This window comes from Pseudomonas sp. LB1P83 (genome assembly GCF_054897885.1).
Genome location: NZ_CM142709.1, coordinates 6,506,821 through 6,563,520, shown reverse-complemented (window position 1 = coordinate 6,563,520; position 56,700 = coordinate 6,506,821). Strand labels below are relative to the sequence as shown.

The following is a 56,700-nucleotide window of genomic DNA, read 5'->3' as shown; positions in this document are numbered from 1 at the left end:
ACCTTGGACGTTGGCATATTTGTTACGCCGTAGCGATTCGCCCACTTCTCTGTTCAAAACGATCATTTTCAAAAATCTCCGTACATTTAGCAGCCTAATCTAGAGAGCACAGGATTTACGTCCATGAGAAAGAATTTGAGGCATATCAAGCGCTGCTTGAAACGGAGCATGACGTTGCTTTAATTCGACTTTTTATGATCGAAAATGGCCGTTTTATGCGTTTTTGAACGGTTGTCAGGCGAAAAAAAACCCGAACGAGTCGGGTTTTTTTATCGAGTGATGAACACTCAATCGATCATCAGAAGATGTTGATCGGGTAATCCACGAACACACGCACTTCGTTACCGCTGACGTTGTACTCGCTGGATTTCTGCGAGACACGCAGGATCGAGCTGCGCAATTTCACGCTCAGGTCTTTGGCCGGACCGCTTTGCACGACGTACTTGAACTGGTTGAAGATTTCGCGCTCGGTGCCGCCTTCGCTGGTGGACGTAGTGATGTTGTCACCGCGCACGTAGGCGAAGTTGTAGCTCAGCCCCGGAATACCGAAGGTGCTGAAGTCCAGGCCGTAGCCCAGCTGCCAGCTGCGTTCGTCTTCGGCGTTAAAGTCGGACCAGTAGGAGTTTGCCAGGTAGATGGTGTTGCCACCGTCACCGACGCGACCTTGATCTTTCTGGTAACCGCCGTAGGCATAGCCCAGGTTGCTGTCGCCGGTGCTGCGCTGGTGAGCGAGGGTGAACGAGTGCGGGCCGGTGGCGAAAGTCGCGGCCAGGCTCCAGATCTTGTTATCGTCGCCGGTGGCGCCGCTTTCGCGGACGTAGGAATCGTCCAGCTTGGTGCGATAGCCGTTGAAGTCCAGGGTCAGGGACTGATCCTTGTCGATCGGGAACACGTAGTTGGCGTTCACGTATTGCTTCTTCAGCACGTCTTCGACGTCGGATGCGTAGAGTGCAGCCTTGAATTGTTCGGTGAACTGGTAGCTACCGCCCAACACGTTGATCGACTTCAGGCCACCACTGTCACGGCCTTCAGCGCTTTTGCGCGATTCGGCGGTGAAGCGACCGGCGTTCAGTTCCAGGCCTTTGATCTCCTTGGAAGTGATCATGGTGCCAGTGAAGCTTTCCGGCAGCAGGCGCCCGTTGTCGTAGCTCAGAACCGGCAGGGCCGGCATCTGGTCGCCGTAGGTCAGCGTGGTGCTGGAGAGACGGAATTTGACCGCTGCGCCGCCTTTGGACAGGTCGTCAGCCGCGTTGCCACTGTCGCCCTTTTTAAAGAAGTCGATGCCTTGAGCGCCGGTACGACCCTTGCCACCATCCAGACGCAATGCGTACAGACCGAAGGCATCCACACCGACACCGACGGTGCCTTGGGTGAAGCCGGACGAGAACGTACCGATGGCCGCTTGGCCCCACTCGGCTTTGTCCGGGTTACCGTCTTTGTAATCACGATTGATGTAGGCGTTGCGCAGCAGCACTTTGAGGCTGCTGTCTTCAACAAATCCCTTGGATTCGGCCTGGTCGTTAGCCATGGCCTGTGTAGCGCTCAACATCCCCAGAGCGATCAGGCTGATTCGCTTATTCAACATGTTGTTCTTTTCCTTATTACCGGTTGATGCGCGCTGTGTCGAACGGCTGAAATGGCGCTATCGCACTCTTTTTTCACCCCAAAACAAAAAGGCCCGCCCACGAGAAAATCGTGGCGGGCCTTTTTATTATTTTGTGAGTCATGGCGGTTAGCCACAGGCGTTGAACGGGATCGTATCCGCGCGCTCAACGATGTGTCAATTTCATGAATCGTCTATGAAACGGTGAAAATCGTCTAAGCAATTACTGGCCGGCAATCGCAAGTTGCACGGTATGGCTGTCGACGAACTGTTCGAAGTGGGTGACTTTGCCATCGGCCAAGGTCCACAAATGCGCAACGCGAGCGTTCATCGGACGGCCGGTGGCTTTATAGATTCCGCTGTAATTGCCGTAGGCAAACACCTTGTCGCCCTGTGCGACGTAGTCCTCGATCTTCAACTGAAAATCGTCCCACTCGGTGGCCAGGCGCTTGAACACGTTCTCGGCGATGGCATCGAAACCGACGTAGGTGCCGGCGTAAGGAAAGCCTGCCGCCTCGGTCCAGCGGACATCAGCGGCCAGGGCCGCCGCGGTGTTGCGTGCGTTTTCATGGGAGTTGGCGCCTTCGTAGGTGCTTTTGATCAGGCTCAGGTTGTCCATGATGACTCCGGATGAATTCAAGGGGCGCAACCGTCGATGCCACAGGCTTGCACGGGTGTTGAAGACGCTGGCGCGGGAAGCGATTGGCTTAACCATTGCGCGAATGCTTGCGGCTTGCCGAGCCAGGGTCCGATATCGACCAGGGTGAATTGGCCATCCTGTTCAAGGACGAAGGTCGGAAAACCCTGGCCGCCGACCTCGGCCAAGAGTGCGCGGCTCTCCCTGACATGCCGATCGGTTTCAGCTTCCTTGAATGCCAGCTGGAAGGCTTGAGTTTCGAGGCCGATATCTTCGGCGAGCTCCACCAAAACCGCTGCATCGGCGATGCGCCGACCTTCCATGTAATGAGCCGTCTGCAAACGCCCCAGCAGCTCAAGTCCACGTCCTGCAAGCTGTTCAGCTGCCAACACAGCAGCAATCGGCGGCGTGGAATCGAACACAGCCGTTTCATCACGCAACAGGCCTTCGAAATACGCTTCGCCGAATGGCTGGCCGGTGTACTCGGCGATACGTCGGTCGTGGGGCATCACGTAGTTGCGCAGTTGTGGGGAAACGGTTTGGCGATTGGCGCCGCTCATCATGCCGCCACCGTGGGCGATCACCGGCAGTACGCCTTGGGCGGCTTGTACCAGCGGTTTAGCGCCGTAGCACCAGCCGCATAAAGGGTCGTAAATGTAGTGAAGGATCATAGGAGACTCCGGCTAACAATCAGGAAAATTCGATGCCGGCAGACTAATCCTCAGTCAGTTTCGGAAAAACGCTGGAATGGCTTTCAGTCTGTTTCAAGAATCGGTCGAATGGCCTCGCCGGGCCTCTGTAGCAATCTCGACACAAATCGAAACAATCCAGCAACAGAGCTTTTCAAGAATAATTAACGGAAGTAAATAACAAGCATTACCATTCGCACCCTCGAATTCTTCCACCCTTTCGGATGCGCTTCAGATGCCTGCCCCCTTCCGCCTTACGCCCGTTACCCTTGGGCTTTCCGCTTTTCTGTCTGCCGGTTTCACCTGCGCCGCGACCACCGTTTTGCCCGAAACCTCAATCAGTGCCGAAGCGGAAGCCGATGACCCGCGAGTGAAGGAAACCAACACCGCAACCCGCACTGCGACACCGGTCCGCTACGTACCTCAAGCCATCGACTCGATTAAAACCTCGAACGTCGTGGATTACGGCACCAATGATCTGGGCACTGCGCTAAGTGGCATCCCCAACGTCAGCAGCGGTGCCGATACGCGTTTCGACAGCCTGCGCATCCGCGGTTTCGACGCCAGCAACGACTTCTACCTCGATGGCATTCGGGACGACAGCCAATACGTGCGCGACTTGCACAACATCGAGCGTATCGAAGTCCTCAAGGGCCCGGCCGCCGTGTTATACGGCCGTGGCAGCCAGGGTGGGATCGTCAACCGGGTCAGCAAATTGCCCGAGTTCGGTCGCCGTTCAACGATTGAAGCCCAGGGCGGCAGCGATGATTTGCGCAGCCTTTATGCCGACCTCAGCACCGATCCATCCGAGAACATCAGCCTGCGCCTGAACATGGGCAACATGGACCAGAACAGCTTCCGTGATGGCGTCAGCGGCAACCGCCAACTGTTCGCGCCGTCGATGAGCTGGCAACTGACGCCGGACCTGAACTGGTTGGTGCAGTACGAATACAGCCGCTACAACCGTACGCCGGATCGCGGTATCCCCGGCGTCAACGGACGCCCGGCAGACGTAGGACGCGATACGACCTACGGCAGCGAGCACGATTTCATCGACGACAAGTCGCAATCCCTGCGCTCCAAACTCAGCTATGAACTCAGCGACAACTGGCAACTGCGCCACACCCTGGGCGTGTTCAAGCTCGACAGCGATTTCGACAACACGTACCTGACCGGTTACACCCCGGCCACCAACAAAGTCACGCGCCAGCACTGGCAGCAGGACCTGACCACCCGCAACGTCTACAACAACGTCGAACTGGAAGGCGGTTTCAACACCTTCGGCCTGGAGCATCGCCTGCTGACCGGCATCGAGACGGGCAGCCAGCGCCGCGATCCGACCTTGTACAACGCGGCCACTACAGGGCGAGGCAGTTCACCGGTGCCGGCGCTGGACCTGTACAACCCGAATCGCGATTTGCGCCACACCGGGCGCATGCAGGTATCCAGCGATAACCACACCGAAGTCGAAAGCCGTGCGGTGTACGTTCAGGATCAATTGCGCCTGAACGATCAATGGCAATTGCTGGCCGGTTTGCGCTACGACACCTTCGACATCGAATCGACCAACAAGCTGCGGGATATTTCCGAAGATCGTGACAGCCACAGCACCAGCCCGCGTGTAGGGCTGGTCTGGACACCGCTGCAGAATCATTCCTTCTATGCGTCCTGGACCAAGACGTTCTCGCCAGTGGGCGGCGGCTTGATCGGCATCACGCCGGGCGTTGCCGGCAACAGCAACGATTTGAGCCCGGAGCTGACCAAGCAGAAGGAAATCGGTGTGAAGAGCGACTGGCTCGACGACCGCCTGAGCACCACCCTGGCGATCTACGAACTGGAACTCTACAACCGCCGCACCAGCGATCCGCTCAACCCGACCATCACGTTGCTCTCGGGCTTGCAACGTTCCCGTGGGATCGAGCTGACCGGTACCGGCAAAATCGCCGGCAACTGGTACGTGCGCGGTGGCGTGGGCGTGCAGGACGCGACGGTCGAAAAGGACAACAACGGCTTTGAAGGCAAACGCATCAGCAACGTGGCCAAGCACAACGGCAGCGTGTTCCTGACCTGGAAACCGGAAATGGGCTGGTATGCGGAAACCGGGTTGACCTTGGTGGGCCAACGTTATGCCGATAACCTCAACACCGTCGTGCTGCCGGGCTATGGCCGTTGGGATGCATTGGCCGGGTTCCGGCAGAAGGATTGGGACTTGCGCGCGGCGCTGAACAACATCAGCGACAAGACCTATTACTCGTCGGCCACCAGTGCCGCGCAGATTCAACCGGGCGAACCGCGCAGCCTGGTGGTGACTGGCACTTACAGCTTCTAAACACCGCTGAAACGGTGTGGATCACAAATAATGTGTCCAAATTCATTAGGCCAGATCAGCCTGCTCGCGATAGCGGTGGGTCAGCTGACATCAATGTTGCCCGTCCAGCCGCCATCGCGAGCAGGCTCGCTCCCACAGTGGTCAGTGTGTAGCTCACAAAACCTTCGCCCATAAAAAAGCGCCGCCCTCCCGGCAGCGCTTTTATCAATCCTTTGTTTTTTTCTTCTTATCCTTCCATCACATCCCACAACGCTTCCAGTTCCGCCTCGCTGAATAAACCAGCGGGGTAACGCTCGATCATCATCCGGCGCGGATCAGGTTCTCTGATCTGACGCGTTCCATTGGACTTCAACCAGTGCGCCAGGACCTGGAGCGATTCGCTATTGACTGCCAGGGGATGCAACGCCCGCTCGCTCACTACGTTCATTTCGGCGTTCATTTCAGCGCTCTCTCCTGGTTCGTGAGCGGCTAACTTATCCAAGGTTTATGACAGAACATCGCAGTCCTCCCCCTCCCTGTTTTACACCTTGAGAGATACAAGAGCTGTGCCAATGTTTCTGAACTGTCGACAAGCGGATACAAAGAAGCCCGCAGTCCATGAGGGCTGCGGGCTTCCACGGTCGACGCGAGGGTTGACCTTTACTCGATGACCTGAACGATAAACTTACGCTGTTACAACCCCACTCACTCCTTGTGCGGAGCCGGTTGCTGTTGGGTAAGGCAGTGGATGTTACCGCCCCCCAGTAACAGTTCGCGGCCCGGCACCATCACCACCTCGTGCTGCGGGAACAGCCCCTGCAAAATCTCTTTCGCCGGGCCGTCCAGCGGGTCGTCGAAACTCGGCGCGATGATGCCGCCGTTGACGATCAGGAAGTTTACGTAAGAACCGGCCAGACGAACGGTAGGATTACGTTCCTGAGTACCGTCCACTGGATCCACGCCAGCACACTCTTCATCGGTCGCATACAGCGGCCCCGGGATCGGCATTTTGTGCACCGTGAATGAGCGACCCTTGGCATCGGTGCTGCTTTCCAGCACTTTCATTGCCGCCTGGCAGCGTGGGTAGTTCGGGTCCTGCGGATCATCGGTCCAGGCCAGCAATACTTCACCCGGACGCACGTAGCAGCAGAAGTTATCCACATGGCCGTCGGTTTCGTCGTTAAACAGACCGTCCGGCAGCCAGATGATTTTATCCACAGCCAGATGGGCGCTGAGTACCGCTTCGATTTCTGCACGATTAAGGTGCGGGTTGCGATTGCGGTTGAGCAGGCACTCTTCGGTGGTGATCAGGGTGCCTTCGCCGTCGACGTGGATCGAACCGCCTTCGAGCACGAAACCCTCAGTGCGATAGCGCTGGCTGCGCTCGATCTCGAGGATCTTGCCGCCCACCTGCGAGTCGCGATTCCACGGCGAATACAGACCACCGTCGAGACCGCCCCACGAATTGAAGTCCCAGTTCACACCACGGACTTCGCCACTGTTATTGATGACGAATGTCGGGCCGGTGTCGCGAACCCAGGCGTCGTCGCTGGACATCTCGACCACACGAATATTCGGCACGTCGAGGCGGGCCCGGGCGTTTTCGTATTGGCCGGCGGAGACCGCCACGGTCACCGGTTCGAAACGGGCGATGGCTTTGGCCACGGCCACGTGCGCGGCTTGCGCGGGTTTGCCGCCCAGGCGCCAATTGTCCGGGCGCTCCGGCCAGATCATCCAGGTCTGGGTTTGTGGCGCCCACTCGGCGGGCATGTAGAAGCCGTCGGCGCGCGGGGTGCTGTTTAAAGTGGTCATGCGATCAGGACTCCAGAGAACCGTCGAGGGTTTTGATCGCATTGTATAGGTTCGGGCGACGATCGCGGAACGAACCCCACGCGCTGCGAATGTGCTCCAGCTCGTCCAGGTCGAAGCTCTGAACCAGCACGCCTTCTTCGGTCTTGTCGAGCTCCTGGACCTTCTCGCCGAACTGGTTGGCAATGAACGACGAACCGTAGAACGTGATGTCGTAGCCATCCTGTTCTTCGTTGCCGATGCGGTTGCTGGCAATCAGCGGCATCAGGTTGGCGCCGGCATGGCCTTGTTGGACGCGTTGCCAGTGGTCACGGGAGGAAATGGTCTTGTCGTGCGGCTCGCTGCCGATGGCGGTCGGGTAGAACAGGATTTCCGCGCCCAGCAACGCCATGCTGCGGGCGCACTCCGGGAACCACTGATCCCAGCAGATGCCCACGCCGATTTTCGCGTAACGGGTGTTCCAGACTTTGAAGCCGGTATCACCTGGATTGAAGTAATACTTTTCGTGGTAGCCAGGGCCGTCCGGGATGTGGCTTTTACGATAAATCCCGAGGTTGCTGCCGTCGGCATCGATGATCGCGATGCTGTTGAAACGCGCGCGGCCGGCCAGCTCATAGAAGCTGATCGGCAGTACCACTTGCAGTTCCTTGGCGACTTTCTGGAAGTGCTTGATGGCGACGTTGTCTTCTACCGTCGTGGCCAGTTGCAGGTAATCCGGGTTCGGCTTCTGGCAGAAGTACGGCGCCTCGAACAGTTCCTGGATCAGGATGATCTGCGCGCCTTTGGCTGCGGCCTCACGGACCAGCCTTTCAGCGGTCTCGAGGTTGGCTTCAAGGTCCCAGGAACAGGCCATCTGGGTGGCGGCGACGGTAACGATACGACTCATGAATCATCTCCGGGCAAGTGCTAATGGGTCGAGTGTGGGCTCGACCGATGACAGAAACGGGAAGCACGGGCGCAGTGATTCACGCCGTGAGCAATGGCGACTTTATAGCCGATAAAAATCGGCTTTAAAAGCAATTAATCTCACATCCGTCTATTTTTAAGCACTTAAACCCGATAACAATCGACATTCTTGAGAAAGCCTTCGCGGGCAAGCCTCGCTCCTACAGGTCATGCGCCAACGTTTAAATCGCGCAATTTCTGTAGGAGCGAGGCTTGCCCGCGAAGGCGATCTCAAGCTTTACAACCCTTCATCCAACACCTTCGCCAGCATGTCGACAAAGAAATCCACACTCCGGCGCGAGGTCACCATCGGCGGCTTGATCTTGAGCACGTTCAGATAATCCCCCGTCGGCTGCATGAAAATCCCTAACTCGCGCAACCGGTCACACAGCGCCGTGGTTTCTTCGGTCGCCGGTTCCAGGGTTTCGCGATTGCGGATCAATTCGACCCCCAGATAGAACCCGGAACCATGCACCGCGCCCACCAGCGGATGAATATCGATCAGCGCCTCAAGCCGCTCCTTGAAATACCCACCCACGACCTGAGCGTTTTCCCAGAGCTTTTCTTCTTCCATCACATCCAGCACCGCCATGCCGATCTGGCAACTGACCGGGCTGCCACCGGCCGACGAGAAGAAATATCCCTCAGCCTCCAGCGCTTCGGCGATTTCCCGGCGAGTGATCACCGCGCCCAACGGCTGGCCGTTGCCCATGCCCTTGGCCATGGTGATGATGTCCGGCACCACGCCTTGCTCTTCGAAGCCCCAGAAGAAATGGCCCATGCGCCCGTAACCGACCTGCACTTCATCGGCGATACACACACCGCCCTGCGCGCGAACCAGCGCATAGACCTGTTTCAGATAACCCGGCGGCAGCGAGATCCCGCCGGCATTGCCGTACACCGGTTCGCAGATGAAACCGGCCAACTGGCGTTTCTGTTCAGCGATTTTCGCCAGGTTGTGTTCGACGCTGCGTACGTAGTCCGGCGCGCTGTCGAGGCCACGAAATTCGCCGCGATAGATGTTCGGCGCCGTTACCGGATGCACCCAATCGGGACGGCTGCTCAAGGCTTGGGGGTTATCGGCAATCGAGGTCGAGACGGCGTCCGCGCCCACCGTCCAGCCGTGATAGGCCTCCAGCACGCTGAGCATGTCGCGACCGCCGCTGTAGGCCCATGCCAAGCGGATCGCCAGGTCATTGGCCTCGCTGCCGCTGTTGACCAGGAACACCCGGTCCATGCCTTCCGGCGACAACTTCAGCAAGCGTTCGGAAAATTCGGCCACCGCGGCGTAGTTGAAACGCGAGTTGGTGTTGAGCAAAGACCACTGACGACTGGCGACCGCCGCCATGCGCGGATGACCGTGGCCCAGCACCGCGACGTTGTTGAGCATGTCGAGGTAGGAGCGCCCCTGCATATCGATCAGGTGATTGCGCCAGCCGCGCTCGATACGCGGCGGGTCGAGGTAATAGTGCTTCTGGGTGCGCGCGAAACTGGCGTCGCGGCGAGCCAGCAATGTCTGCGAATCGAGCTCCGCTTCAGCGTCGCAAGCCAGCCCCAACAACGCCGCCGGTGACGGACACAACGCCTGCCAGGCCGCGGCGCGAGACGGCGTGCAAAACAACGGCGCATCGAACGAAGCGCCTCGGCACAACTGCACAATCAACGGCCCGCTGACCGCACCCAGCACCTGACCTTTGACCAGCGCTGCGCCGGTGTGCAGCGACGGCGTCACGCCCCACAAGCGCACGCTCAGTTGCGGACCGTCCAGTTGCAGAACCCCCGCCGCCGGCTGATGAACCACACCGGCAAACGGCGATTCGACCGCCGTACCGTTTGGCACGCGCAACTCTACGTGCAACGGACACGTGTCGGGCTCTGCGGCGCTGTCCGGTTGGGTGCGGGACAAACGATATTGACCATACCGACTGGCCGCCAAACCATGCGCCGCCGTAGCCTCGGTCAGCAAACGCTGATCGACGCCTTCCTGCTCCCAGTTTCCCGCCTCAAAATGCGGGCTCAGCACGCCCAGATCGATCAAGGCAAATTCACGCCCCACCAGGCTCGGCAGCAACGGCGCGAAACCTTCGCTACCAATGCTCGGCAGTGTCTGGCCGACGGACGTCAGAATCGCCGCTTCCATCAACTCCAGCGGCACCGACGTGGCAACGCGGAAGATCTCCCACTCGTGGGTCAGGTTGTCGCGGCTGTACTCATTGCCCGGATCAATGCTGACCTGCTGCTCGCCACTGAGCACCAGCACCGCCGCCCGCGCGACGATCAGCGGCCAGAGCGCCAGCAGTTCTTCATGAGTGAGCGGATTGACGGCGTGATAAGCCTGGACCGCCGGCAGGATATAGAACGGATCACCATCGGCGTGATGCAGCAACGCCGCGCAGGTGACCGACAGATCGGTAATGCGCCATGTGCGGATCAGGTCGCCGAAATCGATCACGCCCTGCAACTGCCACTGGCGTTGCGAGTCCCGCTGCCAGACCACGTTGTCGTCGGTGATGTCCATGTGAATCGCCTGCACCGGCAGTTTGGCCACCAGCGGCTGCAAATGACGCTCGGCCCGTTCCGCCGCCTCGGCGATCAACCGGCGCTGCGCGTCATCCTTGATAACTGGCAGCAAATGGCCAATCAACGCATTGGCGTGGCGGGCGTCCCATTGCAGTGTGCGTTCAAGGCCCGGATGCTCGAATGCGGCCAGCGCCAGGTCCATTTCGCCGCAGAGCCGACCGAAACCGGCCACCACGGCGCCGGGCAGATGATCGAGGTGCGTCAGCGACTGGCCTTCGATGTAATCGAGCAGGCGCACATGCACGGCCTGACCACCGACCTCCAGAGTGAGCAGGTCTGCACCGCTCCTGGAGGGAATCACTCGCGGTACGTGCACACCGGAGTGCTCGCCCAATTGCTTGAGCCCGGCATGCTGGGCTTGCAGTTCCAGCGCCGAATAGTCGCCACGGCAGATTTTCAGGACGAAACGCCCCTGGTCGCTGTCGATCCTAAAGTTAAGGTCCTGCTGGCTACCCAGGGCGTGCAACTTTCCACTCAGCCCGTAATGCCCCTTGAGCAGCTCTAGCGCTTGCTCCGCAGACACTTGCGGGCTGGGCAAACTGGCGCGGTGAATCAACGTGGCGAGCGGCATACAACGACCCCTGAAATTTTATTAGGCGCTTATATCGCCACTGCTTGAGGCGATACGCAACCCCTCTCCAAACCAGCCGATCAATGCCTCGCTGTTGCATGGGGGTTTTCTCCTACCGAATAGGTGGAAGTGGTCGACCACATCGGCTAAAGATGGTGATAGCTTCACCCTCTAAGTCCGAGCGCCGACAATTCTGCGAATGGATGGTTAAACGTCACCACTCGCGCCGGCCGGCACTTTGCGCAAGAATGACGGCCATCAAAGCCAATTGCTGGAGAAAGGACATGAATGTAGTCACCACCGACCTGCCCGGTGTTCTGATCATCGAACCCAAGGTATATGGTGACGAGCGCGGCTTTTTCTATGAAAGCTTCAACGCCAAGGCTTTCGAAGAAGCGACTGGCCTGGCCACACAGTTTGTTCAGGACAACCATTCCCGCTCGCGAAAAGGTGTACTGCGCGGCCTGCATTACCAACTGGAAAACACTCAGGGCAAATTGGTGCGCGTGACCGTCGGTGAAGTGCTTGATGTGGCGGTGGACATTCGTCGCAGCTCGCCGCATTTCGGCAAATGGGTCGCCGTGCGCCTGTCCGCCGACAACAATCGCCAACTATGGATTCCGCAAGGTTTCGCTCACGGATTTGTGGTGCTGAGTGATTTTGCCGAGTTTCTTTACAAAACCACCGACTATTACACCCCGTCGGCGGAGCGCAGCATTCGTTGGGATGACCCGGACCTGGCCATTGACTGGCAGTTGGAGGAAGCTCCGCAACTGTCCGGCAAGGATCAGGCCGCTGCGTTCTTCAAGGACGCTGACGTCTTTTCCTGAATTCCTGTCTGAAACTTCGTTGCAAGAACGACTTGACCCAAGGTCCGCAGACTGCGCCTTCAAGCCTAGGCATAATGCGCCTGTACCCACAGGCGCCCGATGCTCATGACTCCGACCCTCCCCCGCAGACCCCGCTGGCGCAGCCTCGCACTGCTTGCGCTGTGCCTGGCGCCGTTGCTGTGGCCGCTGGAGCATCTGGCCGAGCGTTATTACCGCAGCGAGCTGGCCGGGCAGAACCGTCAGACCCTCGACCTTTACGTCGCCAACTTGCTGGGCACGTTGCACCGTTATGAAGTGATGCCGCAGATCCTCGGCGATCTGCCGGCCCTGCGCGCGTTGCTCGGGGCCCCGGACGACAGCGTCACCCAAGGCAATGCCAATCGCCTGCTGAAAAATATCAGCGCCCAGACCGGCGCCGAAGTCATGTACCTGATGGACACCACGGGTAAGACCCTGGCGGCGTCGAACTGGGATAAACACGACAGTTTTGTCGGCCGTAATTTCTCTTTCCGGCCGTATTTCAGCGAAGCCATGGCTGGGCGGCTCGGACGCTTTTTCGGTTTGGGGACAACCTCGGCCAAACGCGGCTATTTCTTCGCCGCCGCCGTGCGCAATGGCGAGAAAGTCATTGGCGTGCTGGTGGTCAAGGTCGACCTGGACCACACCGAAAGCCTCTGGGGCAAAACCCCGGAACAATTGCTGCTGACCGACCATAACGGCGTGGTCATCCTCACGTCGCGGCCCGAGTGGCGATTCCGCTCGACCCGGCCCTTGAGCGAAGAAGAACGCAAAGCGATCACCGCAATCCAACCGTACCCGACCCGCGATCCGAAACCGTTGAAGCTGAACCCCAACGCCTGGCTGACCCAAACCCAGCAGATCGCCGAAACCGGCTGGAACGTCAGCATTCTCGCCCCCCGCACCCTGATCGACCGGCCGGTGCGTACCGTCGTCGCCATTGGCGGCGCGACGTTGCTGGTGTTGATGCTGCTGCTCGGCCTGATGATGCAGCGTCGCCGCCATTACCTCGAACGCATTGCCTTCGAAGCCAAGGCCCGGCGCGAGCTGGAAGGCCGGGTCGCCGAACGGACCAGCGACCTCGAAGGCCTCAACCGTCGCCTGAAACAGGAAGTGCTGGAGCGCGAACACGCCCAGCAGGAACTGGTGCGCGCCCAGGACGACCTGGTCCAGGCCGGTAAGTTGTCGGCGTTGGGGACGATGTCCGCGAGCATCAGCCACGAATTGAATCAACCGCTCGCGGCCATTCGCAGCTACGCGGAAAACGCTGAAGTGCTGCTCGATCATCAGCGCACCGACGATGCCCGCGGCAACCTCAAATTGATCAGCGAACTGACCGGGCGCATGGCGTCGATCATCGCTCATCTGCGCGCCTTCGCCCGACGCGATCGCCATGCGCCGGAAAGCGTCGCCCTGCAACCGGCGCTGGATGACGCACTGGCGTTGCTGGCCAAGCGCCGGCGCAGCATGGAGGTCGAACTGATCCGCGATTTACCGGCGGCCACGCTGTGGGTCGAGGCCGGGGAAACCCGTCTGCGTCAGGTGCTCGGCAACCTGTTGGCCAATGCCCTTGACGCGCTGACCGAAAAAGGCCCGCCGCGTAAACTCTGGTTGAGTGCCCAATCCACCGCGGACGGCGTCACTCTGTACATTCGCGACAACGGCCCCGGCTTTTGCATGGAAGCCCTTGGTCGCGCCAGCGAGCCCTTCTACACCACCAAGACCCGCACCCAGGGACTTGGCCTGGGGCTGGCGATTTGCGAAACCCTGATGCGTGCCTTCGGGGGTGAACTGTCGTTTGCCAACCACAAGGAAGGCGGCGCCCTGATTACCCTGAAGCTGCGCGCAGGCGCACCGGGTGTGAGCCTGCAACCGTCCGAGGACCGAAGTGCATGACGATTGATAACCGTGTCCAGGTCGTGCTGATCGACGACGATCCGCACTTGCGTCAGGCGTTGAGCCAGACGCTGGACCTGGCGGGCCTGAAAATCCTGCCACTGGCCGAAGCCAAGGGCCTGGCCGGGCAACTGGAGCGCGACTGGCCGGGCGTGGTCGTCAGCGATATCCGTATGCCGGGCATGGACGGCCTCGAACTGCTGACCGAACTGCATGCCCAGGACCCGGATCTGCCGGTGCTGCTGATCACCGGCCACGGCGATGTGCCGCTGGCCGTCCAGGCCATGCGCGCCGGGGCTTATGACTTTCTGGAAAAACCTTTCGCCAGCGACGCACTGCTCGACAGCGTACGGCGCGCATTGGCCCTGCGCCGACTGGTGCTGGACAACCGCAGCCTGCGTCTGGCCCTGAGCGATCGTAATGAACTGAGCACCCGACTGGTCGGCCAATCGGCGCCGATGCTGCGCTTGCGCGAGCAAATTGGCGCGCTGGCGGCGACCAAGGCCGACGTGCTGATCCTCGGCGAAACCGGTGCCGGCAAAGAAGTCGTGGCCCGGGCGCTGCACGATTTGTCGAGCCGACGCAGCGGTCCGTTCGTGGCGATCAACGCCGGGGCGTTGGCTGAGTCGGTGGTGGAAAGCGAGCTGTTCGGTCACGAGCCGGGGGCGTTCACCGGCGCGCAAAAGCGCCGCATCGGTAAGTTCGAATTCGCTAACGGCGGCACCTTGTTCCTCGATGAAATCGAAAGCATGAGCCTGGACGTGCAGGTGAAATTGCTGCGTTTGCTGCAGGAGCGGGTGGTCGAACGTTTGGGCGGTAATCAGCTGATCCCGCTGGACATCCGCATCATCGCGGCAACCAAGGAAGACCTGCGCCAGTCCGCCGATCAAGGGCGCTTCCGTGCCGACTTGTATTACCGCCTGAACGTCGCGCCGCTGCGCATTCCGCCGCTGCGTGAGCGCGGCGAAGATGCGCTGATGCTGTTCCAGTATTTCGCCGACGAAGCCAGCACCCGCCACGGCTTGCCGCCCCACGAACTGCAACCGGGGCAGCGCGCCCTACTGCTGCGCCACACCTGGCCAGGCAACGTGCGGGAACTGCAAAACGCCGCCGAACGCTTTGCCTTGGGCCTGGAACTGGCCCTGGACAACAGCACTCCAGACGGCGCTGCCGGCATGACGGTCGAGGTGTTCAGCGGCGGCCTGAGCGAGCAAGTCGAAAACTTCGAGAAGAGCCTGATCGCCGCCGAACTGACGAGGCCTCACAGCTCCGTGCGCAGCCTCGCCGAAGCCCTCGGCATTCCGCGCAAGACCTTGCACGACAAATTGCGCAAACACGGCCTGAACTTCGCCGACGGTGGCGCCAGCAGCCACACCGACGAACTCGATTGAGCTACTGTCCAATCAACATCTTTAAAAAAGAGACCCGTGAATGAGCCGCGACAGTCGTCACCTTGAATCAGTCCTCCATCACGATATTCCGCTGACGCGGGACATGGGCCTCAAAGTGCTCGACTGGCACGACCAGCAACTGCGCCTGCACTTGCCGCTGGACGCCAACGTCAATCACAAAAGCACCATGTTCGGCGGCAGCCTGTACTGCGGCGCGGTGCTGGCCGGTTGGGGCTGGCTGCATTTGCGATTGCGTGAAGAAGGGGTTGAAGGCGGGCACATCGTGATTCACGAAGGACATATCACGTATCCGTTGCCGGTGACCATGGACGCGATCGCGATTTGTCAGGCACCGAGTGCGGCGGTGTGGAAGAAGTTTCTGGCGACGTATCAGCGATACGGACGAGCGAGGCTGGCGTTGCATTCGCGGATCGTCAATAGCGATAGCGATGACGATGCGGTGAGGTTTACGGGGCAGTACGTCCTGCACCGCTAAACCTAAAGAACGCAGCCTCGTTTCACTCGACAGCTGCTACAGGGGGCGGATTTCTCTGTAGCAGCTGTCGAGTGAAACGAGGCTGCGTTCTTTTGATCTTTACGCCCGCGCCAACTCCAGCAGTTTTTCGCGCCAGGCAGCCTTGGCTGGCAACGCCAGGAAGAACTCATTCAACAACGATTCCCGCGCCGGATAGCAAAACGGCGCACCGCTCAAATCCAGCACCTCACCACCTGCCCCTTCCAGCACACCCTGAGCCGCCGCCGTGTCCCACTGCGAAGTCGGCGCCAGGCGCGGATAACAATCCGCCGCGCCCTCCGCCAACAGGCAAAACTTCAATGAACTGCCGATATTCGCCAGTTGCAGCTCACCCAGACTGGCGCTCAATCCGGCCAACAAACGCTCCTGCTCGGGGCTTGAATGCCGACGGCTGGCAACAACGGTGAACGCTTCACCCGGCGCCGGCACCTCGCGAACCTGTATCGGCAGCGCCTCGGCACCTTTATCACCCCGCCACGCGCCCAGGCCGGCACCCCCGACATAAAAGCGCCCGTTGGTCGGCATCGACACCACGCCAAACACCACCCGGCCTTGCTCGATCAGCGCGATGTTGACGGTGAACTCCTCGCTGCCAGAGATGAACTCCTTGGTCCCGTCCAGCGGATCGACCAGCCACCAGCGTTGCCAGCCGGCGCGCACGCTCTGGGGGATGTTGGCGTCTTCTTCGGACAGCACCGGAATGCTCGGGGCCAGCGCCGTCAGCCCATCCAGAATCAGATGATGAGCAGCCAAGTCCGCCGCCGTTACCGGTGAATCATCAGACTTAGCAGTCACTGCCACGCCCGTGCGCCAGAACGGGAGGATCGCTTCGCCAGCCTTCAACGCCAGTTCAACCACCGGCGCCATCAACGGATGCGGGAAATTCATGGCAGAAATACCCCACGTTGAGTCAACAGATCACGGGCCAGGTACAGCGCCGCCAAGGCACGGCCCTCAGTGAATCGCGGGTTCTGCGCCAGGGCCGACAGCTCGTGCAGGTTGATCTTGTCCACGCCCATCGGCTCGGGCTCGTCGCCCTCCAGGCTTTCTTCGTACAGATCGGTGGCCAGCACCACCTGAATCTTCTGGCTCATGTAACCGGGGGACAACGACAACTCGGTCAGGTGCTCCAGCTGCCGCGCGCCATACCCGGCTTCTTCCTTGAGCTCGCGCTCGGCTGCCGCCAGCACGTCCTCGCCCGGCTCGATCAGGCCTTTGGGCAACGACAGCTCATAGGCATCGGTGCCGCCGCAATACTCTTCGACCAGCACCGCGTGATCCGAATCGAGCATCGCCACGATCATCACCGCGCCATACCCGGCGCCTTTGCCGACCAAACGCTCGTAGGTGCGCTCCACGCCATTGGAAAAGCGCAGCTTCAGCTCCTCGACGCAGAACAAACGGCTGGTGGCGACGATCTCGCGGGCAAGTACGGTGGGTTTCTGGCGCATAAGCGGCTCCTTGGCGATAGCGGGTTACTATACCCGGCCTATCCTGATTGTTGACCTCGGATATCTTTATTAGCGCTGGAGAAGTTTTTTATGTCCCTGCTGCCCTGGCGCGACATCGACACCGTTCTGCTGGATATGGACGGCACGCTGCTGGACCTGCACTACGACAACCATTTCTGGATGGAGCACCTGCCTCAGCGTTACGCCGAGTTGCACGGGGTCAGCCGGGCCATGGCCGAGATGGAATTGCAGCCGCTGTTCGAGCGCAACGCCGGTCAGTTGCAGTGGTATTGCCTGGATTTCTGGAGCGCCGAGCTGAAGCTGCCGGTGCGTGAACTGAAGCTGGAAACCGCCCACCTGATCGCTCTGCGCCCAGATGCGGACACGTTTCTGGCGGCGATCAAACAGGCGGGCAAACGCGTAGTGATGATCACCAATGCGCACCGCGATTCGCTGTCGTTGAAACTGGAAAGAATTGAACTGGCGCCGTACTTCGAGCGGTTGATCAGCTCGCATGATTACGGTTTTCCCAAGGAGAATCCGCAATTCTGGGAGGCGTTGCAGGCCGACATCGGTTTCGACCCGGCGCGCAGCCTGTTTATCGACGATACGTTGCCGATCCTGCGCAGTGCGCGCAGTTTTGGGGTGGCGCATCTGTTGGCTGTGAGCGAGCCGGACAGTCGCAAGGGGCCGAAGGACACGGCGGAATTTGCGGCGGTGGTCGATTATCGGGAGTTGATTGCAGGGCTTTAGACCTTATCGTCTGCTTCGCGAGCAGGCTCGCTCCTACATTTGAATTTCAGCGAACACAAAATTTGTGTACGACGGAGATCCATTGTGGGAGTGAGCCTGCTCGCGATTGCGGTCTTAAGGCTTACTCAGGAATCCGCAACGACTGCCCCGGATAAATCTTGTCCGGATGCTTGAGCATCGGTTTGTTAGCCTCGAAGATTTTGTTGTACTTGTTGGCATCACCATACACACGCTTGGAAATGGCACTCAGCGTGTCGCCTTTCTCCACCGTGACAAACTTCGCCGGTGTGGCCGCCGGTCCGGTCAACGTGATCTGATCATCAACACCGCTGATACCGGCCACGTTACCCAGTGCAAGAAGGATTTTTTCCTTCTCTTCCTGACTGGCGGCTTCGCCGGTGGCAATGATTTTTTCACCCTCGACCTTCACCTGGATCTTGGAAGTGTCGATCCCCGTCAGGGCGTCCTTCACGTGCTTGGTCAGCGCCTCGCTGTTGGCTTCGGCCTTGTCCGGCGTCAGCGCATCGAGAATTTTTTCACCGGCATCTTTTAGAAAACTGAAAAGGCTCATCGTTTGCTCTCCTTGGGTTTTAGGTTCCAGACGCAAAAGACTAGACCAAGCTTGCAACCCCCGGTTCCAACCCGACCAATGACGTTGATCCGACGCAAGCGCTAGAATCCCCTCCCTCACCGCGCCCTGGAGCGAAGATGGACATCAAGCAGCTGAAATTCCTCATCGCCCTCGACGAAACCCGGCACTTCGGCCAGGCCGCGGCGCGCTGTCACATCACCCAGCCGACCCTGTCCATGCGCCTGCGCAGCCTCGAAGAAGAGCTCGACCTGCCGCTGGTCAATCGCGGCCAGCGCTTCGAAGGGTTCACCGCACCGGGCGAGCGCGTGTTGGCGTGGGCGCGTACGGTGCTGGCAGCCTATGACGGCTTGCAGGCCGAGGCTGCCGCCTGTCGCGGTAATCTGGTCGGCACACTCAGGCTGGGCGTGGTGCCGCTGTCGAGTTTCGACCCGCTGCCCCTGATGCAACGCCTGCATACCGAGCACCCGAATCTGCGCTTTGAACTCTCGGCCCTGAGTTCCGAACAAATCCTCGAACAACTGGCGAACAATCGCCTGGACCTCGGCGTGTCATATCTGGAGCGTCTGGACGGCGAGCGCTTCGATTCCCTGGCCTTCAGCGAAACCCGCATGGGCCTGCTCTACGATCAGCGCTTCTTCAGCTTCGGCGAGGCACCATTGAGTTGGGAGTCATTGATCGAACTGCCGCTGGGCATGCTCACCAGCGGCATGCACTTTCGCCAGTCCATTGACCACAACTTCCACAGCCGTGGCCTGACGCCACAACCGCTTCTGCAAACCGATGCCGTCCACCAATTGTTACAAGCGGTACACGGCGGTCTCTGCTGCGCAGTGATGCCGCTGGAGGGCGGCCTGGAAAACCTGACCGATCACTTGCGTCTGCAACCCATCGAAAACGCCCAGACCCTTGCCCGGCTGGGGCTGATCATGCGCCGCAGCGCCCCGAGATCAGCATTGGCAGAAGCCTGTTTTGCGATTTATCAACAATCGCTGGCGGCCTCTTGATCGACGCCATCTATCAGCGGATCAGTAATAGCGATTAGACGTGACAACTTGACGCGCATAGGCTTAAAGCTGACTAAACCGTCGGTGATGCCTCATGAACACCAAGCGCCCTGTTGGCGCGGCGCCAGCCCTCGAAACGCCCGCGCCCGCCGCCAGCCAGACGTACCGTTACAGCGACCTTCAGCACACCGAATCGGCCAGCACCGCGCTCGCCGAAGAAGTCGCGTTGGCGATCGCTTATAACGGCATCAGTCAGGCTGTGATGTTGGTAACGCCCACGGATCTTGAAGACTTCATCGTCGGGTTCAGCCTCGGCAGCGGCATCATCGAAGACGCCTCCGACATCTATGACCTGCAACTCAGCGGGTCTGGCTCGGCGCAATACGCGCAAGTGACCATCGCCAACCGCGCGTTCTGGAACCTCAAGCAGCAGCGTCGGCAAATGGCCGGCACCAGCGGCTGCGGACTCTGTGGCGTGGAGGCGGTTGAACAGGCGTTGCCAGACCTCAAGGTGTTGGCCGGCGCACCCTTGCCACCCGCCGAGTGGCTCGATGGTTTGCGTCAGCGCATCAGTGCGTTCCAGCCTCTTGGCCAGTACTCCGGCGCGGTGCATGCGGCGGTGTTCATGAACGGTCAGGGCGAATTGCTGCTGGGCCGCGAAGACATCGGACGGCATAACGCCCTCGACAAGCTGATTGGCGGGTTGATTCGCCAGAAGATCCCGACTGAAGGCGGCCTGGCGATTGTCACCAGCCGTTGCAGCCTCGAATTGATCCAGAAAGTGTTGCGCGCAGGCATCCAGACCCTCGTCAGCCTGTCGTCGCCCACGGGCCTTGCCGTGCAATGGGCCCGCCGCCACAACTTAAACCTTATCCATCTGCCCCAGAAGAATGCGCCGCGGGTCTACAGCCCGGCATTGGAGAATCAAGCGTGAGTCAACACCGTCAAGCCGACCAGAAACCCGTCCCTCGCTACAAGCCCTACAAAGGCCCGGCCGGTGGCTGGGGCGCACTGGCCAGCGTTGCCCGGGCCTGGTTGACCAGTGACAACGCGCTGAAAAACCTGCGCATGATGCTCAAAACCAACAAGAACGGCGGCTTCGACTGCCCCGGTTGCGCCTGGGGCGATTCCAACGAAGCCGGCATGGTGGCATTCTGCGAGAACGGCGCCAAAGCGGTGAACTGGGAAGCGACCAAACGGCGTGTCGACGGCGCGTTCTTCGCCAAGCACAGCGTCAGCTCGTTGCTGGAACAGAGCGACTATTGGCTCGAGTATCAGGGCCGTTTGACCGAGCCGATGAGCTACGACGCCGAAACCGATCGCTACAAGCCGATCAGCTGGGAAGCGGCATTCGCGCTGATCGGTAAACACTTGCAAGGGCTGTCGAGCCCCAATCAAGCCGAGTTCTACACCTCGGGCCGCGCCAGCAACGAAGCGGCGTACTTGTATCAGCTGTTCGTGCGCGCCTACGGCACCAACAATTTCCCCGACTGCTCGAACATGTGCCACGAAGCCAGCGGCGTGGCCCTGGCGCAGAGTGTCGGCGTCGGTAAAGGCACCGTGACCTTCGATGACTTCGAACACGCCGATGCGATTTTTGTCTGGGGCCAGAACCCGGGCACCAACCACCCACGGATGCTCGAACCGCTGCGCGAAGCGGTGAAACGCGGCGCCCAAGTGGTATGCGTCAACCCGCTGAAAGAGCGTGGCCTGGAACGCTTCCAGCATCCGCAACACCCGATTGAAATGCTCACCAATGGCGACAAGCCGACCAACACGGCGTATTTCCGTCCAGCGCTGGGCGGCGACATGGCGTTGCTGCGCGGCATGGCGAAATTCCTGCTGCATTGGGAGCGCGAGGCGCAGCAGACTGGCCAGCCATCGGTGTTCGATCACGACTTCCTCAATGAACACAGCGCCAACGTGCTGGAATACCTGGGCGCCATCGACGACACACCGTGGGCGCAGATCGTTGAGCAGTCCGGCCTGACCCTGGTGGAAATCGAGCAAGCGGCGCGCATGTACGCCAAAGGCAAGAACGTGATCATGTGCTGGGCCATGGGCATTACCCAACATCGCCATTCGGTAGCGACCATCCAGGAAATCGCCAACCTGATGCTGCTGCGCGGCAACATCGGCCGGCCGGGCGCCGGTCTGTGCCCGGTGCGTGGCCACAGTAACGTGCAGGGCGACCGGACGATGGGTATCAACGAGCGTCCGCCAGTGGCGTTCCTCGACTCCCTGGAGCGGCGCTTCCAGTTCAAGGTGCCGCGTGAAAACGGCCACAACGTGGTCGAGGCGATCCATGCCATGGCCGATGGTCGCGCGAAAGTGTTCATCGGCCTGGGCGGCAACTTCGCTCAAGCAACCCCGGACAGCACCCGCACCTTCCAGGCCCTGAGCAATTGCGACCTGACCGTGCAGATCAGCACCAAGCTCAACCGCAGCCATTTGGCCCACGGGAAAGACGCGCTGATCCTGCCGTGCCTGGGCCGTACCGACATCGACATCCAGACCGAAGGCGCGCAAGCGGTGACCGTCGAAGATTCGTTCAGCATGGTCCACGCCTCCAACGGCCAGTTGCAGCCGCTGTCGAACCAGATGCGTTCCGAGCCGTCGATCATCGCCGGCATCGCTGCCGCCACCCTGGGCAGCAAACCGGTGGACTGGAACTGGCTGGTGGCCGATTACAGCCGCATCCGCGACCTGATCGCCGATACCATTGCGGGCTTCCGTGACTTCAACGAGAGGGTCAAAAACCCTGGCGGTTTCTACCTCGGCAACAGCGCCGGTGCGCGCAAGTGGAACACCTCGTCAGGGCGCGCCAATTTCCGGGCGAACGTGCTGCCAAAAGACCTGGTGCACGAACGCACCCGCGCCACGGGCGTGTTGCCGGATCTGATCATGCAGTCAATGCGTTCTCACGATCAGTACAACACCACGATTTATGGGCTTGATGACCGTTATCGGGGCGTGAAAGGTCAGCGGGATGTGTTGTTCGTCAATGAAGCCGACATTATTCGCCTGGGGTTCAAGCCTGGGCAGAAGGCTGACATCGTTTCGATCTGGGATGATGGGCGCGAGCGTCGGGTGAAGGGCTTTACGCTGCTGGCGTTTGATATTCCTGCGGGGCAGGCGGCTGCGTATTACCCGGAAGTGAATTCGCTGGTGCCGCTGGAAAGCACCGGGGATGGCAGCCATACGCCAACGTCGAAGTTTGTGGCAATCCGGCTGGAAATGGCGAGTGAGACTGGGTTGATCATGGCCAAGTCGGCTTGATGCGTCTGTAGGTCTGGCCCCTTCGCGGGCAAGCCTCGCTCCTACAGGTCTTTGTCGTACGCATTTCGTACACGACACAGACCTGTAGGAGCGAGGCTTGCCCGCGAAGGCGTCCGACATGACAACACATGATCGAAACGATTCGGCAACTTTCCAATCGCCCACAAAAAAGGCCGTTTTTCGCAAAAACGGCCCATCCGAAGTAGCTAAAGACCGGCGAAAAACACTTAAGTTCCGCCCAAAAAACAGTAACTTATAGAAATGTGCTCAAGTCGTGTTACTCGTCGGATTTCGATTGTCACGACCATGACACAGCCTCAGGATCGCGCCGTCATCCCCTTGAGGTTCCTCTAATGAAGTTCTCCTCGATTCTCTTGTTGTCCCTTGGCCTGGTCAGTGGCTTCGCTTCTGCCGGAGGCACCACCGAAGCAGGTGTGGGCGGCGCATTGGGCGGGGTTCTTGGCTCGGTCGTCGGTCAGTCGCTAGGCGGCAATACAGGTTCCACCATTGGCGCGGCCCTGGGCGGCGCGGGTGGTAGCGCAGTCGGCGCAGACAAACGCAGCCGTGGCGAAGCCGCCATCGGCGGTGCGTTGGGCGCAGCAGGCGGTAACGTGGTCGGCCGCAGCATGGGCGGCACCACCGGCAGCCTGATCGGCTCCGCAGCAGGCGGCGGTGCCGGTGGCGCGCTGGGTAACTACATGGGTAACAAGAGCGACGAGGACGATGATCGTCGCTCCTATCGCGGCGGCCGTGATGATCGTCGCTACTACCGTGACGGCCACCCGGGCCGTGGTCATGCCTATGGTCACCGCAAGCATCACAAGCACAATCGTCATCATTGAGGCCTGAACGGCATCGCTGACAGCTAGATAAAAAATCGCAGCCCAAGGCTGCGATTTTTTTTGTCCTTCAAACCACCAGGCGTTCCAACGCACCGCGCAACCCGGCAGGAATCGCCACCGGCTGATTCGACGCCCGATCTACAAATACATGCACGAAGCGCCCCGCCGCGCAGGCCTCGTCTTCCCCGGCCTTGAACACCGCCAGCTCGTACTGCACCGAGCTGTTGCTCAACTTGCCCACCCGCAGACCAATCTCGATCCGGTCCGGAAAGGCGATGGAAGCAAAGTAATCGCAAGACGAACTCACCACAAAACCCACCACCTCGCCGTCATGGATATCCAGGCCACCGACTTCGATCAGGTAGGTGTTCACTGCCGTGTCGAAGAAGCTGTAGTAAGTGACGTTGTTAACGTGGCCATAGACATCGTTGTCGTGCCAGCGGGTGGTGATGGGCTGGAAGTGGGGGTAGTCGGTGCGTTGGGGCATCAGCGTCGATTCCTTAAGTTGGATTGCCAGTCTAAGGCGAAAACCGCGTTATCGTTCTTCGCGAGCAAGTCGGATCGCCGCACCGCCGCTCCCACCTTTTGATCTTCAGCGAACACAGATTTGTGCACCACCAGAGTTCATGTGGGAGCGGGCTTGCTCGCGAAGAGGCCTTCACAGGCGCTATATCAATCAGCGATCCGTAAACCCTTTACCTGCCACCTCCAACTCGCCAATCAAGCGCGCCGGTTTCCAGTGATCACCCTGCCGGGTCTCCAGCGCCATCAATCGCTGATGAATATCCGCCAGCCCTTGCTGATCCGCCCACGCCATCGGCCCGCCCTTGTCCCCCGGGAAACCATAACCGTTGAGGTACACCAGATCGATGTCGTGCGCCGACCCCGCAATTCCTTCCTGAAGGATCTTTGCCCCTTCATTGACCAGTGCCAGCAGACAGCGCTCAAGAATCTCCTCGGCGCTTATCTCCCGACGCTGAAACCCAAGCCCTTCGCTGACCTGCAACACCAGTGCATCGACTTCCGGATCGTGTTCAGCCTGTCGACTACCCGGTTCGTAGTGGTAATAGCCGTTGCCGCTCTTCTGACCAAAACGCCCCAATTCGCACAGACGGTTATCTACCTGTACCTCGGGCGCATCCTGCCCTGTGCCCGCCAATTCTCTAGCCCGCCATCCCAGGTCGACGCCAACCACGTCGTACATGCGGAACGGCCCCATGGCAAAACCGAATCCTTGTAGTGCGGCATCCACCTGATAGGGATAAGCGCCCTCCAGCAACATTTTGCGCGCTTCCAGCACATAGGTATTGAGCATGCGGTTGCCGATGAAACCATCGCAGTTGCCGGCCACCACGCTGACCTTGCCCATGCGCTTGCCCAACTCCAGCGCCGCATCGAGCACTGCCGGAGAGGTTTGCGCACCGCGGACGATTTCCAGCAACTTCATGATGTGCGCCGGGCTGAAGAAGTGCAGGCCCAGGACCTGAGCCGGACGGCGAGTCGCGGCGGCGATGGCGTCGATATCCAGTGCTGAAGTGTTACTCGCCAGAATGGCTTCGGGTTTGAGCAGCCCGTCCAGTTCGCGGAAAATCTTTTGCTTGAGTTCCAGGTTTTCGTAAACCGCTTCAATCACCAGATCAACATCGCGGATCGCCGCATAATCAGACGCCGCCGTGACCCGTGCAATACGCGCGTCCGCCTCGGCCTGATCGATCCGGCCCTGTCGCACATTGTGCGCGTAGGTGTCCGCCACGGTGGCCAGCGCCTGTTCCAGCATCTGCGGATTGTTATCGACCCACTGCACCGGAACGCCGGCATTGGCCAGGCACATGACAATGCCACGGCCCATGGTGCCCGCACCGATGACGGCGGCGCGCTGAATGTTGAACGGTGTCTGGCTCATGGTTGTTCTCTTGTTGGCGATCCGAAGACAGCCCTCACCATAGTCAGCCGCTGGGCATTTTTGAAATTTATTCCTGTGATGAGCAACATTCAGCGGATGGATCTACCCGCAGGATCATTGCAAATCCCTGTGGGAGTGAGCCTGCTCGCGATAGCGTCAGCACATTCAACAACGATGCTGGCTGATAGATCGCTATCGCGAGCAGGCTCACTCCTACGTTAGTGGACACGGTTCAGCCCGATAAATGTTGTTCCGCCCATCCGCGCACGTCGGCGTACGGATAGTTTTCCAGTGCTGCGAATCCCGGAATCGAACGCGCCTTCAGCTTGGTAAACAGCGGCACGCTGATCCCGCACAGAAACCGGGTCACCCGCTCAGCCGACGGGACATTGCCGGTGTGCTGTTCATGCCTGTGGATAAAATCACCGCACAGCGCTTCAAAGTTTTTATCCACAAGCGCTGGTAATTCCGGCGGCGTTGGCAGCCGCGCTACGTGCCCATGACACACCGAACAATGGCCGCACTGACGAGGGGCATTGTCGTCGCCGAAGTACTCGGCCAGGCGATAACCCAGGCAATGGTCGGTGGCGAACAGATCCAGCATGGCGTGAATCCGCGCGATCTCGGTGCGTTCATGCTGGGTGAAATAAGCGTGCAGTTCGGCACTCAGTGCCTGACTGTCGACATTCGATTGCAGCAGGCTGTAGACCTCGGTCATCTGCTTGCTTTCCAGCTCGACCCAGCCTTTCTCCTGGAAATAATCCAGCGCCTTGACCACCCGGTTGCGCTCGGCTTGATGCTGTTCAGAGAGCGCGTCGAAATTCACCGTGGCCCAGGTCCGCGCACGGCTGGAGGTCTGGATGATTGCCGCGACAAAGTCTTTTCGCTCGCCCTCGAAGCGGGCCAGCAAGGCTTCCGGTTCTTGCAAATACTTGAAGCGGTATTCGGCGTAATAGGCGTAACGCGGAGCGATCAAACCACGCAGTTCGAGTTGCACCAGCAAGGTCTTGAGCGGCAATTGGCGAATGTTGCTCTGGTCCGCCAAGGGCCCCAATAGAAACTCCCACTGCCCCTCGGGCGCGGCAGCTTGCAACTCGTCGAGCACGCAGCGAATGCCATCCAGCTCAGGCGTGTCGCCGTAGACGAAGTTTTCCAGCACGTTGAGGCTGTCGCGGTTGGCCAATACCAAACAATCCGACGGCTGCCCGTCACGCCCGGCGCGGCCAATTTCCTGGCTGTAGTTTTCGATGGATTTGGGCAGGTCGAAATGCACCACGTTGCGGATGTCGCTCTTGTCGATGCCCATGCCGAAGGCGATGGTGGCAACGATGCAATTGGACTGCCCGCCCATGAAACGTTTTTGAATGGCTTCGCGTTGTTCGTGGGGTAAACCGGCGTGATAGGCCTCAGCCTGAATGCCATTGCGACCCAAGTGTTCGGCGATGTGTTCCGCGGTTTTTTGTAGGGTGACGTAGACGATGCTCGGCTGGCCCGGACGTTCGCTCATCCATTCGACCAAGCGTCGGCGCTTGTCCTGACCGCGTACCGGCTCGACCAGCAGATTCAGGTTCGGCCTGTAGAAACCTGTGGTCACTACATCTTCCGGGGCGATGGCGAATTTGGCCTCCATGTCCGCGATTACTTTGGGCGTCGCGGTGGCCGTCAGCAGCAACGCCTGCGGAATGTTGAACTGACGTTGATAGTCGGGAAGCTTGAGGTAGTCGGGGCGGAAGTTGTGGCCCCACTCCGAGATGCAGTGCGCCTCGTCCACCACCAACAACGATATCGGCACCTGCTGCAAGAAATTGCGGAAACGCTCGTTCTTCAAGCGCTCCACAGAGATCATCAAAATCTTCAGCTCGCCGGACTTGGCCCGGGCCATCACATCGCTTGCGTCGTCACGACTCTGGGCCGAATCAATACTGCCCGCCGCTATGCCGTGGCGTTGCAGGAAGGCCAACTGATCCTGCATCAATGCCAACAGCGGCGAGACCACCAGCGTCAGGTGCGGCAGCAACAGCGCCGGCAATTGATAACAAAGGGACTTGCCCGAGCCTGTGGGGAAAATCGCCGCTGCCGAGCGCCCGGCCAACACCGCGCTGACCGCCGCCTCCTGGCCGGGCCGAAACTGTGGATAACCGAAAACCTGTTCCAGGGTGTTGTGCATAAGCTGTCACTCCGTTGACCGCTGCGAAGCCCAAAGCCTAGCCGGCAAACGCAGCGAGTCGAGAAAAGGTCGGGGACCAAAACGATACGGGATGATACAGCCTCACTCGCTCCAGGGGCCTTTGCCACAGGATGAAACAAACGAAACACTTTGTTCCTCGCGCAGCCCTTGGATCTGACGTTAAGGTCTTCTCGCACAACCACCGTCCGCGCACTTCACATCATGGCAGGACGCCTGATGAGCGCGGCATTTGAACAAGGAACGACCATGCCTCAAAAATCGTTTTTCGCGATCGCCCTGATCCTGACATCCCTGCTGCTGAACGGCTGCGACAGGATTCCCGAAGAACCGCCGTTGCTAGCTACATGCGACACCCTGGAATGCGCAGCCCAACAAGCCTGGCGAACATCCTGACGACTACGCCATGAGTGGCTACGGCACCATCACCGCCACCCGCAGCTGCTCGTTCAATATCTGCTCGTGAAATGTTTGGCTCTTGCTCGCCCAAACCGCATGGGCCGGGCTGATTTCGCCCGTGAAGGCCGCCGCCAACTGACGCAAATCGGCGACACTTCGCACGCGGGGGCAGAAGGGTTCGCCGTCGCAGTTCTGACTGGCGCTGCGGTAGGTGGTCAGTAACCGATCCCACAGCCCGTCACGCACTTGCCTGACCGATTTGAGCTTCACATCCTGCACGCCCAGTCGTTGTTTCAGACCTTGTTCGTCGAGCCTCTCGCTGGCCAGCAGTGCCTTGCCAAACATCAACACCTCGGCGCGGGACGCGGTGTCCACGTTCGCCTGGCTGGTCAGGGCATCTGGCCAACCGGTGCGACCCATGTTGGCGAGTACCATCGAGTTGCTCGCATCGGCCGCGCCCGTCAAACGACAAACACCCGCCCACAGCAACAAAATCGAGGCCATACGTAGCCATTGCATACCTAATTCCCTTTAAGCGTTGGACAGACGTTTTGGAAACGTCCTACAGATTCTGGCGCGCACCATACAGAGGATTGATGCGCTGCGCCTGACAAACACGTAGGAAATTCGACCTCTAGGGGTATTGCTGAAAAAAGCCTCGGGGTACACGTAGGCAAAAGGCCACAGCGCAGGTAAATCCCCTACAAACCCCGTCCATTTGCGCGGTATTGCGACGGCTGAACGCACGCCTCTATAGTTTGCCGCGCCGTTGAACACAGGGACTGACCTCATGCAAGACCGCTATCGCCCGCTCAAAACCAGCTACAGCGAAACGCCCGTGCTGGTCATCGACACCGCCGCCAGCACCGGCGCCGTCCTCGACGCCGCTCACCAACGCCTGCGCGCCGCCAGCGACCTGCTCGAAACACTTTATTGCCTGTGCTTCAAACAGGCTGACGTGAAAGACATTCCCCATATAGTGAATGCGCTTTATTTATTAACTCAGGATGGCTGTGAACTTCTCGAAGTTGCAAGACAAAAAATATAATATTAAAACCACAAATATAGAAACAACTAACTTCTTCAACATCCAAACAACAAACATTAGTCTGCAAGCTCTTAAATCACACTAGAGCACTACAATGACTACATTAACTATTTTCTTTTGCGGCACCGGCTCGACCAAGTTCGACGACACTCATGAGAACTTTTGGGACGGTGAACTGGTCTCCACACTTGCCTCTCACCATGCCGGCCGCGAGTTCGCCGAATGGATTGTGGTCGACGGTCCCGGCAGCGGCAACCTGCAAGCCGACGACCTCTTTACCAAGTCCAAGGACTACGGCCTCAGCGGCTCACTGTTCGGCAAAGGCTGGGCGGAGAACGTTCAACACGCGATCAACATCATCAAAGGCCGATGCGACTGGCAGCGCGAGCAACTGACCGAAGCAGAATATAACCGCCTGAAAGCTGCCGGCATTCCAATCGAAGACGTGAAAGCTGAAGGCTCGTGGTTCTGGCGCAAATATAACTATGGCGACCGCAGCGTGACGCAACAAAAATTACAGGAACAAATTATCAAGACGTTCCGCAAAGACGGTGTTATTCCCACCCAAGTCAATCTGGTGGGTTGGAGCCGCGGCGGCGTAAGTTGCCATATGCTGGCCAATGCCATGCTCAAGGACGATGAACTTAAAAATATTCCGGTGAATATCTTTGCCCTTGATCCGGTGCCGGGCACCGGTAACTTTCAGGATGACAAAGTCAAACTCGGGGCCAACGTCAAAGAGTATGTAGGTTTCTATGCCCGGGACGAACGCTCGAAAGGCTTCAGCTGCGTCATCCCGCAAACCGCCACCGGCACCAAAACCCACATCTACCCCATGGCCGGCCGCCACGCCACCATGGCGGGCAACGCATCCCCTACTGGCACCAACGGCCCGAAAACCCTGGCCGAGCCAGGCCGGATCGTCCGCCACCTCGCCGAAGTCTGCCTCAAGCGTTGGGGTGTGCAGCTGGACAAACCGTTGAACCTGACCCAGGCCGACCTGGAAAACCTCAGCAACGCCGTGGCCCGCGACGAAGCTAAGTACAAGCTGATGCACAAATACTCCTACACCTACTTCACCGAACTGGATCAAGGCGAACGCTACGTTTCGCTGGGCAGCAATGGGGTCAGCTTCTCGGCGGTGAAAGGCACTATCTATGCGCCGGCGACCGGGTTGAGCACTAGTTTGCTGGATGTTTCGGCGTATCAGCACATTCGTTGATGGCGGAAAAACCCGAGAAATCGCGTCGCGGAAAATTCCTATAGAAACGGCCTAGCGAAGGTTCGGCCCGTTCCTACAAGCGGGGACTCTTTGTCGTCTATCGCTGCCTGGTGGGTCGTATCTATAGTCGTGACTGTCGCTGCTAATTCAGCGGCTCGGGCTTGGTCACCCGAATAGCTCATATCTATACGTCCGTTGTATGCTGCCGTCACTTCAAGTGCCTGCACGCTATATGGTGGCTGTGTTTGGGACGCCCTCGGGCGTGCCGGGATGTGAGCCTCATCGGTTGACCAACCCGAACACAGTCCGCCTCCCATCGCTTGGTCACGGTGGTAGCGGTTCTTCCTGATGCATTTGAGGCTAAACCAATGAAGAAATGGAACCCATCTACAAACAATCGCTACCTCCCACTACAAACCAACCTCACCGATTCCCCGCCCCTGATCATCGACACAGAGGCAAACCCTCAGGACATCCTCGAAGCCGCCCTCCAGCGCATCCGAGCCTCCAGCGACCTCCTCCAAACCCTGCATTGCCAATGCTTTAAACACGGCGATGTCGAAGACATCCCGCACATCACCCACGCGGTCTACCTGCTAACCCAGGACGGCTGCGACCTGCTGCAAGTCGCCCAGCAACGCATGATGGGCTGGAAACCGCCAGCCTAAAAGACTGTGTTCCAAGGGCATGCCAGCCTCACTGTGAGCTGGCTGTCCACGAAAAAGGATACTTATTCCTACATCCTCAATGGAGATTGAAGATTGCAAACTATTATTGATTGCGTAGCATGTGAGCCACTGATCAGCCATGGGCTCCTTCTTATGACCACCGAAACGATCGATCACACCGCGCTTGTCAAACTGGTTGAAAGCGGCGCTATTAACGCCACTCACATTTTGGCCAAGCAAGGTGGGTGGGCAGTTCAAGTTCAACATGGATCACAAACACATTCCCTGGCAGCCCAACGCAGCCAGCAAATTCGATTATTCAAACGACTAGAAACTCTGGTGATCTATTTGCAAGGAATAGGCGTCACTCATTTCGATGTCGATAGCTCTGGTTACGACCCACTACAAGTAAAAACCTATTCTCGCCCTGACCGTTCAGAGGCATTGAAGCAAGTTCACGATGCAGCCGCTTACGACGAATGGTTTAGGAAGCAAGTTCAAGCCAGCATCGATGATCCACGGCCAAGCGTAAGCGACGAAGAGGCGCGTCGAATCTTTGCGGCAAAACGTGATGCCATACGTCAACGGGCACGCTAATGCGGGTAATTTGGCGCCCCACGGCGCTGACTGACCGGGACAACATCATGAATTACATTTGCGAGGACAACCCTTATGCGGCCATCGCTTTAGACGAAGTCTTTGAGTCCAAATCAGAGCAAGCTCGCGAGCACCCAAAGCTTTATAGAAAGGGAAGAATTTTTGGCACTCATGAAATAGTCGCCACACCAAATTACGTCATGGTCTATACGGTCCTGCCACAAGCGGTAGTGATTATGCGGGTACTGCATGCGAGACAACACTGGCCATGACTAGGTCAACCGCAGAGGCCCCTTAATTTGAGGCCAACAAGGCTCGGATAGATCGACGCAACTGCTCGTTATTTGAACGGAGGCGCTGAACACATCAGCGCCATCCTTTCCTCCCACTGGACGCCACCATGAACCTCGCCCCCAACTTCCCCGACGATCACACCATGCACCTGCTCATGCAGTTGCTACACGAAGAGCTCGGCCTGCCCGAACGCAAAACCATCAACCTCACCACCTCGATCAACTTCGACCTGGGCTGCAACGGTGCCGATGCGCGACACCTGATGGAAGCGCTGGAAGAACAGTTCGGGATCGACTTCGTGGACTATGACGCCTATCGCTACTTTCAGCCGGAAGGGTTTGATGTGCATCTCAAGCGAAGAGCAAAGGGTCGCGGTGACAAAGTCCCGCTGACCATCGGCATGCTTTATCAAGCGGTCAAGACGCAACGCTGGGATACACAGGAAATGGAAAGCAAAAACAGCAGAAGCGGCGACTGAAAAAGCCCATAACTGCAATTATTCTGGCGCTATCACCTCAGAAGTGAAGGAATATTAGCTGCATGGCTAGAAAAACAGCGCCACTGCTTCCTCGTACAAAACGACTGCTTACCGAGTTCGGCGAACGCCTGAAACTGGCTCGTTTACGTCGAAGGCTGACTGCCAAAATGGTGGCAGAGCGCGCGGGTATGTCTGTCATGACCTTACGCTCACTGGAGTCGGGTGCTGCTGGGGTGACAATGGGGGCGTATTTGTCAGTGATGCAGGTATTGAGTCTGGAGCAAGACTTGAACAAGCTTGGCGAATCCGATGAGATGGGACGTCGATTACAGGACGCTCAGTTAAGTAGAGCCCCAAGTCCAAAGTTAAAAAAAACCAGGCACGAACAAAGCACCACTACCGCCAAGGTAAGCAAACCATTCGGCTCTCAGACAGGTAGTGTTATTCGTGAGTCAGATTACAGCGGGTTTGACCCGGACGACTTCCCACTGAATACCCACGCTTTCTCCGCTTTATTTACGGAAAAAAAGAAGCCTGAATCCAACACATAACGAGGCATGTAGATTGGGGCGCGTGCGAGGCTTTAATACTGTGAAACCGCTCTCCTCGATTTCACCAGCTATCGCCACTTCCAACCCAAGGTTACGATGCGCTCCCCAAACACACCTATAAGGACATAGCGTGGACGTATTGATGGGTTTGCTCGCCGCCTTGCTTTGGGGCGGCACGGATTTTCTGGTGGGTTTGAACGCCCGCGCGGTCGGCGTTAAACGCGCGGTCTATTTCGGTCAGGCGCTGGGCTTCAGCATCATGAGCCTGTTGCTGATCGCCTTCCCTGCCTTCATTCTCAAATCGATGTCGGCGTCGCTCGATGTCTGGCTGATCGGCATTGTCGCCGCTGTGTTGACCGTGTCCGGAGCGCTGGCCTTGTCCAAGGCGTTCGCCCTCGGCCAAGCCTCTATCGTCGCGCCGTTGGTGACCTCTTACGGCGTGGTCACCACGTTGCTGTCCTGGGCGGGCGGAGAACAGATCAGCCTGATCCAACTGCTGTGCATCGCGCTGTGTGTGATCGGGGTCGTCCTTTCCAGCATCCACTCTGACTCGAAACTTCCACACACCACTCAGGCCAGCAGCTCGATTGCCTATGCATTGTTGGCGGCTGTTTTTTATGGCACCAGTTTCTGGCTGCAAGGCCGCTTCGTTCTTCCGGTACTGGGTCCGGTAACGATGCTTTGGCTGGCCTATCTGATTGGGCTGATCGTGCTGGTTGTCATGGTGTTGAAGATCAAGGATGGCTTGAAAATTCCGCCGATGAAAAACTGCATGACGTTAACAGGCGCCAGCCTGATGAACCTCGGTGGGTTCTCTTCATTTGCCTGGGGCGCGGTGGCGGGATCGGTTTCCGTGGTGACGGTGATCAGTACATTGTCCGGCGGCATTGCGGCGATTCTGGGCTACGTATTCTTCAAGGAGAGACTGGCGAAAATACAGGTGCTGGGCGTGGTTTTGGTGTTAGTCGGAGCGTTCGTCTTACACCTGAAAACCTGAACCGAGCGCCCACAAAAAAGCCGCCCTCAAAGGGCGGCTTTTTCACTCGCTAAATCCAAGCCTTACAGCTTAGGCCCAGCAGCCTTGATCGCGTCGCTCACTTCAAACTTCTTGAAGTTCTCAACAAACAACCCAGCCAATGCCTTGGCAGCTTCATCATAAGCAGCCTTGTCAGCCCAGGTGTTACGCGGGTTCAACAGGCCAGTCTCAACGCCCGGCACAACCAGCGGCACGTCGAGGTTGATGGTGTCGAGGTGCTCGGTTTCAGCACCGATCAAAGCACCGCTCTGGATCGCTGCAATCACGCCACGCGTGGTCGGGATGTTGAAGCGTTTGCCGACGCCGTAGCCGCCGCCGGTCCAGCCGGTGTTGACCAGGTAGACCTTGGAGCCGAAGCCGCGGATGCGTTTGATCAGCAGTTCTGCGTATTCGCCGGCCGGACGCGGGAAGAACGGTGCGCCGAAGCAGGTGGAGAAGGTCGACTTGATGCCGCTGCCGGAACCCATTTCAGTCGAGCCCACCAGAGCGGTGTAGCCGGACAGGAAGTGGTAGGCCGCTTGTTCTTCGCTGAGGATCGAGACTGGCGGCAGGACGCCGGTCAGGTCGCAGGTCAGGAAGATCACAGCGTTTGGCTCGCCACCGAGGTTTTTCTCGGAACGCTTGGCAACGTGCTCCAGCGGGTAGGCGGCGCGGCTGTTCTGGGTCAGGCTGACATCAGCGTAGTCGGCGTGCTTGGCGTCATCGATAATGACGTTTTCCAGGACTGCGCCGTGCTTGATGGCTTTCCAGATGACTGGCTCGTTCTTCTCGGACAGGTCGATGCACTTGGCATAGCAACCGCCTTCGATGTTGAAGACCACGCCTTCGCCCCAGCCGTGCTCGTCGTCACCGATCAGGTAACGGCTTTCGTCGGCGGACAGGGTGGTTTTACCAGTGCCGGACAGACCGAAGAACAAGGTAACGTCGCCCGCTTCGCCGATGTTGGCAGCGCAGTGCATTGGCAGCACGTCGGCGGCCGGCAGCAGGAAGTTCTGCACCGAGAACATGGCTTTTTTCATTTCACCGGCGTAGCGCATGCCGGCGATCAGCACTTTCTTCTGTGCGAAGTTGAGGATCACGCAACCATCGGAGTTGGTGCCGTCACGCTCTGGAACGCATTCGAAGTTGGCGACGTTGAGCACTTGCCACTCTTCACGGCCAGCCGGGTTGTACTGGGCCGGGTTGATGAACAGGCAACGACCGAACAGGTTCTGCCAGGCAGTCTGCGTGGTCATTTTCACGGCCAGGTAGTGATCTTCGGACGCGCCTACATGGACGTGGGAAACGAAATGCTCTTGCGCGTTGTTGAAGGCCTCGACGCGGTCCCACAGGGCATCGAACTTGTCGGCCGGGAACTTGCGGTTGATCGGGCCCCAGGCAATGGCGGCCTGAGTGGACGGCTCTTCAACGATAAAACGATCGACTGGCGAGCGACCGGTACGGTGACCGGTGCGAACAACCAGCGCGCCAGTGTCGGCAAGCTCGCCTTCACCGCGATTCAGGGCTTCTTTAACCAGATCATCAACACTCAGATCGGTGTACACGGCGTTATTGGCTTGCGTCATGAGGTTCCCCGTCGGCCAGTGGCCGAGTGCTCCAAACGTTTTGTAGTAGAAAGTCGTGCACTACTACCGCGAAAAAAGTGGGCCGGATTATGCCAGAAAAGCCCAAAAATAGTAGGGCCCTCCCGTCAGAACGGCGTTATTCCGGCGCTGAGCAGTGAATTTACCTGCGCTGAACCGGTTTAGTGCCGGGTATCTGACGGCGTATCGACACCCGCGCCAGCGAACAATTGGCTGATATCGGCCGCATCAAACAGGTACCGCTGGTTGCAGAATTGGCAATCGATCTCGATGTTGCCGCCGTGCTCGATGACCAGCGCTTGCGCGTCTTCCATACCCAGACTGACCAGAGCATTGCCTGAACGTTCTCGCGAGCAACTGCAACGGAAACGCAGTTTCTGCACGTCGAACAGACGCACCTGCTCCTCGTGGTAGAGGCGATGGAGCACGGTTTCGTTGTCCAGGCTCAGCAATTCGTCGGCGGTCAGCGTCCCGCCCAGCGCGGTGATGTGCTGCCAGCTGGCGGCGCGCTCTTCCTCGTCTTTCAAACGATCGGCAGGCAGTTGCTGCAGCAACAGGCCACGGGCGCGACGGCCATCGGCGTACAGCCAGAAACGGGTGCCCACCTGTTGCGACATCACGAAGTAATTAGTGAAGCACTCCGACAGGGTTTCGCCATCCAGATCCACAATGCCTTGGTAACGCTGGCCTTGTGTCGGGTCGATGGTCAACGCCAGAACGCCGTTGGGCATCAGGTCGGCGAGCGTTGCGTCGGGGGCGATCCGGTCGGCTTCGTAACGGGCCAGGCCACGGATTTCGCGCTCGCTGGAGCACTCGATCATCAGCAGCGGAATCGGGCCGTCGGAACGGGCCTGAAGAATCAGCAAGCCATCGAACTTCAAAGTGCCGACCAGCAACGACGCAGCCGCCATCAGCTCGCCGAGCAATTGCGCGACCGGCTCCGGATACGGGTGTTTGGCGAGGACTTCGGCGTAACTCCGTTCCAACGAAACCAGCTCGCCGCGGGTGTCGCTGTCATCGAAGATGAAGCGTTGGGTGTAGTCGGTATCCGGTAGATCGGTCATAGGTCTGGGTTCTGAAGTAATGACAAATGGTTACAAAACGTGAAATTTGCGCCTGTGCAGCACTACTTGGTAGTGCGCGATGTTCAGCCATGGGAGGCATTTTATGAACAATCCGGGTTTGTTCCAAGCAAGGTGGACCTGCGCCGGTTGGCTCTGTGCAATTTTTTGCCTCTGACGCTGCTGGCCTTCTGGTTATGGCCTACGGGTCAGATGCTGTGTTTGATTTTCGACGAGTGGTTATTTCAGTTGCTGAATGCGCCGCTGGGCAGTTACCCGATATGGCTACGCATCTGGGCGATTGCAAGTCTGCGCCCGGTCGAAGTGGTGCGTAGCGCTTGATTCCATGGCGCTGCCGGCGAGTGCTGCGCACTCGATCGCGAGCAGGCTCACTCCCACAAAGGACTGCGCAATACCTGTGGGAGCGAGCCTGCTCGCGATAGCGTCAGCCCAGCCGACACAGAAGCAACAGGATTACCCGTCGTTGCTACTGCCACGAAACTTGAACAAATCCCGTCGCTGTTTCTTGCTCGGCTTGCCATCGGTGCTCACGCCCAACGCACCGGCCTTGCGCATGGCCGCGGCCGCTTCGCGCTTGGCGATGCTTGCATCGGTCTCCGCGTACAACGTCTGAGCTTCCGGGGCGCCACGGCGCACGATCGATAGCGCCTGAACCACCACAGTGCGTTCTTCGAACCCCACACGAATCTGAAACTCGTCGCCGACTCTCGGCTCCTTGCCCGGTTTGCAGCGCTCACCCCGGCAATGCACCTTGCCGCTTTCAATCGCCGACTTGGCCAAGGCACGTGTTTTATAAAAACGCGCGGCCCACAACCACTTATCGAGACGGACCTTGTCGTCCTCTTCCTGTTTTTGTGCCACTGGAATTCCTCTTTCAGCCAATAGTCGGAACTGTACTACCGTTTCTGTCGGGCGCAAGAACTCGGCCCTCCGGATAGACTGTGATCTTGGCCGGCTCACCGGCATGGAGTGATCGAGTGACTATATTCCCGTCTTCATTGACCTCGCCGCAGGGCGGTTGCCAGGGCTGTCAGCAAAGCGAGCCGCTGGGCTTCGATTTTTCTTTTGCCTACCAACCGATCGTCGATCTGCGCGATCAGTCGATTTTTGCTCATGAAGCCTTGGTACGCGGCGTTGCCGGGGAAGGCGCACTGTCGGTGCTCGACCAGGTCACCGAGGAGAATCGCTACCGTTTCGACCAGCTCTGCCGGACCCGCGCCATTGCAGGGGCGGCCAATCTAAACATGCAGACACACTTGTCGATCAACTTCATGCCCAACGCCGTGTACCGCCCGGAGCTGTGCATTCGTAGCACCCTGGAGGCCGCGAAAAAACACAACTTCCCCATCAGCCGTCTGATTTTCGAAACCCTGGAAAGCCAGCACGTAGATAACTATCGCCATTTGACTAATATTCTGCGTGAATACCGCGAATTCGGCTTCAAGACCGCCATCGACGATTTCGGCGCGGGCTACTCGGGGCTCAATCTGCTGGCTGATTTCCAACCGGACCTGATCAAACTCGACATGGCACTGATCCGCGATGTCGACCGCGATCGTGTTCGTCAGGCTATCGTTCGAGGGATTGTCACAATCTGTGCGGAGTTGAACGTTACAGTCATCGCCGAAGGCATCGAAAGCGCCGGAGAACGGGATTTCCTGGCGGACTGTGGAATATTTCTGATGCAGGGTTACTGGTTCGCCAAGCCTGCATTCAAAGCGTTGGCCCAGGTAACGCCTGAGGCCTGGACGCGTTAATCGCCGGTTTTTTCCTATTGAAGACATTTGACCATTTGACCGTTATCGGTCTGCGCGAGTGGGTGGCGCTCCCGGATTTGGGAGTCGCGGGCCTGCGCGCAAAAATCGATACCGGTGCCAGCACCTCAAGCCTGCATGCCACCGACATCGAGCCGTTCGAGCGCGACGGTGAAAGCTGGGTGCGCTTCACCGCGCACCTGGGCACGGTGGTGCAGTTGCGTCATCGACGCTGCGAAGCGCCACTGGTGACGCGCAAAACCATTAAAAGCTCCAACGGTCACGCGCAGATGCGTTATGTGGTCAGCACTACACTGGCCCTCGGTGATCGGGTATGGCGGGTCGAATTCACCCTCGCCTGCCGCAAATCCATGCGTTATCGCCTGCTACTCGGCTCCAAAGCCCTGATCGACGGCCAACTGGTGGTCAATCCGGGCATCAAGTATGTACAAGACAAGCCGGTGTTCCCGGTATCTACCTCTTCCACAGGTGTTGCATGAAGATCGCTGTGCTGTCGCGGAACCCGCGTCTGTATTCCACTCGTCGTCTGGTCGAAGCCGGTACCGAGCGTGGCCATGAAATGGTGGTGATCGACACCCTGCGCGCCTATATGAACATTGCCAGCCACAAGCCGCAGATCCACTACCGCGGCAAGCCGCTGGAGGGTTTCGACGCGGTGATCCCGCGGATCGGTGCCTCTGTGACGTTTTATGGCTGCGCGGTGTTGCGCCAGTTCGAAATGATGGGGGTTTTCCCGCTCAACGAATCCGTGGCCATCGCCCGCTCGCGGGACAAGCTGCGGTCGCTGCAATTGCTCTCGCGCCGAGGGATCGGTTTGCCGGTGACCGGGTTTGCGCACTCCCCGGATGACATTCCCGACCTGATCGACATGGTCAACGGCGCACCGCTGGTGATCAAGGTGCTGGAAGGTACGCAAGGCATCGGTGTGGTGTTGTGTGAAACGGCGACGGCGGCAGAGTCGGTGATTGAAGCCTTCATGGGCCTGAAGCAGAACATCATGGTTCAGGAATACATCAAGGAAGCCGGTGGTGCGGACATTCGCTGCTTCGTGGTCGGCGACAAGGTGATCGCGGCGATGAAGCGCCAAGCCAAGCCTGGGGAATTCCGCTCCAACCTGCATCGGGGTGGCAGCGCCAGCCTGATCAAGATCACCCCGGAAGAACGCATGACCGCGTTGCGCGCGGCGAAGGTGATGGGTTTGGCGGTGGCAGGTGTGGATATCCTGCGTTCCAATCACGGGCCGCTGGTGATGGAAGTGAACTCGTCGCCAGGGCTGGAAGGGATTGAGACCACCACAGGGAAAAACGTGGCGGGGATCATCATTGAGCATCTTGAGAAGAATGGCGGGCCGAATATGACCCGGACCAAAGGAAAAGGTTAAACCCGGAATCATCTAGCGGCAGGGAGGCCGCCTTCTCGGGCAAGCCTCGCTCCTACAGGAGATGATAAACCCATGTAGGAGCGAGGCTTGCCCGCGAAGAGGCCATGAGCCTCACCAAAGATAACAACCCTTAAACCGCATCCCGAGGCAGCATCAACCCAAGCGGCAACCGCACCCGAGCTTCGAGCCCACCACCGGACCGATTGCGCAACTCAACATTGCCGCCATGCATCGAAGCAATCCGCTTCACGATCGCCAGGCCCAGCCCTGTCCCCTTCCCGCCCCGGGCACGATCACCCCGAGTGAACGGATTAAAGATCGCTTCCAATTCAGAAGGATCAATCCCCGCCCCACGGTCCATGACGCTCAGCACCACGTACGGCGCACTGGTATCGCCAGACACATAAGCCGCCACCTCAACCCCGCTGCCAGCATGGTGCAAGGCGTTGCCGATCAAATTGTTCAGCAAACGCTTCATCGACACCCGACGCAACGGAAACGGCTGGATCGGTTCCAGGCGCAGCCGCACTTTTTCTTCATTCTGGTTGTACGGCGCAGCGACTTCACGCACCAGGTCGCTCAGGTCCACTTCCTCGACAGACTCGTCACGACCATCGCGAATAAACGCCAGGAACTGGTCGAGGATTGCGTCCATGTCTTCGATGTCGCGCACCATCGCGTCGGTGAGGTCGTTGTGGTCGCCCATCAACTCCAGGGACAACCGCAACCGGGTCAAAGGCGTACGCAGGTCGTGTGACACCCCGGCCAGCATCAGCTCGCGCTCGCGACCGGCCTGCTCAACGTCTTCCGCCATCTGGTTGAAGGCGCGGTACACCTCGGTCATCTCGCTCGGCGTGTCGCTGATCGGCAGACGTATGCTACGCCCCTGGCCGAGTTGCCTTGCGGCATAGACCAGACGTTTCAACGGTTGATTGAGCTGGCTGACGAAGATCCACGCCGAAGCGGTGGACAGCAGGCCGATAGCGAGGAACCAGCCGAGCACGTTCCAGATTTTCTGGCCGCGCAACGGATGCGGATAGAGCGGCACTTTCAGCCAGCCATCGCCCAGGCTAGGCGCCCGAACCCACAGGGCCGGCGGCGAGTGCATGCGTAATCGCACTTCGGTGTCTGCACCCAGTTCGGCCTGCATCTGCCGCTGATAGATCTCACTGTAGGGCCAGTGTTGCTCGCCTTCCGGTACACCCGCGCCCACTACCCGGATCAGGGTCGCGGCATCAGCGATTTTCTCACGGTTTTTTTCATCCGCAGCCCAATAGGCGCGCAGCGTCAGGGCGACGCCGTGGCTGTATTGGCGATCCACCAGCACGTCTTCGTTCATCAACAGATAAACCAGGGTCAGCGCCTTGGAGAACAGGACGACGATCAGCACCAGCCACAGGGTGCGGGAGAAGAAACTCTGGGGGAACCAAACGGGGGTTTTCATGGATAACCGCTACACACTTGCAGGAGCGAGCGATGCTCGCATATTGCGGATCGCGAGTCTGCGAACAATCGTGCGCAAGACCCGCTCCTACAAATCGCCGATCACTTGGTGGCGGCGCCATCCGGAACAAACACGTAACCCACGCCCCAGACCGTCTGGATGTAACGCGGTTTGGATGGATCAGGCTCGATCATCCGGCGCAGACGGGAAATCTGCACGTCGATGGAACGCTCCAGGGCATCCCATTCGCGGCCACGGGCCAGGTTCATCAGTTTGTCGCGAGTCAGTGGCTGACGCGCGTTCATGACCAAGGCCTTGAGCACCGCGAACTCACCGGTGGTGAGCATGTGCACTTCGTCACCGCGCTTGAGTTCGCGGGTGGCCAAGGACAGCTCGTAGTCACCGAAGGTCACGCTTTCGTCTTCGCTACCCGGTGCGCCCGGCACCGGTGTCGATTGACGGCGCAGGACCGCTTTGACACGGGCCATCAGCTCATCCGGGTTGAACGGCTTGGCCAGGTAATCGTCGGCGCCCAGTTCCAGGCCCTTGATGCGGCTCAACTCATCGCCCTTGGCGGTCAGCATGATGATCGGGATCTGATTGTTCGCCGTGCGCAGGCGGCGGCAGGCGGTCAGACCGTCTTCGCCGGGCAGCATCAGGTCGAGAACGACCAGGTTGAACACTTCACGCGCCAGCAGGCGATCCATTTGTTCGGTGTTCGGCACGGCGCGGGCACGGTAGCCCTTGCTGACGAAAAAACGTTCCAGCAGGCTGCTCAGCCCCGGATCGTCGTCAACAATAAGAATTTTTTCGCCTTCAGCATTGTTTGCAGTGCTGCTCATTAGATGCTCCTTTGATCTCGGCGCGCATTATGGCGTAGCTGCCGTTATACGCACCGTGTGCATTGTTAGCAGATTTTTCCTTCACCGCCAGAAATCCGGCCTTCGCGCTACCGCCAGTGATGCCCCTGAATGTTAGAACGCTGGTTATAATGCGCGGCCTTTTGTGTCAGGCAACGTCTGATCATGGCTGCAGGTGGCCTGCTTTTTATTTTCATGGCGCGGCAGTCATTGTTCGATTTCACGGGTCAACGGGATACCTGTTGATCCAGGTAGCGGCGCACGCCAGGCCGCTCAACCAGACTCGCCGAGCCTTTATCTCTGCGCCTGCGAGCCTGCTTTCACAATTTGTCAGGTGGTTTTATGGACAGCATCAACAGCCGCATCGCCGAGGAACTCGGTGTACGCCCACAACAGGTCGAAGCGGCCGTCGCGCTACTCGATGAAGGCTCTACCGTTCCCTTCATCGCCCGCTACCGGAAAGAAGTGACCGGCAGCCTCGATGACATCCAGTTGCGTCATCTGGAAGAGCGTCTGCGCTACCTGCGAGAACTCGACGAACGGCGCATCAGCATCCTTGCCAGCATCGAAGAGCAAGGCAAGCTGACCCCGCAACTCGAACGCGACATCAAACTCGCCGACACCAAGACCCGCCTCGAAGACTTGTACCTGCCGTACAAGCAGAAGCGCCGCACCAAGGGCCAGATCGCCCTGGAAGCCGGCCTCGGCGAGCTGGCCGACGGCCTGTTCAACGACCCGAGCCTGACGCCAGACGCTGAAGCCGCACGCTTCGTCGACGCCGAAAAAGGCGTGGCTGATGTGAAGGCCGCCCTCGAAGGCGCCAAGTACATCCTGATGGAACGCTTCGCCGAAGACGCCGGTTTGCTGGACAAACTGCGCAGCTACCTCAAGCAGGAAGCGACCCTCAGTGCCCGCGTCATCGCCGGCAAGGAAGAGGAAGGCGCCAAGTTCCGCGATTACTTCGAACACGACGAACCGCTGAAAAGCATGCCGTCGCACCGCGCACTGGCGATTTTCCGTGGTCGCAATGAAGGCATTCTGAGCTCTGCGCTGAAAGTCGGCGACGAACTGCCAGGCACCATGCACCCGTGCGAAGGCATGATCGGCCAGCAGTTCGGCATCCAGAACCAGAACCGCGCCGCCGACAAATGGCTGGGCGAAGTGGTGCGCTGGACCTGGAAGGTCAAGCTCTACACCCACCTGGAAACCGACCTGCTCGGCGAACTGCGCGACGGCGCGGAAACCGAAGCGATCAACGTGTTCGCCCACAACCTGCACGACTTGCTGCTGTCGGCCCCGGCCGGCCCGCGCGCCACGCTGGGTCTCGACCCGGGCCTGCGCACCGGTTGCAAGGTCGCCGTGGTGGATTCCACCGGCAAGTTGCTGGACCACGCCACGGTTTATCCGCACGTGCCGCACAACAAGTGGGACCAGACCGTCGCGATTCTGGCCGCCCTGTGCGCCAAGCATTCGGTGGACCTGATCGCCATCGGCAACGGCACCGCCAGCCGTGAAACCGACAAGCTCGCCGCTGAGCTGATCAAAAAATACCCAGCAATGAAGATGACCAAGGTCATGGTCTCCGAGGCCGGTGCATCGGTTTACTCGGCATCGGAACTGGCCTCCAAGGAATTCCCGGACCTCGACGTGTCGATCCGTGGCGCGGTGTCGATTGCCCGCCGTCTGCAGGATCCATTGGCCGAGCTGGTGAAGATCGATCCGAAATCCATCGGTGTCGGCCAGTACCAGCACGACGTGTCGCAGCTGAAACTGGCTCGCGGCCTGGACGCTGTAGTCGAAGACTGCGTGAACGCCGTGGGCGTCGACGTCAACACCGCTTCCGTGGCGTTGCTGGCCCGAATCTCCGGCCTCAACGCGACCCTGGCGCAGAACATCGTCAGCCACCGTGACGAGCACGGCGCCTTCAAAACCCGCGCGGCATTGAAGAAAGTCGCGCGTCTGGGCGAGAAAACTTTCGAACAGGCCGCCGGCTTCCTGCGCGTCATGAACGGCGACAACCCGCTGGATTCGTCGGCGGTTCACCCGGAAGCCTACCCGCTGGTGCAGCGCATTGCCGCTGAAACCGACCGCGACATTCGCTCGCTGATCGGCGATGCGAGCTTCCTCAAGCGTCTCGACCCGAAGAAGTACACCGACGAAACCTTCGGTCTGCCAACGGTCACCGACATCCTGCAAGAGCTGGAAAAACCGGGCCGCGACCCGCGTCCGGAGTTCAAGACCGCCGAGTTCCAGGAAGGCGTCGAAGAACTCAAGGACCTGCAACTGGGGATGATCCTCGAAGGCGTCGTCACCAACGTGACCAACTTCGGCGCGTTCGTCGATATCGGCGTGCATCAGGACGGTTTGGTGCACATCTCTGCGCTTTCGGAGAAGTTCATCAAGGATCCGCGCGAAGCGGTGAAGGCCGGTGACGTGGTGAAAGTGAAGGTCATGGAAGTCGACATCCCGCGCAAACGCGTCGGCCTGTCGATGCGCATGAGCGACACCCCGGGCGAGAAAATCGACGGTGCCCGTGGTGCGCGTCCGGGTTCGGCTCCGCGCCAGTCCCAGAACACCGCACCGCGTAAAGAAACCACGGCGGCAGCCCCGACCAACAACGCCATGGCTTCACTGTTCGCCAACGCCAAGCAGTTGAAGAAACGCTGATGGAGATTCCCGCCGGGCTGACCGAAAGCGCGTTTTTCAAGCTGCTGGGGTGTCGCTTGCACAGCCTGGAAACCGGGGTGGCGCAAGTCGCCCTGGCACTTGAGCCAGAACTGCGCAATCGCGGCGGCAAGCTGCACGGCGGGGCCTTGTTCAGTCTGGTGGACATTGCCATGGGGTTGGCCTGTTCCAGCACCCACGGCTTTGACCAGCAGAGCGCGACCATCGAATGCAAGATCAACTACATTCGCGCCGTTTCTGACGGTGAAGTGATGTGCACGGCACGGGTGATTCACCCGGGCCGGCGCACGCTGGTGGTCGAAGCTGACGTGATGCAAGGCGACAAACTGGTCGCAAAAGCACAAGGCACGTTCGCTGTCCTGTAGCTAGATGTCACTCATTTGAGTTAATTTCAGCGCAACGAAACCTGTAGGAGTGAGCCTGCTCGCGATAGCGGTGTGTCAGTCAATATATGCGTTGTCTGACACACCGCTATCGCGAGCAGGCTCACTCCTACAGGGATTGTGCAGTTCATTACTGACCGGCATGGCTTGCGCGGTTGCAAAAACCAGGCGAAAACGCCAGTTTTAACTTCACCCTTGTAGACCGTCTTGCCCACCCCCATATTGGGGCGACTGACGCGTGAAGGAATCCAACTTGAGCGAACTTCTCAACCGCCGCCTGGCTCTGCTCGGCGAGCGCGCTAACCTCTCTCTGCTCGAACAGTGCCTTCATGGCATCGAACGTGAATGCCTTCGCGTGACCGGCGAAGGTCGCCTGGCGCAAACGCCGCACCCGGAAGAATTGGGTTCCGCGCTGACCAATGAACAAATCACCACCGACTATTCCGAGTCGTTGCTGGAATTCATTACTCCGGCCCTGCCAGACCCGGCCGATACGCTGGCGAGCCTGGACAAGATTCACCGTTTTGCCTACAGCAAACTCGGCAACGAGTTTCTGTGGAGTCCATCGATGCCGTGCCCGTTGCCGGCCGAGGAAGACATCCCGATCGCCTATTACGGCACGTCCAACATCGGTCAGCTCAAGTACGTCTACCGCAAGGGCCTGGCCCTGCGTTACGGCAAGACCATGCAGTGCATCGCCGGGATTCACTACAACTTTTCCCTGCCGGAAAAGCTCTGGCCACTGCTGAGAGAGACTGAAGGCTTTGTCGGTACCGACCGCGATTATCAGTCGTCGGCCTACATCGCGCTGATCCGTAACTTCCGTCGCTACAGCTGGCTGCTGATGTACCTGTTCGGCGCCTCTCCCGCGCTGGACGCCGGTTTCCTGCGCGGTCGCTCGCATCAGTTGGAACAACTGGACCCGGACACCTTGTACCTGCCGTACGCCACCAGCCTGCGCATGAGCGACCTGGGTTACCAGAGCAACGCCCAGGCCGGTCTGACCCCGTGCTACAACGATCTGGCCAGTTACACCGACAGCCTGCGCAAAGCGGTCGCCACGCCGTATGCGCCGTATGTCGAAATCGGCACGCATCAGGACGGCGAGTGGGTTCAGCTCAACACCAACATCCTGCAGATCGAAAACGAGTACTACTCCAACATCCGCCCGAAACGCGTGACCTATACCGGCGAACGGCCGATCCAGGCGCTGGTGGCTCGCGGCATTCAGTACGTCGAAGTGCGCTGCCTGGACATCAACCCGTTCCTGCCCATGGGCATCGACCTGCCGGAGTCGCGTTTCCTCGATGCGTTCCTGCTGTATTGCGCGCTGAACGACAGCCCGCTGCTGACCAATACCTCGTGCAGCAATGCGACGTCGAACTTCCTCAGCGTGGTCAAGGAAGGTCGTCGTCCGGGCCTGCAATTGCAGCGCGATGGTCAACCGGTCGACCTGAAGGAATGGGCTGCCGAACTGTTGGAAAAAATAGCTCCGCTCGCGGCGCTGCTTGATCAAAGCCACGGCGGCGATGCCCACAGCAAGGCATTGGATGCGCAGCTGGCCAAGGTCAAGGACCCGTCCCTGACGCCATCGGCCCAGGTGCTGGCGGCGATGGCCGAGCACAAGGAAAGCTTTGCCCAGTTCTCCCTGCGTCAGAGCCGGGTGCATGCGGAGTTTTTCCGCAGCGAACCGTTGAACGGCGAAGACCAGGCGAAGTTTGAAGCACGCGCGCGTTCCTCGCTGGCTGAACAAGTAGAGCTGGAGCAGAACGAAGTCGGCGATTTCGATGTGTTTGTCGGGTCGTATCAGGCGAGCATTCTGGCGATCAGCAACTAACATCGGAAGGTCCTGTGGACCTTTTCGCGGGCAAGCCTCGCTCCTACAGTTTTGTGTCGGTCACCCATTTGTGCCTCGACCCCGAACCTGTAGGAGCGAGGCTTGCCCGCGAAGGCCGCGCCACGGTCCCCTTAGAATTTTCCGCTCATAAGCTCATTCGAAAAAGTTATTTATTTTCGAATTCTTAGATCATTTAGTCTCCTTTCACGCCGACTCTCGGTCGCCTGACAAGGAGCTTCCCAATGAAACTGAATTTCCCTCTTCGCCTCCTGGCGGCCGCGTCTTTGGCTGCGGCGAGCTTCCTGGCCCAAGCGGCCGATGTCACCGTCGCCTACCAGACCACCGTTGACCCGGCGAAAGTCGCCCAGGCCGACGGTGCTTACGAAAAAGCCACCAACGCCAAGATCGACTGGCGCAAATTCGACAACGGCGCCGACATCATCGCCGCCATCGCTTCCGGCGACGTGCAGATCGGCTACCTCGGCTCCAGCCCTCTGACGGCGGCCATCACCCGCAAAGTCCCGGTCGAAACCTTCCTGATTGCCACGCAGATCGGTGCCGCTGAAGCCCTGGTCGCCCGCGACGGTTCCGGGATCAAGACTCCGCAGGACCTGATCGGCAAGAAAATCGCCGTGCCGTTCGTTTCCACCGGCCACTACAGCCTGCTGGCCGCGCTGAAGCACTGGAACATCGACCCGTCGAAAGTCACCGTGCTCAACCTCGCGCCACCCGCGATCATCGCTGCGTGGAAACGCGGTGACATCGACGCTACTTACGTGTGGGACCCAGCGCTCGGTGTTGCCAAGGAAAACGGCAAAGTACTGATCACCTCCGGCGAATTGGCCAAGTTCGGTGCGCCGACCTTCGATGCCTGGATCGTGCGTAAAGACTTCGCCGAGAAGCACCCGGAAATCGTCACCGCGTTCGCCAAAGTGACCCTGGACGCCTACGCCGATTACCGCAAAGACCCAAAAGCCTGGCTCGCCAACCAATCCAACGTCGACAAACTGGTGAAACTCTCCGGCGCCAAGGCCAGCGACATTCCATTGCTGCTGCAAGGCAACGTCTTCCCGCTGGCGGCTGACCAGGTGATCACCCTCGGCGCACCGACCACCAAGGCCATCACCGATACCGCTGTGTTCCTCAAGGAACAAGGCAAGGTCGAAGCCGTGCTGCCGGACTACGCGCCGTACGTCAGCGCGAAGTTCATCACCAACTGATCGGGAGTTAACCGCGATGGCTTTGCTACAGCTGGAGCGCATCAGCGCACAGTACCCCGGCAGCCCGGAACCGGTACTGGCGGATATTTCCCTGAGCCTTGGGCCCCAGCAATTGCTGGTCGCCCTCGGCCCGTCCGGCAGTGGCAAGACTTCGCTGTTGAACCTGATTGCCGGTTTCGTCGAGCCCAGCGCCGGGCGCATCACCCTCGATGGCGTGCCGGTCAAAGGCCCGAGCGCCGAACGCGGCGTGGTGTTCCAGGACGACGCCTTGCTGCCTTGGCAGGACGTCTTGGCCAACGTCGGTTTCGGTCTGGAACTGGCCGGTGTTTCCCGGGACAAACGTGAAATCCGTGCTCGGGAAATGCTCGCGCTGGTGGACCTTTCCGGTTTCGAAAGTCGCCGAATCTGGCAGCTCTCGGGCGGCCAGAAACAGCGTGTCGGCCTGGCCCGGGCCCTCGCCGCCGACCCTCGTGTTCTGCTGATGGACGAACCTTTCGGAGCCCTCGATGCCTTTACCCGCGAACAAATGCAGGAGTTGCTGCTGCAAGTCTGGCAGCGCACCGCCAAACCGGTATTCCTGATTACCCACGACATCGAAGAAGCGGTGTTCCTCGCCACGGATCTGATTCTGCTGGCGCCGAACCCAGGGCAAATCGTCGAGCGCCTGAACCTGGATTTCGGCCAGCGTTACGCAGCCGGTGAGTCGGCACGGTCGATCAAGTCCGACCCGCGCTTCATCGAAACCCGCGAACATGTGCTCGCCAAAGTGTTCTCCCAACGCAGCACCGCCCAGCGGCAGGAGCGCGCATGAGCAGCTATCAAATTCCCGCCGTCGCGGTGAAACCAGGTTCGACGGTCATTCCGGTCCGCCGCAGTTTGAGCACTCGGTGGATCAGCGTGCTGACACTGCTCGCGCTGGTTGTCATTTGGTGGGCCGTTACGGCCACTGGAATGATCGAACCGCTGTTCCTGCCGCCACCGTCTGCCGTGCTGCAAAAAGGCTGGCTGCTGGTCACCACCGGCTACATGGATTCAACGTTGTGGCAGCACTTGGGCGCCAGCCTCAGCCGAATCGGCCTGGGCCTTATCTTCGCGGTGCTGACCGCCGTGCCCGTTGGCATCGCCATCGGCCATAACCGCATCGCGCGCGGCATTCTCGATCCGCTGATCGAGTTCTACCGGCCGATTCCACCGTTGGCTTACCTGCCGCTGATCGTGATCTGGTGCGGCATCGGCGAGTTGTCGAAAGTCTTGCTGATCTACCTCGCGATTTTCGCCCCGATCGCCATTGCCACTGCAACCGGCGTGCGCACGGTTGACCCGGCCAAGTTGCGTGCCGCCCAGTCGCTGGGCGCGACCCGGGCGCAGTTGATTCGCCATGTGATTCTGCCGAGCGCCTTGCCGGACATTTTGACCGGCGTGCGCATCGGTCTGGGCGTGGGTTGGTCAACGCTGGTCGCCGCCGAATTGATCGCCGCCACCAGCGGTTTGGGCTTTATGGTGCAGTCGGCCGCGCAGTTCCTGGTCACCGATGTGGTGGTGCTGGGGATTCTGGTGATCGCGCTGATCGCCTTCGCCATGGAAATGGGCCTGCGCGCGCTTCAACGCAAATTGGTGCCGTGGCATGGCCAGGCTCACTGAAAAATCATCATGTGAAAAACCTTGTAGGAGTTAGCCTGCTCGCGATAGCGCAGTGTCAGTCGACATGGCAGTGGCTGATACACCGCCATCGCGAGCAGGCTCACTCCTACAAAAGCTCTGCACCCCGGATTGAAGAGAAAGACCATGAGTAACCTGACCATCATTCCCCTAAGCTCGGCCCTCGGCGCGCAAATCAGCGGCATCGACGTCAGCCAGCCGCTGAACCTGGAACAACGCGACGCCATCGAACAAGCACTGCTCAAGCATCAAGTATTGTTCTTCCGCGACCAGTCGATCACGCCTCAACAGCAGGCACGCTTCGCCGCGAATTTTGGCGATCTGCACATCCATCCGATCTACCCGAATGTGCCAGAACAACCGGAAGTACTGATCCTCGACACCGCCGTCACCGACGTGCGCGACAACGCGATCTGGCACACCGACGTAACCTTCCTGCCGACCCCGGCCATGGGCGCGGTACTGAGCGCCAAGCTGCTGCCGGAATTTGGCGGCGACACGCTGTGGGCCAGCGGCATTGCGGCGTATGAAGCGTTGTCCGCGCCGATGAAGGGCTTGCTCGAAGGGCTGACGGCGACTCACGATTTCACCCGCTCGTTTCCGCTGGAGCGTTACGGCAACACGCCTGAGGCCCTGGCCCAGTGGGAAGAAGCGCGCCGGAAGAATCCGCCGTTATCGCACCCGGTGATTCGCACGCACCCGGTGAGCGGGCGCCGGTCGTTGTTCGTCAACGAGGGCTTCACGTCGAAGATCAATGAGCTGTCGGAAACCGAGAGCGAAGCGATTTTGAAGTTTTTGTTTGCCCATGCAACGCGGCCGGAATTCACCATTCGCTGGCGTTGGCAGAAAGACGATGTGGCGTTCTGGGATAACCGCGTGACACAGCATTACGCCGTCGATGATTACCGGCCGGCGCGGCGGGTGATGCAGCGGGCTACGGTGTTGGGGGATGTGCCGTTTTTCCGGTGACGCCGGGCGAGGAAGAAACATTCCAAATTGATGCCACCACTCGTCTGGATAACTGTATAAAAAAACAGTCAACTCTTCCAAAACGAATAAAAATGAAGTAAAAATCCGCTTACCGAATAGTGAGTGGTGGCCTGCATGATTACAAAGGAAGAAATCCAAGGTTTTATTCGCGCGCAAGTCGACAGAGAGTTTTTTGACGAACTCGGCATTCTTATTCCTCAAACATTTCAAAAGGCATTGAAGGAAACACAGGAACTCCTGATTCATACCCCTCCAGCAGATCTACGTGGTCATTTACGACATTCGCTTGTTCAAGATGCCTTAGCCGGAATGAAACGCTGGAATCCAATCCTCAAAACAACCGACCCAAAAGGACACAATTACGTACTATTGGAGCTGGGGAATTTGCGTATCACGTCTGTCGTCCTACCTTGGCAAAAAGAAATTCGAACAGCGAAACATCGAAGCGAACTGAAAACGTTGAACGAATCTTTAGCATCCACACAGATGGACTGGATTGATGGATTGACGCAGACAGTCACCGAACAATTGATTCATGCGCTTGTCGTTGTCCATGCACCGCCATCAGGCTCAGAGGATCAATCAGAGCCGCGGGCAATTATGATGGCTGTACCTTATTTCAACGGCAAAGGCTTCCATATGAATTGCACGTTTGAGGACCTTCTTCAGAGCTACTCTGATAATGAAGCTGTTGATCAGAAACCGATTGAATTGGTGAAAATGCGAGATAAGATGCGCCGCGCTGAAGAAATCGATGACAACACTGATGAAGAGCAAAATTCCAAGAGGTGAACCATGAGAACTGGAGTCGCGGGCTTTCAGTCTGAGCGCCTCAAGCAGTTACGGCTCACGTTTGGTATCACCCAAACAGCTTTAGCCGAAATGGTGGGGCGTGCCTCGGGAAACATCTCTAAATGGGAGAACGGACTTCAGGTACCTGAGGCCGACGCCTTCCAACGGTTATGCGAGGTTTTTGGCGTCAGTGAAAACTGGCTGCTAGAGGAGCAGATCGTAACGAGTGAAACCACTCCATTTTTCTTTCGCTCTCAGGTGAGTACTACCACCAACGCGAGAGAGATCGCGGAGGTCCGCTTGGAGTGGCTTCAAGACATTTCCTACAAGCTTCAGGAAAGCCTTGAATTTGTCACAGTTAACGTTCCTCACTTGATGGAAAATAATTGCCAGCTGATTTCTGACCAGGAAATCGAGCGGATGGCGACTGAATGCCGTCAAGCATGGGGCCTAGGAATTGCCCCCATACCCAATGTCGTTCAAGTGCTGGAGAACGCTGGAATAGTGTGCGCTCGAACCACGTTAGGTCACCTGAAAATGGATGGCGTATCAAATTGGTATGAGTTGGACCAGCGTCCTTATGTGCTCCTTGTCGCGGACAAGGCTAACGGCATACGCAATCGATTCGATGCAGCCCATGAACTGGGACATATAGTTCTCCACCGGCATATATCCAAAGAACAATATGAATCAAATTACGCGCTGCTTGAATCGCAGGCTCACCGGTTTGCTAGCGCCTTTCTGATGCCAGCTGAAAGTTTTCTAAGGGAGATTCGTTGGCCAACTTTGGACACGTTGTTGGCACTTAAGCCGCGCTGGAAGGTTTCTGTCGCAGCGATGGTTCGTCGATGCCTAGATCTTGAAATCATCAATGACACCACGACGACAAGACTGTGGAAAGCCAGGTCAGCAAGAGGCTGGGTCAAGGGCGAACCTATGGACGGTGATTTTGACTTTGAAAGGCCTCAGTTAATAGCGCGAGGCGTGAAAATGCTTGTCGAGAACAAGGTGCTTTCCCGATCTCAAGTCAGGCAACTACTGGGGCTACCACTGCCAACCCTTGAAAACCTGTGTAGCTTGGACAGGGGATACTTCAATCTTCCTGATCAATCACAAGTGATCGACATGCAACTCAGAAAGAGATCTGCAAGAGATACATTTTTCAGTGAAACCGCAGAAATACTCGGTTTTCCAAAAAAATAGCACCGCTCAAGCTTCTTGGATGCAATCACAGACAAGCTACCCTATCCGTAAGGGGGGCTTATCTGTGATTTAACCTTCGACTTCGAACAGTTTTATTCAGCCGTCGAAGGCTTCTCCCAAAGATTGATCCCGCCTTCCTGGGCAAACCGGTCAATCTCCGCCAGCTCCTCAGCGCTAAAGCTCAAATTCTTCAACGCCCCGACGTTCTCGATAATCTGTTCCGGCCGGCTCGCTCCGATCAGCGCCGAGGTCACGCGCGGATCGCGCAGCGTCCACGCCAACGCCAGTTGCGCAAGGCTCTGATCGCGACGCTTGGCGATTTCGTTGAGCCCACGCACATGGGCGATGTTGGCTTCGGACAGATGAGATTCCTGCAACGAACCACCGCCCGGGCGATTGACCCGCGCATCTTTCGGAATGCCATTAAGGTACTTGTCAGTCAACAAACCCTGCGCCAGCGGCGTGAACGCAATGACGCCGGTGCCGAGTTCGTCGGTGACATCCAGCAGGTCCTTTTCAACCCAGCGATTGAGCAGGTTGTACGCCGGTTGGTGAATCAGCAACGGTACATTCCACTCTTTCAACAGCGCCGCCATCTCACGGGTTTTTACCCCGGAATACGACGAGATTCCGATGTACAGCGCCTTACCCTGTTGCACGGCGGTGGCCAGCGCACTGGCGGTTTCTTCCAGCGGCGTGTCCGGGTCGAAGCGGTGAGAGTAGAAGATGTCCACGTAGTCCAGACCCAGACGCTGCAGGCTCTGGTCGAGGCTGGCCAGTACGTATTTGCGCGAACCGCCGCCCTGGCCGTAAGGGCCGGGCCACATGTCCCAACCGGCCTTGCTGGAGATAATCAGCTCGTCGCGGTATTGCTTGAAGTCTTCGCGCAGCAAACGGCCGAAGTTGATCTCGGCACTGCCGTACGGCGGGCCGTAGTTGTTGGCCAGGTCGAAGTGATTGATGCCCAGGTCGAAGGCGGTGCGCAACAGCGAGCGCTGAGTGTCGATCGGCGTGCTGTCGCCGAAGTTGTGCCACAGGCCCAGGGACAGTGCCGGCAGCACCAGACCGCTGCGGCCCACGCGGCGGTAAGGGATAGAGTCGTAGCGGTTTTCGGCAGCGGTGTAAGTCATCGAATCCTCTCTTGTCTGTCTTATCTGTCTTATCTGAAATCTGTAGGAGCCAAGCTCGCTGGCGAAGGCGTACTCAAGATCGCCTTCGCGGGCAAGCCTCGCTCCTACAGGGGCGTTACACAAATCTGTTGGAAGGCCTGGCCAGCCCAAGGTTCTGGCGCAACGTGCGGCCTTCGTACTCTGTTCTGAACAACCCTCGGCTCTGCAGTTCCGGCACCACGCCGTTGGCGAAATCTTCCAGGCCTCCGGGCAGATGCGGCACCAGCACATTGAAGCCATCTGCCGCGCCCTGTTCGAACCATTCCTGCAACTGATCGGCAATCTGCTCCGACGTCCCGACGAGGCTGAAATGCCCTCGGCCGCCGGCAATCTTGCGGCCCAACTCAGCGAGGCTGAGGCTTTCCCGACCCGCCAGTTCCGTCAGCAGTTTCTGCCGACTTTGCTGACCGCTTTGCGTCAGCGGCAAGTCGGGCAACGGCCCGTCCAGCGGATACTTCGACAAGTCGAAGTTGCCCAGCATACGCCCAAGTAATGCGACGCCAACCTCGGGTTCGACTAATTGCTGAAACGTTTCATATTTTTCCTGCGCTTCGCTTTCGGTTTGCCCGACCACCACAAAAACGCCGGGCATTATTTTCAGGGAATCGGCGCTGCGACCGTACCGGGGCAGGCGGCCCTTGAGGTCGGCATAAAACGTCTGTGCGCTGGTCAAGGAGGTCTGCGCCGTAAACACCACTTCCGCCGTCTGCGCCGCCAGTTCGCGACCGACCTCGGAAGACCCGGCTTGCACGATCACCGGTTGCCCTTGCGGCGAGCGCGCGACGTTCAACGGGCCTTTGACCCGGAAGTGTTCACCGACGTGATCCAGCACGTGAAGTCTGGCCGGGTCGTAATAGGCACCGCTGGCCTTGTCGCGGAGGAAGGCATCGTCTTCCCAACTGTCCCAGAGCCCGGTGACCACCTGATGAAATTCCCGGGCGCGGCTGTAACGTTCGGCGTGGCCAATGTGTTCGTCGCGGCCAAAGTTCTGCGCTTCGGCCGCGTTGTCCGAGGTCACCAGATTCCACCCTGCACGCCCGCCCGACAGGTGATCCAGCGAGGCGAATTTGCGGGCCACGTGGTACGGCTCGTTGTAGCTGGTGGTGGCGGTGGCGGTGGCAATCAGGCCGATGTGCTCGGTGACGACGCTCAAGGCTGAAAGCAGCGTCAGCGGTTCGAAAAAATCCGAGCGCGCCATGCGGCTTGCGATCTCGCCACTCGGCGCTGCGACGCTGTCGGCGACAAACAGCGCGTCGAACTTCGCCGCTTCGGCAATTTGCGCCAGACGCTTGTAGTGAGCGAAATCCAGCCCCGCGTTGGCCGGCACCTCGGGATGACGCCAGGCGACCACGTGGTGCCCGCCGGCCATGAGAAAGGCGCCGAGTTTCAGCTGTCGAGTCATGCTCAGAAATCCTTGCGCAGTTGCACACCGAAGTAACGTTCGTCGTCACGTGGCACGGCGCGATAAATGTAACTGCCGCCACTGGCCAGCGCCGGTGAATAGGATTTGTCCGCCAGGTTCTTGCCCAACAACGCCACGCGCCAGCCGTTGCTGTAATCGGCCAGGGCGACGCTGGCGTTCCAGACTCCGTAGGCGCCCTGCTTGGTGTCAGGATTCTGGCTGATGTCGTACTGCACTTCGCTTTGCCAGCTGTAGTCGGTGCCCAGTTCGACATCCAGGCCGTTATCCAGCGGGATGGTGTAGTCGGCGCGCACGTAGCTTTTCCAGTCAGGGCTGAAGGGCAGCGGCTTGCCGTTGACGTTGCACGACGCCGCAGCGCCCGCCGGGCAGGCAAACTCATCGATGCGCGCGCGGGTGTAGGCCAGCGCACCGGAAAACTTCAGTTGTTGGGTGGCCTGCAAGGCGTAATCGAGTTCGACGCCTTCGGTGCTGACGCTGCCGGCGTTGATCAGGCGCGTCACCACTTGGCCGGCGACGGTGTCGAAGAAGTTCGCCTGGTAGTTGTCGTAATCGCTGTGGAAGATCGCGAGGTTGGTGGTCAGGCGATTGTTCCAGGACGTGGCCTTGATACCGGCCTCCCAGGTGTTGGAGGTTTCCGGTTTCAGCGCGTCGGTGTCCCGAGGCTGCATGTTGAAAAACACGTTGTAGGCCGGGCCTTTGTATCCACGCGAATAGGTCAGGTAAGTGGTGACCGCATCGCTCAAATCGTATTGCACGCCGAGGCGGCCGGACCAGCCGTCTTCATCCACCGACCCCGAACTGCGGGTGCCCGGTTGAATGCCGCTGACGGTGGTGGCGGACGTCGAAACACGGCGGTGATCGTATTCCAGATCGTCGTGGGTCCAGCGCAGGCCGGCGATGCCACGGAAGTCCGAGGTGAAGTTGAGCGTGCTTTCGCCGAACACCGCGTAGCTGTCGCTGGTGGTGCTGTAATCGGCGACGCCACGGTTGACGCTGGTGGTTGTGGTCAGCGTCCGTTGATAAGTTTCTTCATCCTTGCCGTGCATGTAGAACAGACCACCGACGTACTCGAGAAACTCACCTTTGGGCGAGGCCAGACG

General features: G+C 59.0%; 54 protein-coding genes and 1 pseudogene (2 of these 55 cut by a window edge). 32 read left to right on the top strand and 23 right to left on the bottom strand.

The features are described from left to right. The 4 genes from ACYZTY_RS30180 to ACYZTY_RS30165 form a co-directional block, all read right to left on the bottom strand. Positions 1-66 carry the beginning of a 2OG-Fe dioxygenase family protein gene (locus ACYZTY_RS30180; protein WP_461956666.1) on the bottom strand. Its footprint begins 684 nt before the window's first position, so the window shows 66 of its 750 coding nt (coding positions 1-66); its start codon is at positions 64-66; its stop codon lies off the left edge, out of view. Positions 67-298: 232 nt separating this feature from the next. Further along, positions 299-1,585: an OprD family porin gene (locus tag ACYZTY_RS30175; RefSeq protein ID WP_461956665.1), complete on the bottom strand. Its 1,287-nt coding sequence runs from the start codon at positions 1,583-1,585 to the stop codon at positions 299-301. A gap of 241 nt (positions 1,586-1,826) precedes the next feature. Beyond that, complete coding sequence (locus ACYZTY_RS30170; protein WP_461956664.1) at positions 1,827-2,222, bottom strand: nuclear transport factor 2 family protein; 396 nt, start codon at positions 2,220-2,222, stop codon at positions 1,827-1,829. A gap of 17 nt (positions 2,223-2,239) precedes the next feature. Beyond that, positions 2,240-2,911, bottom strand: coding sequence for a DsbA family protein (locus tag ACYZTY_RS30165; protein ID WP_461956663.1), 672 nt, complete (start codon positions 2,909-2,911; stop codon positions 2,240-2,242). Between the two features lie 253 nt (positions 2,912-3,164). Between ACYZTY_RS30165 and ACYZTY_RS30160 the strand changes: the two genes are divergently transcribed. Then, positions 3,165-5,258 (top strand): TonB-dependent receptor, encoded by a 2,094-nt coding sequence (locus ACYZTY_RS30160; protein WP_461956662.1) that lies wholly within the window; start codon positions 3,165-3,167, stop codon positions 5,256-5,258. A 226-nt stretch (positions 5,259-5,484) separates the two neighbouring features. Here the strand turns inward: ACYZTY_RS30160 and ACYZTY_RS30155 are convergent, their stop codons facing one another. The 4 genes from ACYZTY_RS30155 to ACYZTY_RS30140 all read right to left on the bottom strand — a co-directional run bounded on the left by ACYZTY_RS30155 (position 5,485) and on the right by ACYZTY_RS30140 (position 11,142). Next, complete coding sequence (locus tag ACYZTY_RS30155; protein WP_046045525.1) at positions 5,485-5,697, bottom strand: hypothetical protein; 213 nt, start codon at positions 5,695-5,697, stop codon at positions 5,485-5,487. Positions 5,698-5,942: 245 nt separating this feature from the next. Then, positions 5,943-7,049, bottom strand: a complete 1,107-nt coding sequence (aguA, locus tag ACYZTY_RS30150; RefSeq protein ID WP_461956661.1) for an agmatine deiminase — start codon at positions 7,047-7,049, stop codon at positions 5,943-5,945. Positions 7,050-7,053: 4 nt separating this feature from the next. After that, a complete protein-coding gene (aguB, locus tag ACYZTY_RS30145; protein ID WP_461956660.1) occupies positions 7,054-7,932 on the bottom strand; it encodes an N-carbamoylputrescine amidase in 879 nt (292 codons plus the stop codon). Positions 7,933-8,229: 297 nt separating this feature from the next. Continuing rightward, entirely contained in the window at positions 8,230-11,142 is a 2,913-nt protein-coding gene (locus ACYZTY_RS30140) for an aminotransferase (RefSeq protein ID WP_461956659.1), read from the bottom strand. Between the two features lie 284 nt (positions 11,143-11,426). Between ACYZTY_RS30140 and rfbC the strand changes: the two genes are divergently transcribed. From rfbC to ACYZTY_RS30120, 4 genes are all read left to right on the top strand, one after another. After that, on the top strand, positions 11,427-11,972 hold the full coding sequence (rfbC, locus tag ACYZTY_RS30135; RefSeq protein ID WP_461956658.1) for a dTDP-4-dehydrorhamnose 3,5-epimerase: 546 nt from the start codon (positions 11,427-11,429) through the stop codon (positions 11,970-11,972). A 105-nt stretch (positions 11,973-12,077) separates the two neighbouring features. After that, entirely contained in the window at positions 12,078-13,886 is a 1,809-nt protein-coding gene (locus ACYZTY_RS30130; protein ID WP_461956657.1) for a sensor histidine kinase, read from the top strand. Beyond that, positions 13,883-15,277 (top strand): sigma-54-dependent transcriptional regulator, encoded by a 1,395-nt coding sequence (locus ACYZTY_RS30125; RefSeq protein ID WP_461956656.1) that lies wholly within the window; start codon positions 13,883-13,885, stop codon positions 15,275-15,277. The genes ACYZTY_RS30130 and ACYZTY_RS30125 overlap by 4 nt, the downstream gene beginning before the upstream one ends. A 40-nt stretch (positions 15,278-15,317) precedes the next feature. Continuing rightward, entirely contained in the window at positions 15,318-15,773 is a 456-nt protein-coding gene (locus tag ACYZTY_RS30120) for a YiiD C-terminal domain-containing protein (RefSeq protein ID WP_461956655.1), read from the top strand. A gap of 99 nt (positions 15,774-15,872) precedes the next feature. On the opposite strand, the gene cysQ is transcribed toward ACYZTY_RS30120, so the two are convergent. Both cysQ and nudE read right to left on the bottom strand, forming a co-directional pair. Next, positions 15,873-16,700 (bottom strand): 3'(2'),5'-bisphosphate nucleotidase CysQ, encoded by an 828-nt coding sequence (gene cysQ, locus ACYZTY_RS30115; RefSeq protein WP_461956654.1) that lies wholly within the window; start codon positions 16,698-16,700, stop codon positions 15,873-15,875. Continuing rightward, positions 16,697-17,263 (bottom strand): ADP compounds hydrolase NudE, encoded by a 567-nt coding sequence (nudE, locus tag ACYZTY_RS30110; protein ID WP_461956653.1) that lies wholly within the window; start codon positions 17,261-17,263, stop codon positions 16,697-16,699. Before nudE ends, cysQ begins: the two co-directional genes overlap by 4 nt. A 90-nt stretch (positions 17,264-17,353) precedes the next feature. Between nudE and yrfG the strand changes: the two genes are divergently transcribed. Next, positions 17,354-18,016 carry a GMP/IMP nucleotidase gene (gene yrfG, locus ACYZTY_RS30105; RefSeq protein ID WP_461956652.1) on the top strand — a complete coding sequence of 221 codons (663 nt, stop codon included), beginning with the start codon at positions 17,354-17,356 and terminating at the stop codon, positions 18,014-18,016. A 121-nt stretch (positions 18,017-18,137) separates the two neighbouring features. Here yrfG and lysM read toward each other — a convergent pair whose 3' ends face one another. Beyond that, positions 18,138-18,587: a peptidoglycan-binding protein LysM gene (gene lysM, locus ACYZTY_RS30100; RefSeq protein WP_461956651.1), complete on the bottom strand. Its 450-nt coding sequence runs from the start codon at positions 18,585-18,587 to the stop codon at positions 18,138-18,140. A gap of 137 nt (positions 18,588-18,724) precedes the next feature. Between lysM and ACYZTY_RS30095 the strand changes: the two genes are divergently transcribed. From ACYZTY_RS30095 to ACYZTY_RS30080, 4 genes are all read left to right on the top strand, one after another. Then, complete coding sequence (locus tag ACYZTY_RS30095) at positions 18,725-19,612, top strand: LysR family transcriptional regulator (RefSeq protein WP_461956650.1); 888 nt, start codon at positions 18,725-18,727, stop codon at positions 19,610-19,612. Positions 19,613-19,706: 94 nt separating this feature from the next. Next, positions 19,707-20,546, top strand: a complete 840-nt coding sequence (gene fdhD / locus ACYZTY_RS30090; protein ID WP_461956649.1) for a formate dehydrogenase accessory sulfurtransferase FdhD — start codon at positions 19,707-19,709, stop codon at positions 20,544-20,546. Then, positions 20,543-22,891 (top strand): FdhF/YdeP family oxidoreductase, encoded by a 2,349-nt coding sequence (locus tag ACYZTY_RS30085; protein WP_461956648.1) that lies wholly within the window; start codon positions 20,543-20,545, stop codon positions 22,889-22,891. Before fdhD ends, ACYZTY_RS30085 begins: the two co-directional genes overlap by 4 nt. 353 nt (positions 22,892-23,244) lie before the next feature. Then, positions 23,245-23,733 (top strand): glycine zipper domain-containing protein, encoded by a 489-nt coding sequence (locus ACYZTY_RS30080; RefSeq protein WP_109627361.1) that lies wholly within the window; start codon positions 23,245-23,247, stop codon positions 23,731-23,733. 67 nt (positions 23,734-23,800) lie between these two features. Here the strand turns inward: ACYZTY_RS30080 and ACYZTY_RS30075 are convergent, their stop codons facing one another. The 3 genes from ACYZTY_RS30075 to ACYZTY_RS30065 form a co-directional block, all read right to left on the bottom strand. Then, on the bottom strand, positions 23,801-24,220 hold the full coding sequence (locus tag ACYZTY_RS30075; protein WP_461956647.1) for an acyl-CoA thioesterase: 420 nt from the start codon (positions 24,218-24,220) through the stop codon (positions 23,801-23,803). 189 nt (positions 24,221-24,409) lie between these two features. Then, positions 24,410-25,636 (bottom strand): 3-hydroxyacyl-CoA dehydrogenase, encoded by a 1,227-nt coding sequence (locus ACYZTY_RS30070; RefSeq protein ID WP_461956646.1) that lies wholly within the window; start codon positions 25,634-25,636, stop codon positions 24,410-24,412. 232 nt (positions 25,637-25,868) lie between these two features. Continuing rightward, positions 25,869-27,803: a RecQ family ATP-dependent DNA helicase gene (locus ACYZTY_RS30065; RefSeq protein ID WP_461956645.1), complete on the bottom strand. Its 1,935-nt coding sequence runs from the start codon at positions 27,801-27,803 to the stop codon at positions 25,869-25,871. Positions 27,804-28,040: 237 nt separating this feature from the next. On the opposite strand from ACYZTY_RS30065, the gene ACYZTY_RS30060 reads away from it, so the two are divergent. Then, positions 28,041-28,217 carry a hypothetical protein gene (locus ACYZTY_RS30060; protein ID WP_461956644.1) on the top strand — a complete coding sequence of 59 codons (177 nt, stop codon included), beginning with the start codon at positions 28,041-28,043 and terminating at the stop codon, positions 28,215-28,217. Positions 28,218-28,235: 18 nt separating this feature from the next. Here the strand turns inward: ACYZTY_RS30060 and ACYZTY_RS30055 are convergent, their stop codons facing one another. Beyond that, entirely contained in the window at positions 28,236-28,739 is a 504-nt protein-coding gene (locus ACYZTY_RS30055) for a polysaccharide deacetylase (RefSeq protein ID WP_461956643.1), read from the bottom strand. 271 nt (positions 28,740-29,010) lie between these two features. Between ACYZTY_RS30055 and ACYZTY_RS30050 the strand changes: the two genes are divergently transcribed. The 8 genes from ACYZTY_RS30050 (at position 29,011) to ACYZTY_RS30015 (ending at position 34,075) form a co-directional block, all read left to right on the top strand. Beyond that, positions 29,011-29,268 carry a hypothetical protein gene (locus ACYZTY_RS30050; protein ID WP_461956642.1) on the top strand — a complete coding sequence of 86 codons (258 nt, stop codon included), beginning with the start codon at positions 29,011-29,013 and terminating at the stop codon, positions 29,266-29,268. Between the two features lie 94 nt (positions 29,269-29,362). Further along, positions 29,363-30,490 carry a hypothetical protein gene (locus tag ACYZTY_RS30045; protein WP_461956641.1) on the top strand — a complete coding sequence of 376 codons (1,128 nt, stop codon included), beginning with the start codon at positions 29,363-29,365 and terminating at the stop codon, positions 30,488-30,490. Positions 30,491-30,858: 368 nt separating this feature from the next. After that, on the top strand, positions 30,859-31,158 hold the full coding sequence (locus ACYZTY_RS30040) for a hypothetical protein (RefSeq protein WP_461956640.1): 300 nt from the start codon (positions 30,859-30,861) through the stop codon (positions 31,156-31,158). 153 nt (positions 31,159-31,311) lie between these two features. Continuing rightward, a complete protein-coding gene (locus ACYZTY_RS30035) occupies positions 31,312-31,755 on the top strand; it encodes an antitoxin PaaA2 family protein (protein ID WP_461956639.1) in 444 nt (147 codons plus the stop codon). A 47-nt stretch (positions 31,756-31,802) separates the two neighbouring features. Continuing rightward, the gene (locus ACYZTY_RS30030; RefSeq protein ID WP_461956638.1) at positions 31,803-32,027 is read left to right on the top strand and encodes a type II toxin-antitoxin system RelE/ParE family toxin; all 225 of its coding nucleotides are present in this window, start codon (positions 31,803-31,805) and stop codon (positions 32,025-32,027) included. A 128-nt stretch (positions 32,028-32,155) separates the two neighbouring features. Then, a complete protein-coding gene (locus ACYZTY_RS30025) occupies positions 32,156-32,527 on the top strand; it encodes a DUF1493 family protein (protein ID WP_461956637.1) in 372 nt (123 codons plus the stop codon). A gap of 62 nt (positions 32,528-32,589) precedes the next feature. After that, complete coding sequence (locus tag ACYZTY_RS30020) at positions 32,590-33,078, top strand: helix-turn-helix domain-containing protein (protein ID WP_461956636.1); 489 nt, start codon at positions 32,590-32,592, stop codon at positions 33,076-33,078. 142 nt (positions 33,079-33,220) lie between these two features. Continuing rightward, entirely contained in the window at positions 33,221-34,075 is an 855-nt protein-coding gene (locus tag ACYZTY_RS30015) for an EamA family transporter (protein WP_461959416.1), read from the top strand. Positions 34,076-34,137: 62 nt separating this feature from the next. Here ACYZTY_RS30015 and ACYZTY_RS30010 read toward each other — a convergent pair whose 3' ends face one another. Continuing rightward, positions 34,138-35,679 carry a phosphoenolpyruvate carboxykinase gene (locus ACYZTY_RS30010; RefSeq protein ID WP_461956635.1) on the bottom strand — a complete coding sequence of 514 codons (1,542 nt, stop codon included), beginning with the start codon at positions 35,677-35,679 and terminating at the stop codon, positions 34,138-34,140. 179 nt (positions 35,680-35,858) lie between these two features. Next, complete coding sequence (gene hslO, locus ACYZTY_RS30005) at positions 35,859-36,761, bottom strand: Hsp33 family molecular chaperone HslO (protein ID WP_461956634.1); 903 nt, start codon at positions 36,759-36,761, stop codon at positions 35,859-35,861. A gap of 103 nt (positions 36,762-36,864) precedes the next feature. Between hslO and ACYZTY_RS30000 the strand changes: the two are divergent. Beyond that, positions 36,865-37,088, top strand: a pseudogene (locus tag ACYZTY_RS30000) (phosphatase PAP2 family protein); the annotation flags it as partial. 144 nt (positions 37,089-37,232) lie between these two features. Here the strand turns inward: ACYZTY_RS30000 and ACYZTY_RS29995 are convergent. Further along, positions 37,233-37,640 (bottom strand): RNA-binding S4 domain-containing protein, encoded by a 408-nt coding sequence (locus tag ACYZTY_RS29995; RefSeq protein WP_461956633.1) that lies wholly within the window; start codon positions 37,638-37,640, stop codon positions 37,233-37,235. Positions 37,641-37,756: 116 nt separating this feature from the next. Here ACYZTY_RS29995 and rimA point away from each other — a divergent pair, with 116 nt between their 5' ends. Genes rimA through rimK form a run of 3 tightly spaced genes read left to right on the top strand, consistent with a single transcriptional unit; the run spans position 37,757 to position 39,935 of the window. Beyond that, positions 37,757-38,536, top strand: coding sequence for a S6 modification regulatory phosphodiesterase RimA (gene rimA / locus ACYZTY_RS29990; protein WP_461956632.1), 780 nt, complete (start codon positions 37,757-37,759; stop codon positions 38,534-38,536). A 17-nt stretch (positions 38,537-38,553) separates the two neighbouring features. Then, positions 38,554-39,033, top strand: coding sequence for a retropepsin-like aspartic endopeptidase RimB (gene rimB / locus ACYZTY_RS29985; protein ID WP_010464766.1), 480 nt, complete (start codon positions 38,554-38,556; stop codon positions 39,031-39,033). Beyond that, the gene (gene rimK / locus ACYZTY_RS29980; RefSeq protein ID WP_007949201.1) at positions 39,030-39,935 is read left to right on the top strand and encodes a 30S ribosomal protein S6--L-glutamate ligase; all 906 of its coding nucleotides are present in this window, start codon (positions 39,030-39,032) and stop codon (positions 39,933-39,935) included. The genes rimB and rimK overlap by 4 nt, the downstream gene beginning before the upstream one ends. Positions 39,936-40,065: 130 nt before the next feature. On the opposite strand, the gene ACYZTY_RS29975 is transcribed toward rimK, so the two are convergent. Together ACYZTY_RS29975 and ompR are read right to left on the bottom strand one after the other, a co-directional pair. Further along, on the bottom strand, positions 40,066-41,379 hold the full coding sequence (locus ACYZTY_RS29975) for an ATP-binding protein (RefSeq protein ID WP_461956631.1): 1,314 nt from the start codon (positions 41,377-41,379) through the stop codon (positions 40,066-40,068). A gap of 101 nt (positions 41,380-41,480) precedes the next feature. Further along, complete coding sequence (ompR, locus tag ACYZTY_RS29970) at positions 41,481-42,221, bottom strand: osmolarity response regulator transcription factor OmpR (protein WP_010464774.1); 741 nt, start codon at positions 42,219-42,221, stop codon at positions 41,481-41,483. A gap of 360 nt (positions 42,222-42,581) precedes the next feature. On the opposite strand from ompR, the gene ACYZTY_RS29965 reads away from it, so the two are divergent. The 9 genes from ACYZTY_RS29965 (at position 42,582) to ACYZTY_RS29925 (ending at position 53,008) form a co-directional block, all read left to right on the top strand. After that, positions 42,582-44,906: a Tex family protein gene (locus ACYZTY_RS29965; RefSeq protein WP_461956630.1), complete on the top strand. Its 2,325-nt coding sequence runs from the start codon at positions 42,582-42,584 to the stop codon at positions 44,904-44,906. Then, positions 44,906-45,289, top strand: coding sequence for a PaaI family thioesterase (locus ACYZTY_RS29960; protein WP_008019061.1), 384 nt, complete (start codon positions 44,906-44,908; stop codon positions 45,287-45,289). Before ACYZTY_RS29965 ends, ACYZTY_RS29960 begins: the two co-directional genes overlap by 1 nt. Positions 45,290-45,560: 271 nt before the next feature. Continuing rightward, entirely contained in the window at positions 45,561-47,144 is a 1,584-nt protein-coding gene (gene gshA / locus ACYZTY_RS29955; RefSeq protein ID WP_461956629.1) for a glutamate--cysteine ligase, read from the top strand. A 242-nt stretch (positions 47,145-47,386) separates the two neighbouring features. Continuing rightward, positions 47,387-48,364, top strand: a complete 978-nt coding sequence (tauA, locus tag ACYZTY_RS29950; RefSeq protein WP_461956628.1) for a taurine ABC transporter substrate-binding protein — start codon at positions 47,387-47,389, stop codon at positions 48,362-48,364. 16 nt (positions 48,365-48,380) lie between these two features. Continuing rightward, a complete protein-coding gene (gene tauB / locus ACYZTY_RS29945) occupies positions 48,381-49,175 on the top strand; it encodes a taurine ABC transporter ATP-binding subunit (RefSeq protein WP_461956627.1) in 795 nt (264 codons plus the stop codon). Continuing rightward, on the top strand, positions 49,172-50,005 hold the full coding sequence (tauC, locus tag ACYZTY_RS29940) for a taurine ABC transporter permease TauC (protein WP_461956626.1): 834 nt from the start codon (positions 49,172-49,174) through the stop codon (positions 50,003-50,005). The genes tauB and tauC overlap by 4 nt, the downstream gene beginning before the upstream one ends. Before the next feature lie 144 nt (positions 50,006-50,149). Then, on the top strand, positions 50,150-50,992 hold the full coding sequence (gene tauD, locus ACYZTY_RS29935) for a taurine dioxygenase (protein WP_461956625.1): 843 nt from the start codon (positions 50,150-50,152) through the stop codon (positions 50,990-50,992). A gap of 135 nt (positions 50,993-51,127) precedes the next feature. Then, the gene (locus tag ACYZTY_RS29930; protein WP_461956624.1) at positions 51,128-51,805 is read left to right on the top strand and encodes a hypothetical protein; all 678 of its coding nucleotides are present in this window, start codon (positions 51,128-51,130) and stop codon (positions 51,803-51,805) included. 3 nt (positions 51,806-51,808) lie between these two features. Beyond that, positions 51,809-53,008 (top strand): helix-turn-helix domain-containing protein, encoded by a 1,200-nt coding sequence (locus ACYZTY_RS29925; RefSeq protein ID WP_461956623.1) that lies wholly within the window; start codon positions 51,809-51,811, stop codon positions 53,006-53,008. Positions 53,009-53,100: 92 nt separating this feature from the next. Here the strand turns inward: ACYZTY_RS29925 and mgrA are convergent, their stop codons facing one another. The 3 genes from mgrA to ACYZTY_RS29910 form a co-directional block, all read right to left on the bottom strand. Next, positions 53,101-54,138, bottom strand: a complete 1,038-nt coding sequence (gene mgrA / locus ACYZTY_RS29920) for an L-glyceraldehyde 3-phosphate reductase (protein WP_461956622.1) — start codon at positions 54,136-54,138, stop codon at positions 53,101-53,103. Positions 54,139-54,253: 115 nt separating this feature from the next. Continuing rightward, the gene (locus ACYZTY_RS29915; protein WP_461956621.1) at positions 54,254-55,579 is read right to left on the bottom strand and encodes an LLM class flavin-dependent oxidoreductase; all 1,326 of its coding nucleotides are present in this window, start codon (positions 55,577-55,579) and stop codon (positions 54,254-54,256) included. Between the two features lie 2 nt (positions 55,580-55,581). Next, positions 55,582-56,700, bottom strand: the 3' portion of a protein-coding gene (locus ACYZTY_RS29910) for a TonB-dependent receptor (RefSeq protein ID WP_461956620.1). It continues 1,107 nt past the right edge of the window; the window shows 1,119 of its 2,226 coding nt (coding positions 1,108-2,226); its start codon lies off the right edge, out of view; the stop codon is at positions 55,582-55,584.

Coding starts and splice junctions, on each gene's coding strand:
- ACYZTY_RS29930 (WP_461956624.1), top strand. CDS start 51,128: ATGATTACAAAGGAAGAAATCCAAGGTTTTATTCGCGCGCAAGTCGAC.
- fdhD (WP_461956649.1), top strand. CDS start 19,707: ATGAACACCAAGCGCCCTGTTGGCGCGGCGCCAGCCCTCGAAACGCCC.
- ACYZTY_RS29975 (WP_461956631.1), bottom strand. CDS start 41,379: ATGAAAACCCCCGTTTGGTTCCCCCAGAGTTTCTTCTCCCGCACCCTG.
- ACYZTY_RS30130 (WP_461956657.1), top strand. CDS start 12,078: ATGACTCCGACCCTCCCCCGCAGACCCCGCTGGCGCAGCCTCGCACTG.
- ACYZTY_RS30050 (WP_461956642.1), top strand. CDS start 29,011: ATGCAAGACCGCTATCGCCCGCTCAAAACCAGCTACAGCGAAACGCCC.
- ACYZTY_RS30045 (WP_461956641.1), top strand. CDS start 29,363: ATGACTACATTAACTATTTTCTTTTGCGGCACCGGCTCGACCAAGTTC.
- aguA (WP_461956661.1), bottom strand. CDS start 7,049: ATGACCACTTTAAACAGCACCCCGCGCGCCGACGGCTTCTACATGCCC.
- ACYZTY_RS30155 (WP_046045525.1), bottom strand. CDS start 5,697: ATGAACGCCGAAATGAACGTAGTGAGCGAGCGGGCGTTGCATCCCCTG.
- ompR (WP_010464774.1), bottom strand. CDS start 42,221: ATGAGCAGCACTGCAAACAATGCTGAAGGCGAAAAAATTCTTATTGTT.
- rfbC (WP_461956658.1), top strand. CDS start 11,427: ATGAATGTAGTCACCACCGACCTGCCCGGTGTTCTGATCATCGAACCC.
- ACYZTY_RS30070 (WP_461956646.1), bottom strand. CDS start 25,636: ATGAGCCAGACACCGTTCAACATTCAGCGCGCCGCCGTCATCGGTGCG.
- ACYZTY_RS29915 (WP_461956621.1), bottom strand. CDS start 55,579: ATGACTCGACAGCTGAAACTCGGCGCCTTTCTCATGGCCGGCGGGCAC.
- yrfG (WP_461956652.1), top strand. CDS start 17,354: ATGTCCCTGCTGCCCTGGCGCGACATCGACACCGTTCTGCTGGATATG.
- ACYZTY_RS30025 (WP_461956637.1), top strand. CDS start 32,156: ATGAACCTCGCCCCCAACTTCCCCGACGATCACACCATGCACCTGCTC.
- tauB (WP_461956627.1), top strand. CDS start 48,381: ATGGCTTTGCTACAGCTGGAGCGCATCAGCGCACAGTACCCCGGCAGC.
- ACYZTY_RS30015 (WP_461959416.1), top strand. CDS start 33,221: ATGGGTTTGCTCGCCGCCTTGCTTTGGGGCGGCACGGATTTTCTGGTG.
- ACYZTY_RS30060 (WP_461956644.1), top strand. CDS start 28,041: ATGAGCGCGGCATTTGAACAAGGAACGACCATGCCTCAAAAATCGTTT.
- nudE (WP_461956653.1), bottom strand. CDS start 17,263: ATGCGCCAGAAACCCACCGTACTTGCCCGCGAGATCGTCGCCACCAGC.
- tauC (WP_461956626.1), top strand. CDS start 49,172: ATGAGCAGCTATCAAATTCCCGCCGTCGCGGTGAAACCAGGTTCGACG.
- ACYZTY_RS30035 (WP_461956639.1), top strand. CDS start 31,312: ATGACCACCGAAACGATCGATCACACCGCGCTTGTCAAACTGGTTGAA.
- ACYZTY_RS30120 (WP_461956655.1), top strand. CDS start 15,318: ATGAGCCGCGACAGTCGTCACCTTGAATCAGTCCTCCATCACGATATT.
- ACYZTY_RS30055 (WP_461956643.1), bottom strand. CDS start 28,739: ATGCAATGGCTACGTATGGCCTCGATTTTGTTGCTGTGGGCGGGTGTT.
- tauD (WP_461956625.1), top strand. CDS start 50,150: ATGAGTAACCTGACCATCATTCCCCTAAGCTCGGCCCTCGGCGCGCAA.
- ACYZTY_RS30175 (WP_461956665.1), bottom strand. CDS start 1,585: ATGTTGAATAAGCGAATCAGCCTGATCGCTCTGGGGATGTTGAGCGCT.
- ACYZTY_RS30165 (WP_461956663.1), bottom strand. CDS start 2,911: ATGATCCTTCACTACATTTACGACCCTTTATGCGGCTGGTGCTACGGC.
- hslO (WP_461956634.1), bottom strand. CDS start 36,761: ATGACCGATCTACCGGATACCGACTACACCCAACGCTTCATCTTCGAT.
- ACYZTY_RS30040 (WP_461956640.1), top strand. CDS start 30,859: ATGAAGAAATGGAACCCATCTACAAACAATCGCTACCTCCCACTACAA.
- ACYZTY_RS30080 (WP_109627361.1), top strand. CDS start 23,245: ATGAAGTTCTCCTCGATTCTCTTGTTGTCCCTTGGCCTGGTCAGTGGC.
- aguB (WP_461956660.1), bottom strand. CDS start 7,932: ATGAGTCGTATCGTTACCGTCGCCGCCACCCAGATGGCCTGTTCCTGG.
- cysQ (WP_461956654.1), bottom strand. CDS start 16,700: ATGAATTTCCCGCATCCGTTGATGGCGCCGGTGGTTGAACTGGCGTTG.
- tauA (WP_461956628.1), top strand. CDS start 47,387: ATGAAACTGAATTTCCCTCTTCGCCTCCTGGCGGCCGCGTCTTTGGCT.
- ACYZTY_RS30010 (WP_461956635.1), bottom strand. CDS start 35,679: ATGACGCAAGCCAATAACGCCGTGTACACCGATCTGAGTGTTGATGAT.
- ACYZTY_RS30020 (WP_461956636.1), top strand. CDS start 32,590: ATGGCTAGAAAAACAGCGCCACTGCTTCCTCGTACAAAACGACTGCTT.
- ACYZTY_RS29960 (WP_008019061.1), top strand. CDS start 44,906: ATGGAGATTCCCGCCGGGCTGACCGAAAGCGCGTTTTTCAAGCTGCTG.
- lysM (WP_461956651.1), bottom strand. CDS start 18,587: ATGAGCCTTTTCAGTTTTCTAAAAGATGCCGGTGAAAAAATTCTCGAT.
- ACYZTY_RS30160 (WP_461956662.1), top strand. CDS start 3,165: ATGCCTGCCCCCTTCCGCCTTACGCCCGTTACCCTTGGGCTTTCCGCT.
- ACYZTY_RS29965 (WP_461956630.1), top strand. CDS start 42,582: ATGGACAGCATCAACAGCCGCATCGCCGAGGAACTCGGTGTACGCCCA.
- ACYZTY_RS30030 (WP_461956638.1), top strand. CDS start 31,803: ATGAATTACATTTGCGAGGACAACCCTTATGCGGCCATCGCTTTAGAC.
- mgrA (WP_461956622.1), bottom strand. CDS start 54,138: ATGACTTACACCGCTGCCGAAAACCGCTACGACTCTATCCCTTACCGC.
- ACYZTY_RS30065 (WP_461956645.1), bottom strand. CDS start 27,803: ATGCACAACACCCTGGAACAGGTTTTCGGTTATCCACAGTTTCGGCCC.
- ACYZTY_RS29925 (WP_461956623.1), top strand. CDS start 51,809: ATGAGAACTGGAGTCGCGGGCTTTCAGTCTGAGCGCCTCAAGCAGTTA.
- ACYZTY_RS30095 (WP_461956650.1), top strand. CDS start 18,725: ATGGACATCAAGCAGCTGAAATTCCTCATCGCCCTCGACGAAACCCGG.
- ACYZTY_RS30140 (WP_461956659.1), bottom strand. CDS start 11,142: ATGCCGCTCGCCACGTTGATTCACCGCGCCAGTTTGCCCAGCCCGCAA.
- rimK (WP_007949201.1), top strand. CDS start 39,030: ATGAAGATCGCTGTGCTGTCGCGGAACCCGCGTCTGTATTCCACTCGT.
- ACYZTY_RS30170 (WP_461956664.1), bottom strand. CDS start 2,222: ATGGACAACCTGAGCCTGATCAAAAGCACCTACGAAGGCGCCAACTCC.
- ACYZTY_RS30075 (WP_461956647.1), bottom strand. CDS start 24,220: ATGCCCCAACGCACCGACTACCCCCACTTCCAGCCCATCACCACCCGC.
- ACYZTY_RS30125 (WP_461956656.1), top strand. CDS start 13,883: ATGACGATTGATAACCGTGTCCAGGTCGTGCTGATCGACGACGATCCG.